58 protein-coding genes and 1 pseudogene (1 of these 59 running past the window's edge) are annotated in these 57,671 nt (G+C 41.3%); 24 read left to right on the top strand and 35 right to left on the bottom strand.

Going from position 1 to position 57,671, the window contains the following annotated elements; genetic code table 11:
• Positions 1–472, bottom strand: partial view of a YggS family pyridoxal phosphate-dependent enzyme gene (locus FTT94_RS07325; RefSeq protein ID WP_180026560.1) — the 5' portion only. 215 nt of this gene lie to the left of the window's left edge; the window shows 472 of its 687 coding nt (coding positions 1–472); it begins with the start codon at positions 470–472; the stop codon falls past the left edge of the window.
• A 125-nt stretch (positions 473–597) separates the two neighbouring features.
• On the opposite strand from FTT94_RS07325, the gene FTT94_RS07320 reads away from it, so the two are divergent.
• Both FTT94_RS07320 and FTT94_RS07315 read left to right on the top strand, forming a co-directional pair.
• Complete coding sequence (locus tag FTT94_RS07320; RefSeq protein WP_078190026.1) at positions 598–1,635, top strand: type IV pilus twitching motility protein PilT; 1,038 nt, start codon at positions 598–600, stop codon at positions 1,633–1,635.
• 27 nt (positions 1,636–1,662) lie between these two features.
• Complete coding sequence (locus FTT94_RS07315) at positions 1,663–2,784, top strand: PilT/PilU family type 4a pilus ATPase (RefSeq protein WP_168379063.1); 1,122 nt, start codon at positions 1,663–1,665, stop codon at positions 2,782–2,784.
• Positions 2,785–2,862: 78 nt separating this feature from the next.
• On the opposite strand, the gene fur is transcribed toward FTT94_RS07315, so the two are convergent.
• Positions 2,863–3,300: a ferric iron uptake transcriptional regulator gene (gene fur / locus FTT94_RS07310; RefSeq protein ID WP_078193101.1), complete on the bottom strand. Its 438-nt coding sequence runs from the start codon at positions 3,298–3,300 to the stop codon at positions 2,863–2,865.
• A gap of 112 nt (positions 3,301–3,412) precedes the next feature.
• Here fur and FTT94_RS07305 point away from each other — a divergent pair, with 112 nt between their 5' ends.
• Positions 3,413–3,811, top strand: coding sequence for an outer membrane protein assembly factor BamE (locus FTT94_RS07305; RefSeq protein WP_078193102.1), 399 nt, complete (start codon positions 3,413–3,415; stop codon positions 3,809–3,811).
• A 43-nt stretch (positions 3,812–3,854) separates the two neighbouring features.
• Here the strand turns inward: FTT94_RS07305 and FTT94_RS07300 are convergent, their stop codons facing one another.
• The 9 genes from FTT94_RS07300 to FTT94_RS07260 all read right to left on the bottom strand — a co-directional run bounded on the left by FTT94_RS07300 (position 3,855) and on the right by FTT94_RS07260 (position 13,431).
• The gene (locus tag FTT94_RS07300; RefSeq protein WP_180004252.1) at positions 3,855–4,181 is read right to left on the bottom strand and encodes an RnfH family protein; all 327 of its coding nucleotides are present in this window, start codon (positions 4,179–4,181) and stop codon (positions 3,855–3,857) included.
• Positions 4,181–5,263 carry a hypothetical protein gene (locus FTT94_RS07295; protein WP_180004250.1) on the bottom strand — a complete coding sequence of 361 codons (1,083 nt, stop codon included), beginning with the start codon at positions 5,261–5,263 and terminating at the stop codon, positions 4,181–4,183. The genes FTT94_RS07300 and FTT94_RS07295 overlap by 1 nt, the downstream gene beginning before the upstream one ends.
• Positions 5,264–5,405: 142 nt before the next feature.
• The gene (locus FTT94_RS07290) at positions 5,406–5,861 is read right to left on the bottom strand and encodes a bacteriohemerythrin (protein WP_078190032.1); all 456 of its coding nucleotides are present in this window, start codon (positions 5,859–5,861) and stop codon (positions 5,406–5,408) included.
• Between the two features lie 263 nt (positions 5,862–6,124).
• On the bottom strand, positions 6,125–6,973 hold the full coding sequence (locus FTT94_RS07285) for a class II glutamine amidotransferase (protein ID WP_111885279.1): 849 nt from the start codon (positions 6,971–6,973) through the stop codon (positions 6,125–6,127).
• Between the two features lie 209 nt (positions 6,974–7,182).
• On the bottom strand, positions 7,183–8,091 hold the full coding sequence (gene argB, locus FTT94_RS07280; protein WP_078190033.1) for an acetylglutamate kinase: 909 nt from the start codon (positions 8,089–8,091) through the stop codon (positions 7,183–7,185).
• A gap of 10 nt (positions 8,092–8,101) precedes the next feature.
• Complete coding sequence (locus tag FTT94_RS07275) at positions 8,102–9,526, bottom strand: phosphomannomutase/phosphoglucomutase (protein WP_180050362.1); 1,425 nt, start codon at positions 9,524–9,526, stop codon at positions 8,102–8,104.
• Positions 9,527–10,104: 578 nt separating this feature from the next.
• On the bottom strand, positions 10,105–10,557 hold the full coding sequence (gene dut, locus FTT94_RS07270; RefSeq protein WP_111885270.1) for a dUTP diphosphatase: 453 nt from the start codon (positions 10,555–10,557) through the stop codon (positions 10,105–10,107).
• Positions 10,558–10,621: 64 nt separating this feature from the next.
• Complete coding sequence (locus tag FTT94_RS07265) at positions 10,622–12,661, bottom strand: UvrD-helicase domain-containing protein (RefSeq protein WP_078193107.1); 2,040 nt, start codon at positions 12,659–12,661, stop codon at positions 10,622–10,624.
• 137 nt (positions 12,662–12,798) lie between these two features.
• The gene (locus FTT94_RS07260; protein ID WP_078190036.1) at positions 12,799–13,431 is read right to left on the bottom strand and encodes an OmpA family protein; all 633 of its coding nucleotides are present in this window, start codon (positions 13,429–13,431) and stop codon (positions 12,799–12,801) included.
• A gap of 247 nt (positions 13,432–13,678) precedes the next feature.
• Between FTT94_RS07260 and FTT94_RS07255 the strand changes: the two genes are divergently transcribed.
• The 6 genes from FTT94_RS07255 (at position 13,679) to FTT94_RS07230 (ending at position 18,256) form a co-directional block, all read left to right on the top strand.
• On the top strand, positions 13,679–14,602 hold the full coding sequence (locus FTT94_RS07255) for an acyltransferase (RefSeq protein ID WP_180063877.1): 924 nt from the start codon (positions 13,679–13,681) through the stop codon (positions 14,600–14,602).
• A gap of 15 nt (positions 14,603–14,617) precedes the next feature.
• Complete coding sequence (locus FTT94_RS07250; RefSeq protein WP_373686020.1) at positions 14,618–15,682, top strand: preprotein translocase subunit SecA; 1,065 nt, start codon at positions 14,618–14,620, stop codon at positions 15,680–15,682.
• 125 nt (positions 15,683–15,807) lie between these two features.
• Positions 15,808–16,527: a septum site-determining protein MinC gene (gene minC / locus FTT94_RS07245; RefSeq protein WP_078193110.1), complete on the top strand. Its 720-nt coding sequence runs from the start codon at positions 15,808–15,810 to the stop codon at positions 16,525–16,527.
• Between the two features lie 65 nt (positions 16,528–16,592).
• Positions 16,593–17,405: a septum site-determining protein MinD gene (gene minD, locus FTT94_RS07240; protein WP_067670152.1), complete on the top strand. Its 813-nt coding sequence runs from the start codon at positions 16,593–16,595 to the stop codon at positions 17,403–17,405.
• A 2-nt stretch (positions 17,406–17,407) separates the two neighbouring features.
• Positions 17,408–17,680 (top strand): cell division topological specificity factor MinE, encoded by a 273-nt coding sequence (gene minE, locus FTT94_RS07235; protein ID WP_078190039.1) that lies wholly within the window; start codon positions 17,408–17,410, stop codon positions 17,678–17,680.
• 288 nt (positions 17,681–17,968) lie between these two features.
• Positions 17,969–18,256 (top strand): PA4642 family protein, encoded by a 288-nt coding sequence (locus FTT94_RS07230; protein ID WP_067766167.1) that lies wholly within the window; start codon positions 17,969–17,971, stop codon positions 18,254–18,256.
• Positions 18,257–18,338: 82 nt separating this feature from the next.
• On the opposite strand, the gene FTT94_RS07225 is transcribed toward FTT94_RS07230, so the two are convergent.
• Entirely contained in the window at positions 18,339–19,241 is a 903-nt protein-coding gene (locus FTT94_RS07225; RefSeq protein WP_180050353.1) for an AEC family transporter, read from the bottom strand.
• Positions 19,242–19,345: 104 nt separating this feature from the next.
• Here FTT94_RS07225 and FTT94_RS07220 point away from each other — a divergent pair, with 104 nt between their 5' ends.
• A complete protein-coding gene (locus tag FTT94_RS07220; RefSeq protein WP_168379094.1) occupies positions 19,346–20,242 on the top strand; it encodes a LysR family transcriptional regulator in 897 nt (298 codons plus the stop codon).
• 41 nt (positions 20,243–20,283) lie between these two features.
• Here the strand turns inward: FTT94_RS07220 and FTT94_RS07215 are convergent, their stop codons facing one another.
• A complete protein-coding gene (locus FTT94_RS07215) occupies positions 20,284–23,397 on the bottom strand; it encodes a DNA translocase FtsK (RefSeq protein ID WP_180170503.1) in 3,114 nt (1,037 codons plus the stop codon).
• Positions 23,398–23,650: 253 nt separating this feature from the next.
• Here FTT94_RS07215 and trxB point away from each other — a divergent pair, with 253 nt between their 5' ends.
• The 3 genes from trxB (at position 23,651) to FTT94_RS07200 (ending at position 26,283) form a co-directional block, all read left to right on the top strand.
• Positions 23,651–24,604: a thioredoxin-disulfide reductase gene (gene trxB, locus FTT94_RS07210; RefSeq protein WP_180026552.1), complete on the top strand. Its 954-nt coding sequence runs from the start codon at positions 23,651–23,653 to the stop codon at positions 24,602–24,604.
• Positions 24,605–24,714: 110 nt separating this feature from the next.
• Positions 24,715–25,446: a leucyl/phenylalanyl-tRNA--protein transferase gene (gene aat / locus FTT94_RS07205; protein WP_180170502.1), complete on the top strand. Its 732-nt coding sequence runs from the start codon at positions 24,715–24,717 to the stop codon at positions 25,444–25,446.
• Positions 25,447–25,467: 21 nt separating this feature from the next.
• Complete coding sequence (locus tag FTT94_RS07200) at positions 25,468–26,283, top strand: arginyltransferase (RefSeq protein ID WP_168379088.1); 816 nt, start codon at positions 25,468–25,470, stop codon at positions 26,281–26,283.
• Positions 26,284–26,367: 84 nt separating this feature from the next.
• Here FTT94_RS07200 and rimI read toward each other — a convergent pair whose 3' ends face one another.
• From rimI to FTT94_RS07165, 7 genes are all read right to left on the bottom strand, one after another.
• Positions 26,368–26,826, bottom strand: coding sequence for a ribosomal protein S18-alanine N-acetyltransferase (gene rimI / locus FTT94_RS07195; protein ID WP_180170501.1), 459 nt, complete (start codon positions 26,824–26,826; stop codon positions 26,368–26,370).
• A gap of 117 nt (positions 26,827–26,943) precedes the next feature.
• Positions 26,944–27,825, bottom strand: a complete 882-nt coding sequence (locus FTT94_RS07190; RefSeq protein WP_180008205.1) for a metal-dependent hydrolase — start codon at positions 27,823–27,825, stop codon at positions 26,944–26,946.
• A gap of 218 nt (positions 27,826–28,043) precedes the next feature.
• Entirely contained in the window at positions 28,044–29,234 is a 1,191-nt protein-coding gene (gene tuf / locus FTT94_RS07185; protein WP_180002848.1) for an elongation factor Tu, read from the bottom strand.
• Between the two features lie 93 nt (positions 29,235–29,327).
• Positions 29,328–31,463, bottom strand: a complete 2,136-nt coding sequence (gene fusA, locus FTT94_RS07180) for an elongation factor G (RefSeq protein WP_180004228.1) — start codon at positions 31,461–31,463, stop codon at positions 29,328–29,330.
• 131 nt (positions 31,464–31,594) lie between these two features.
• Positions 31,595–32,065, bottom strand: coding sequence for a 30S ribosomal protein S7 (rpsG, locus tag FTT94_RS07175; RefSeq protein ID WP_005011815.1), 471 nt, complete (start codon positions 32,063–32,065; stop codon positions 31,595–31,597).
• Between the two features lie 178 nt (positions 32,066–32,243).
• Entirely contained in the window at positions 32,244–32,618 is a 375-nt protein-coding gene (rpsL, locus tag FTT94_RS07170; RefSeq protein WP_000246374.1) for a 30S ribosomal protein S12, read from the bottom strand.
• Between the two features lie 155 nt (positions 32,619–32,773).
• Positions 32,774–34,234, bottom strand: coding sequence for an EcsC family protein (locus FTT94_RS07165; protein WP_180170500.1), 1,461 nt, complete (start codon positions 34,232–34,234; stop codon positions 32,774–32,776).
• 273 nt (positions 34,235–34,507) lie between these two features.
• Between FTT94_RS07165 and FTT94_RS07160 the strand changes: the two genes are divergently transcribed.
• Both FTT94_RS07160 and hemJ read left to right on the top strand, forming a co-directional pair.
• A complete protein-coding gene (locus tag FTT94_RS07160) occupies positions 34,508–35,737 on the top strand; it encodes a beta-ketoacyl synthase N-terminal-like domain-containing protein (RefSeq protein ID WP_078190050.1) in 1,230 nt (409 codons plus the stop codon).
• Between the two features lie 68 nt (positions 35,738–35,805).
• Positions 35,806–36,258 carry a protoporphyrinogen oxidase HemJ gene (gene hemJ / locus FTT94_RS07155; protein ID WP_180170499.1) on the top strand — a complete coding sequence of 151 codons (453 nt, stop codon included), beginning with the start codon at positions 35,806–35,808 and terminating at the stop codon, positions 36,256–36,258.
• Positions 36,259–36,327: 69 nt separating this feature from the next.
• On the opposite strand, the gene FTT94_RS07150 is transcribed toward hemJ, so the two are convergent.
• The 7 genes from FTT94_RS07150 to FTT94_RS07120 form a co-directional block, all read right to left on the bottom strand.
• On the bottom strand, positions 36,328–37,590 hold the full coding sequence (locus FTT94_RS07150) for a hypothetical protein (RefSeq protein ID WP_180170498.1): 1,263 nt from the start codon (positions 37,588–37,590) through the stop codon (positions 36,328–36,330).
• A 107-nt stretch (positions 37,591–37,697) separates the two neighbouring features.
• Complete coding sequence (gene lysM, locus FTT94_RS07145) at positions 37,698–38,171, bottom strand: peptidoglycan-binding protein LysM (RefSeq protein ID WP_078190053.1); 474 nt, start codon at positions 38,169–38,171, stop codon at positions 37,698–37,700.
• A 190-nt stretch (positions 38,172–38,361) separates the two neighbouring features.
• The gene (gene acpP, locus FTT94_RS07140; RefSeq protein WP_078190054.1) at positions 38,362–38,598 is read right to left on the bottom strand and encodes an acyl carrier protein; all 237 of its coding nucleotides are present in this window, start codon (positions 38,596–38,598) and stop codon (positions 38,362–38,364) included.
• A gap of 85 nt (positions 38,599–38,683) precedes the next feature.
• Complete coding sequence (fabG, locus tag FTT94_RS07135) at positions 38,684–39,418, bottom strand: 3-oxoacyl-ACP reductase FabG (protein WP_078190055.1); 735 nt, start codon at positions 39,416–39,418, stop codon at positions 38,684–38,686.
• Positions 39,415–40,395 (bottom strand): ACP S-malonyltransferase, encoded by a 981-nt coding sequence (gene fabD / locus FTT94_RS07130; protein ID WP_168379587.1) that lies wholly within the window; start codon positions 40,393–40,395, stop codon positions 39,415–39,417. Before fabD ends, fabG begins: the two co-directional genes overlap by 4 nt.
• Positions 40,396–40,599: 204 nt before the next feature.
• Positions 40,600–40,782 (bottom strand): 50S ribosomal protein L32, encoded by a 183-nt coding sequence (rpmF, locus tag FTT94_RS07125; RefSeq protein ID WP_004279227.1) that lies wholly within the window; start codon positions 40,780–40,782, stop codon positions 40,600–40,602.
• Between the two features lie 77 nt (positions 40,783–40,859).
• Entirely contained in the window at positions 40,860–41,417 is a 558-nt protein-coding gene (locus FTT94_RS07120) for a DUF177 domain-containing protein (RefSeq protein WP_078194223.1), read from the bottom strand.
• 97 nt (positions 41,418–41,514) lie between these two features.
• Here FTT94_RS07120 and FTT94_RS07115 point away from each other — a divergent pair, with 97 nt between their 5' ends.
• The 3 genes from FTT94_RS07115 to FTT94_RS07105 all read left to right on the top strand — a co-directional run bounded on the left by FTT94_RS07115 (position 41,515) and on the right by FTT94_RS07105 (position 43,293).
• On the top strand, positions 41,515–42,177 hold the full coding sequence (locus FTT94_RS07115; RefSeq protein ID WP_180170497.1) for an elongation factor P hydroxylase: 663 nt from the start codon (positions 41,515–41,517) through the stop codon (positions 42,175–42,177).
• A gap of 89 nt (positions 42,178–42,266) precedes the next feature.
• Positions 42,267–42,884 (top strand): L-threonylcarbamoyladenylate synthase, encoded by a 618-nt coding sequence (locus FTT94_RS07110; RefSeq protein ID WP_078190059.1) that lies wholly within the window; start codon positions 42,267–42,269, stop codon positions 42,882–42,884.
• Positions 42,885–42,987: 103 nt separating this feature from the next.
• Positions 42,988–43,293 carry a hypothetical protein gene (locus FTT94_RS07105; RefSeq protein WP_180005435.1) on the top strand — a complete coding sequence of 102 codons (306 nt, stop codon included), beginning with the start codon at positions 42,988–42,990 and terminating at the stop codon, positions 43,291–43,293.
• Between the two features lie 35 nt (positions 43,294–43,328).
• Here the strand turns inward: FTT94_RS07105 and FTT94_RS07100 are convergent, their stop codons facing one another.
• Positions 43,329–44,048: a GNAT family N-acetyltransferase gene (locus FTT94_RS07100; RefSeq protein WP_180170496.1), complete on the bottom strand. Its 720-nt coding sequence runs from the start codon at positions 44,046–44,048 to the stop codon at positions 43,329–43,331.
• A gap of 339 nt (positions 44,049–44,387) precedes the next feature.
• Between FTT94_RS07100 and FTT94_RS07095 the strand changes: the two genes are divergently transcribed.
• The 3 genes from FTT94_RS07095 to rluB are packed head-to-tail and all read left to right on the top strand — an operon-like array spanning position 44,388 to position 46,935.
• A complete protein-coding gene (locus FTT94_RS07095) occupies positions 44,388–45,182 on the top strand; it encodes a ScpA family protein (protein WP_180170495.1) in 795 nt (264 codons plus the stop codon).
• A complete protein-coding gene (gene scpB, locus FTT94_RS07090) occupies positions 45,179–45,775 on the top strand; it encodes an SMC-Scp complex subunit ScpB (protein WP_078190063.1) in 597 nt (198 codons plus the stop codon). The genes FTT94_RS07095 and scpB overlap by 4 nt, the downstream gene beginning before the upstream one ends.
• Positions 45,776–45,816: 41 nt before the next feature.
• A complete protein-coding gene (rluB, locus tag FTT94_RS07085; protein ID WP_180170494.1) occupies positions 45,817–46,935 on the top strand; it encodes a 23S rRNA pseudouridine(2605) synthase RluB in 1,119 nt (372 codons plus the stop codon).
• A gap of 47 nt (positions 46,936–46,982) precedes the next feature.
• Here the strand turns inward: rluB and bioD are convergent, their stop codons facing one another.
• The 5 genes from bioD to FTT94_RS07060 all read right to left on the bottom strand — a co-directional run bounded on the left by bioD (position 46,983) and on the right by FTT94_RS07060 (position 51,724).
• Positions 46,983–47,645 (bottom strand): dethiobiotin synthase, encoded by a 663-nt coding sequence (gene bioD, locus FTT94_RS07080; RefSeq protein ID WP_180170493.1) that lies wholly within the window; start codon positions 47,643–47,645, stop codon positions 46,983–46,985.
• Positions 47,646–48,419 (bottom strand): malonyl-ACP O-methyltransferase BioC, encoded by a 774-nt coding sequence (bioC, locus tag FTT94_RS07075; RefSeq protein ID WP_180005440.1) that lies wholly within the window; start codon positions 48,417–48,419, stop codon positions 47,646–47,648.
• Between the two features lies 1 nt (position 48,420).
• The gene (locus FTT94_RS07070; RefSeq protein ID WP_180170492.1) at positions 48,421–49,587 is read right to left on the bottom strand and encodes an 8-amino-7-oxononanoate synthase; all 1,167 of its coding nucleotides are present in this window, start codon (positions 49,585–49,587) and stop codon (positions 48,421–48,423) included.
• Positions 49,584–50,876 (bottom strand): adenosylmethionine--8-amino-7-oxononanoate transaminase, encoded by a 1,293-nt coding sequence (bioA, locus tag FTT94_RS07065; protein ID WP_180170491.1) that lies wholly within the window; start codon positions 50,874–50,876, stop codon positions 49,584–49,586. Before bioA ends, FTT94_RS07070 begins: the two co-directional genes overlap by 4 nt.
• An 86-nt stretch (positions 50,877–50,962) precedes the next feature.
• Positions 50,963–51,724, bottom strand: coding sequence for a YqiA/YcfP family alpha/beta fold hydrolase (locus FTT94_RS07060; RefSeq protein ID WP_180170490.1), 762 nt, complete (start codon positions 51,722–51,724; stop codon positions 50,963–50,965).
• Positions 51,725–51,917: 193 nt separating this feature from the next.
• Here FTT94_RS07060 and FTT94_RS07055 point away from each other — a divergent pair, with 193 nt between their 5' ends.
• Positions 51,918–52,451 carry a peroxiredoxin gene (locus tag FTT94_RS07055; RefSeq protein WP_373683086.1) on the top strand — a complete coding sequence of 178 codons (534 nt, stop codon included), beginning with the start codon at positions 51,918–51,920 and terminating at the stop codon, positions 52,449–52,451.
• 57 nt (positions 52,452–52,508) lie between these two features.
• Here the strand turns inward: FTT94_RS07055 and bfr are convergent, their stop codons facing one another.
• Both bfr and rlmF read right to left on the bottom strand, forming a co-directional pair.
• Positions 52,509–52,973: a bacterioferritin gene (gene bfr, locus FTT94_RS07050; RefSeq protein ID WP_067762676.1), complete on the bottom strand. Its 465-nt coding sequence runs from the start codon at positions 52,971–52,973 to the stop codon at positions 52,509–52,511.
• Between the two features lie 361 nt (positions 52,974–53,334).
• A complete protein-coding gene (gene rlmF, locus FTT94_RS07045; protein WP_180005444.1) occupies positions 53,335–54,309 on the bottom strand; it encodes a 23S rRNA (adenine(1618)-N(6))-methyltransferase RlmF in 975 nt (324 codons plus the stop codon).
• 425 nt (positions 54,310–54,734) lie between these two features.
• On the opposite strand from rlmF, the pseudogene FTT94_RS07040 reads away from it, so the two are divergent.
• Both FTT94_RS07040 and FTT94_RS07035 read left to right on the top strand, forming a co-directional pair.
• Positions 54,735–56,069 (top strand): annotated as a pseudogene (locus FTT94_RS07040) (ISNCY family transposase).
• Between the two features lie 356 nt (positions 56,070–56,425).
• The gene (locus FTT94_RS07035) at positions 56,426–57,490 is read left to right on the top strand and encodes an aldehyde reductase (protein ID WP_180041086.1); all 1,065 of its coding nucleotides are present in this window, start codon (positions 56,426–56,428) and stop codon (positions 57,488–57,490) included.
• The last annotated feature ends 181 nt before the right edge of the window (positions 57,491–57,671 follow it).

Genomic DNA, 57,671 nt, shown 5'->3' with positions numbered 1-57,671 from the left:
GTAAGCGTAAATTCGGTAGCGTAGAAATCTGTGCGACCAAATCTGCTACTTCATTCGGCTGACAGCCATCCTTCGTATCTTGCGCATCAATATTGACTTGTAGGCAAATATTCAAAGGTGCTTGCGTCGCTTCTCGCTGGCTTGATAAACGCTCCGCAATAATCAAACGGTCTACCCCATGCACCCAAGCAAAGTTTGAAGCCAAATGTTTGGTTTTATTGCGCTGTACATGACCAATGAAATGCCAATCAATCTCTAAATCTGCCAAAGCCTCAATTTTTTCAAGCGCTTCTTGCAGATAATTTTCACCAAATGAGCGTTGCCCCGTTGCATACATTTCTCTTAGCATTTCAGCAGGATGCGTCTTAGATACAGCCAACAATTCAACCGATTGCTGTGGTCGACCCGCAAGTTGGCAAGCCTGCTCAATTTGCTGCAAGACTTGATTTCGTGCTTCTTGAAGTTTATTCATTGACTGGGTTCTCATTTCATTCATCTTTTTTTGCATTGCCCTGCAACTAAGTGTTGGTTAAGCTGTGGGAAAGCCTTATTATTCTATCAAAATAATTAAGATTTAATTTTTATCTCGGGGATTTTATGGACATTACAGAACTATTGGCCTTTGCTGCCAAAAATAACGCTTCGGATTTACATTTATCTTCTGGTATGCCACCAATGATTCGTGTGGATGGTGAAGTTCGTCGTATCAACCTTCCTGCTCTTGAACATAAAGAAGTGCACAAATTGGTTTACGACATCATGAACGATAAACAGCGTCGTGATTACGAAGAAAAATTAGAAACTGACTTTTCATTTGAAGTACCTGGTGTGGCTCGTTTCCGTGTGAACGCATTTAACCAAAACCGTGGTGCTGGTGCCGTATTCCGTACCATTCCTTCAAAAGTACTAACCATTGAAGATCTTGGCATGGGCCAAATCTTCAAAGATATTTGTGAATATCCACGTGGCATCGTATTGGTGACCGGTCCAACAGGTTCGGGTAAATCAACCACGCTTGCTGCGATGGTTGATTACATCAACGACAACCGTTATGACCATATTTTAACGGTCGAAGACCCGATCGAATTTGTACACGAATCAAAAAAATGCTTGGTCAACCAACGTGAAGTACACCGTGATACGCACGGCTTTAACGAAGCACTTCGTTCTGCACTGCGTGAAGACCCGGATATTATCTTAGTCGGTGAGATGCGTGACCTTGAAACCATTCGTTTGGCGCTGACAGCTGCTGAAACCGGTCACTTGGTCTTCGGTACACTCCATACAACCTCTGCCGCAAAAACCATTGACCGTGTGATTGACGTATTCCCTGCTGAAGAAAAAGACATGGTTCGTGCCATGTTATCTGAATCACTTCAAGCCGTAATTTCACAAACCCTACTCAAGAAAAATGGTGGCGGTCGTGTGGCTGCGCATGAAATCATGATCGGTATTCCTGCGATCCGTAACTTGATTCGTGAAAACAAAGTCGCGCAAATGTATTCTGCGATTCAAACGGGTGCCAACTACGGTATGACCACACTCGATCAAAGCTTAAAAAACCTTGTCGCAAAAGGCATTATTAGTACGCAAACTGCACGGACTGCAGCGAAACAACCCGAATCTTTCTTGTAATTTTTTTATTTTTCTGGGGCGATCGTTATGGATTTTAACGGCTTACTTGATTATATGGTGGAGAAAAAAGCATCGGATTTGTTTATTACAGCCGATGTTGAACCCTCGATTAAGATCAATGGGCAAATTTTGCCAATTGGCTCGACTAAGTTACCGGGCCCGACTGTCGGTCAAATCTTACATTCGATTATGTCTGACAAACAGCGTAAGGAATTTGCCGATACGCGCGAATGTAACTTTGCCATTAGTAATACCAGTAAATCTGCTCGTTTTCGTGTCAGCGCCTTTCAACAACGTGACCAGCCAGGTATGGTGCTGCGTCGTATCGAAACCGTTATTCCAACGATGGATGAGTTGAAATTACCGCCGATTTTAAAAGAATTAGCGATGACCAAGCGTGGCATTATCATTTTCGTAGGTGCAACGGGTACAGGTAAATCAACCTCTTTGGCATCTTTGATTGGCTATCGTAATGAAAATAGCAAAGGTCATATCATTACAATTGAAGACCCGATTGAATTTGTACACCAACACCGAGGCTGTATCATTACCCAACGTGAAGTGGGTATTGATACCGACTCTTTCGAAGTTGCCTTAAAAAATACGCTACGTCAGGCACCTGACGTGATTCTGATTGGTGAGATTCGTTCACGAGAAACTATGGACTATGCGATTGCCTTTGCTGAAACCGGTCACTTGGTTTTTGCAACACTGCATGCCAACAACGCCAACCAGGCCATCGATCGTATCATTCACTTCTTTGAAGCAGATCGTCATAGTCAGCTATTCATGGACTTGTCTTTGAACTTAAAAGCAATGGTTGCGCAGCAGTTGATTCCAACCATTGATGGTAATTCACGTCGTGCTGCCATTGAGATTTTGATCAACTCACCTTTAATTTCAGACTTAATCCGTAAGGGTGAAGTGCATGAAATTAAAGACCTGATGAAGCGTTCTCGTGAACTAGGTATGCAAACCTTTGACCAAGCCTTATATGACCTTTATAAAGCCAAGCAAATTAGCTACAAAGATGCGCTCAAACATGCCGACTCACCGAACGACCTGCGTCTACAAATTAAATTGTCTGAAGAAGGCGGTGAGCATTTACTGCGTGCAAATTCAAATATTACCTTTGATGGTCAACATTAATTTTGCTTAAACGCTTTCGGAAATAAAAAACAGACTTCACATGAAGTCTGTTTTTTATTCATTCTCATCCGCATCGGATTATTTTTTACGATATGCTTCTTGGCATTCAGGCGCATCACAATAGCCATAAAGATTTAATGAGTGACCTGTAAGTTGGAAACCAAATTTTTCTGCCACTTGATGTTGCTCATGCTCAATCACATCATTAGTAAATTCCACCACTTTATTGCAGTTTTGACACACAATATGGTCATGGTGATCTTCTTGCATAATCTCAAAAACAGAATGATTGTTTTCAAAATGATGGCGTTGAATAATACCTGCAGCTTCAAACTGTGTTAACACGCGATACACAGTTGCTAAACCCACATCTTCACCCTGTTCAAGTAAAGTCTTATAAATATCTTCTGCGCTTAAGTGATGTTGTCTTGAATTTTCAAGCAATTCCAATATTTTAATTCGTGGAAGTGTAACTTTAAGTCCAGCTTTACGTAAATCTTGATTTGAAATAGGCATGAAAAAAGGTCTCTCAACAAAATTAAAGTTGGAATATGCAACAAAGTTTAGATGCAGTATGATCTATCCTTGGATCAAATGCATCATAATTAATTTGGGATAGTTTAGCAAAATGCAAAAAATCATGCTGACGTTATTTGTCACTTCATTGCTCGTAGGCTGTTCAACCTTGGGCGTTTATAAAGTTGATATTCCACAAGGTACACCTTTAACTCAAGCACAAGCGGCTAAAATTCAAGTGGGAATGAGCCACCAACAAGTTCGCTTTTTGCTAGGTAGTCCAACTGTTGCCGATCCAATGAATCCGTTACGTTGGGACTACATTTATAAGTATACCCCAGGAACATATGCTAAAAAAGCCAAGATTCCTGCTGCACATGGTCAACACTTAAAAATCTTCTTTGACCAAAACGGTATCGTTCAAAAAATTGAAGGCTTAGAAACCATTCCAGAGTCTCAACCTGGCTTACCAGGTTCTAAAGAAGCGATTTTAACTGCGCCACCACTATAGTCGCTTTCAGATAAAAATAAACCCCTAAATTTAGGGGTTTTTTTTATAAGTACAATTGTTTGAAACGATTGCCTCGACAATAACGACCAACGGGATTTTTCTTGGCGCGATTACGACGAATATCTTTCGGATTAATGGTTAATGCACGATAGATTTCGACACGATCACCTGCTTCAAGTAACTGAGATGAATCGCTTACACGCGCCCCGAAGATTCCTAGTGTTAATACTTCTGGTAAATCTACTTGTTTTCGAATGCCACTTTGCACAATAGCATCTTCAACCGTCATACCGGGATTAAAGATTAGAGGAATTAATATCTGCTGTTCCACGCTCGCATAAGCCACCCACACTTGTAACTGAGCTGTCATTAGAATAACTGCCCAATCACAGCCACCAATGCCAATATTATTGACAAGGGCACTACGATACGTACAGCAATACGCCAAATATTATAAAAGGTTTCATGACTGAAGTTCATTGACTTACGTAGATGACTAATCTTCATAATCCAACCTGCGAAAATCGCATAAATCAGACAAATAATTAAGCCCCAAATCAACAAGGCAATATTAAATACTGGAACAACAGTGCTCAGTGCCCATACAAAAACCGCAACCAATAAAATCGCCCATTGCACCACTATGGCCAATTGGCGTTGTTGTAATTGTTCACGTGCCATTTGAATCAGCAATGCTGAAGCTGCGACTAAACCCACAACCAGTGCTAAAGCAGATACTTGTGCTTTTGCTGCGAAAAAGGCAAAAGCAACCACTGCCAAAAGTTGAGCGATCCAAATCGGAAATACCGTTTTGCTTGCAATCTCTTGTTGCTTCACGGCTGGTAAACTTGACTGCCAATACAAGCCCATCCCCAAACCACTTGCTACGAGCGCCAAGACAGTTGCATTGCCCCACTCACTAAATTCGAGCGCAGTCATTTTCCACTCTGGTAAGGCAGTTCCCATAACATTCGCTAAAACTACTGCAGCAATCACACCAATAGCGGTCAAAATCACTAAAAATTGGCGTGGTACAAACGACAATGCAAATGCAATGACCGCAAGGACAGCCAAAATAATGCTATAGGCAAAGCCATTAGCTGTAAAAATTGCCACATATTGCGACGCGGCTGAAAGCATGGCACCTGCTAAAAATGGAATAAATACTACGGCAAGCCAACCGACTATACGCCATTTGGGTGAAGCATCCGCATCACGTGTTAGCGAAGACAGTGCTTGAACTGCTGTAATTTTTGAACGTTTTGCTAAAGCAATTTCCAAATAACATAGCGGTAAAGCTAAAATAAGCATTGTACCTAGCCACAACAGCCAGAAATCTAGCTGACGTTCAATTTGAATACCTGTTACCGGTGCTAAAGTTGCAATAATGATAAAAGATAAACAGAACGCCATCAGTGGCGATAACCATTTCGACATCGCATTGTCCTGCATGACAAATTCCTTTGAAAATTCTAGCGCTATTTTGCCTTGCTGTGCCTTGAAAATCAAAAACAAAAAGCAAATCACCTTAAAGGTGATTTGCTGCGCAAATGATATTATTAGAATTTAATTGTTTTTATTTCATTTTTTGAGGTTATGAAAAGAAACGTGCAAACCAATTTTTGCCTTTTTTCTTTTCTTTTTCTTTGATGATACCCATCATATTTTCTTTAACCGCACCGACATAATCAGCATCATCGTGCTGAATATGGTTAATCAGCCATTTTGAAAGCACTTCATGTAATTCATTTTCAATCGCATGCCCCATTTCAAAACGGTCACGGTAAGATTCAATTTTTTTAATAAATAAATCATGTACGCGTTTATGTGGCACACGATATTTATAACCCGCTTCTTCTTGTAAAGATTCTTCGAAGGTAAAATGTGATTGCGTGTAATCAATAATGTTTTCCAGAATTTGTTTTACACGATCACGATCTGTATTTGCGTCAATGCCATCAATTTCATTGATGTAGTCAAGAATCCGTTTGTGTTGATCGTCAATCACATCGATACCAGTATTGTATTCTGGAACCCATTTCATTTTCATTACGACCACCTATAAATATGAAGGACTTATCACGTAAATTTCATCATATAATTAAAGAACTTAAATAAAAATGAAGTAAAAAGGTTGGTTTTAATTGAAATACTGCCATTTATATTGTAATCAATTGTTTTTATTATGTTAATTTATTTAATCCCGAGTATAAAGCTAAGATATTTTTTAATCAATTCAATATCTTAGAAAACACCCTTAATTCAATAAAGTGTAAGATATTCATTTTTATAATGAATATCTTTCATTCAAAATTAATACTGATCTGCACGTGTGACACGTTTTAAAGATGGGTCCAGCCGCTCACGTTCTAAACGTTCAACAACCGTCTTTGCAGCACGAATTGGACGACCATGTTGAAATAAAATCATTTCACCCGGCTCAAATGCTGTCCAAACTTCGTTTTGCGTTAGGGGTTCAGTGGTAATCACGGCAACACGGTCTTCAGGCGTAGTGACTTCACTAAAATCGACTTCAACATCAATATCAATCAACTGTGCAGGCTGAAATGGAAACTCTCGAACCAGCCAATGCAGCTTGGTAATCGCATAACTAAATAGCGCCTGCCCATTCGACAAACAAAAATTAAAGGTGCCATGTTCTGCAATTTTAGGAGAAATTTCTAATAACAGATCAAACACCTGATCGAGTGTAGGTTCGGTATAACCAAAACGTTTCACCATTTGCTCGAGCAAATAGCAAAAGGCCAATTCACTGTCGGTATTGCCGACGGGGCTGAAGCGCCCTGTGAGCTCAGGCTGAAAGCCATGTAGGTCGCCATTATGTGCAAAAATCCACTGTCTGCCCCACAATTCACGACTAAATGGATGTGAGTTTTCAAGATTAATTTTGCCTTGTGTCGCTTTACGAATGTGTGCAATCACATTGCGAGATTTAATCGGGTAGTTTCGGATCAGCTCAGCAATCGGAGACTCTACAGCAGATTGATTGTCGACAAATAAACGACATGCTTTATCTTCAAAAAAAGCGATACCAAAGCCATCACAATGATCTGAGGTAATTCCTGCTCGCTGCGAAAATCCCCGAAACGAAAAAGTAATATCGGTAGGAGTCGCACAATTCATTCCGAGCAGCTGGCACATATCGATCATTTCAGCAGTAAATCTATGATTTCTCTATTGTGCATGACAGTTTTAGTTGTTGTAAATCTAAAATCGGCGCCATTGTAAGAGTTTTTATAATCCAACAGGGCAAATACATTATTTGATCTTTTCAAATCTCACTTAGCCAACTGATAAATAATAAAAAAGCCTCAAAAGAGGCTTTTTTATATCAAAAAATGCTAAGTATCTTAAGCTTTTTTCACATTGGTTCGATTGGTGATTAAAGTCCCCACACCATGATCTGTAAAGATTTCAAGTAATGTTGCATGAGGTACACGACCATCAACGATATGCGCGCTGATTACGCCGCCTTTGACTGCATCTAATGCACAGCCAACTTTCGGAATCATGCCGCCATAGATCACGCCAGTTTCAATCAAACGATCGACTTCTTGGGTGGTTAACCCAGTCAGCAGATTTTTATTTTCGTCTAAAACACCCGTGATATTGGTCAAAAGAATTAGCTTTTCCGCACCCAATGCTTCAGCCACTTTACCTGCAACCAAGTCAGCATTGATGTTATAGGTGTTGCCGTCTTCGTCTACACCTAATGGTGCAATCACAGGAATAAAATCGCTTTGGGTAAACATTTCAAGTACGTCAGTTTTCACACCAACCACTTCGCCAACTAGACCTAAATCAATCTGTTTTACTGAACCATCTTCGGCTGTTTTTTCCATCAATAATTTTTGCGCACGGATCAAATTACCATCTTTACCCGTTAAACCAATTGCACGGCCACCGTGTTTATTGATTAAGTTCACAATCGATTTGTTCACGCTGCCGCCCAAGACCATCTCGACAACTTCCATCGTTGCAGGATCAGTCACGCGCATACCGTCAATACGATCAGACTCACGGCCTAATTGTTTGAGGAATGAATCCACTTGTGGACCACCGCCATGAACCACAATCGGATTTAAACCAACCGTTTTCAGCAGCACGATATCACGTGCAAATGAGCTCTCAAGCTCAGGATCGGTCATGGCATTACCACCATACTTCACTACCAGCGTCTTACCCGCAAAACGTTGAATATACGGCAAAGCTTCCGTCAGGATTTGTGCTTTGTCGATGCCAGTATGTTGATGTGGCATTTGCCTCTCCTTATTGAGCATCTGGAATGTCATGAGCAATGTCTGGATAGTGCTCAACTAACATGGAAACAAACAGATCTCGTATTTCTTTTAAGCGTGCTGATGAGTTGGCATCAAAGCGTAAAGTGAAATACTCACCTGTATTCGATGCTCGAATGATGCCAAATCCATCATCAAAATCAAGGCGTATTCCATCAATTTTACTGATTTGTGCCAGAATTCGCGTAGAATTGGCTTCAACCTGCTTTAAAACTTCCGCTGGATCATGCTGATGCGTACTGACATATAAATCTTCGGTACTAAAGCGCTCTGGATATTTCGCCAAAGCTTCTGACAATGTCAGCCCCTGAGTTTGAATATATTCTAAGACCCTTAAGGCAGCATATAGACCGTCGTCATAGCCACCACCACGACCGTCATTAAAAACATAATGCCCTGCGTATTCACCACCAAAAACCGCTTTGCCTTTAGATTGGGAAATATATTTTCGCAAGAAACTACTGCCCGTTCGAATCATGACAGGCTGCGCATCTAAATCGCACACGGTATCCCGAATCATTGTTGAACATTTCACATCAAATACCACCTCTGCATGTGGTTTTTGAGTCAAACAAATTTCAGCAAATAAACACAATAATCGATCTGCAGAAACGACTTTGCCAGTTTCATCAATCAGCACTAAACGATCACCATCACCATCTAAAGCAATGCCAATATCGGCTTTTTGTAGCTGTATGGCTTGGCGGAGATGGGTTAAATGTTTGAGCTGTGATGGATCTGGAGCATGATCAGGGAAATGTCCATCAGCTTGGCAACGTAATGCCAAAACTTCACAGCCTAATTTATTTAATAATAAGGCTGCACAATGCCCAGCTGAACCATGCATGCCATCGATCACCACTTTAAGTGGTTGCTGTAAATGAATGTCATCTAAAATAAATTTCTGATAGGCCAAACAATATTCAGGCTTGATTTCGTGTGGCTCAATTTCAGTCATCAAATGCACACGTTCCGATGAAAAACAATTTCGTGCTTCGACTGCAACGTGTTGAATCATCTCTGGACAAGGTGGCTCACCTTTGATAATCCACTTGATACCATTATCTGATTTTGGATTATGGCTCGCCGTCACCATAATGCCATTGCCTTGAAATTGTCCCGCAATAAAATACAACATCGGGCTTGAGCAGCAGCCAATAATTTCCGCTTCAAGGCCAGCCTCATGGCAGACTTTTTGAATTATTTTTGCATAGGTTGGACTGGTTAAACGCGCATCATAGCCAATGGCAAGTCTCTTTTGCCCTACATCTAAATATTGTTTGACTAAGCCACAAGCAATTGACTGAACTAAATCAGCATTTAAGAGCGATATTTTCCCGCGAATGTCATATGCACGAAAAATATGTTGCGGAAAGTGACTAAACAGTGAACCCATACTATGTTCTTCTAATTACATCTTTATTAATTAAAAAATCTTAAATTCTATTTAGAATTTAAGCTTTTAATTAAAGGATAAAATCCTGAAAAAAAGTGTAGCTTTTTTATAACAATTTTAGTTAATAATCAATTAATAATATTTAAACACTGATCAAAAACTTAAAATCAATCCAAAAACACCTATTATCTCTAAATTATTTTTTTAAATAAATCAAAACTTTACAATTTATAAAATATCAAACCACGCGTTCATCTATATTTATTTTACTTTTCAAACATTTTTAAACCCCTCTTCCACTCTGTACAAATATAGTAAATTGATTAAATTTAAATCAACAAACAAGGCTCAATTTATTCTTCTCTATTAAAATATAAACCGAGTAATTTCATCAGAATTAAATTTTTCGAGATAAGCCTATAAACGATATTGATAAAAGCCTAAACACTCTAAATATAGGTTTGATTTTTAATAAATTAAAATGATATAAATAAAAACCATCACGAGGATGGTTTTTATTAGCTACTTGATTGTAGGCATTTACTTGTCAACACACTGGATCAAAAGTCTTGCGCTGATTAGTTTTTACCTGTATGACCAAAACCGCCTGCTCCTCGTTCAGTGGCTTCAAACTCATCCACAATATCAAACTGAGCTTGTACAACTGGCACTAAAACATATTGTGCTAAACGCTCACCCGGCTCTAGGCTAAATGCCGTTTGGCTACGGTTCCAAACAGATACCATCAATTCACCTTGGTAGTCTGAGTCAATCAAACCGACCAAGTTACCCAACACGATTCCGTGTTTATGACCTAAGCCTGAACGTGGCAGAATTAAACCTGCAAAGTTAGTATCTTCGATATAAATCGATAGGCCTGTTTTTACCAGAACAGTTTGACCCGGTTCAATTACGGTGGTTTCTTCTACACATGCACGGAGATCAAGACCTGCCGAACCTGCTGTGGCATAAGTTGGCATTGGCCATTCCGTACCTAAACGTGTGTCGAGAACTTTAACTTGAACTTTCATGGTTCATTCCTGTTTCAATAAAACGAATTTCAAAAAATAAATAAAATATTCTACGCTTTAAGCTTTAACGCTTAATCAGCGCGCGTAAATTTTCTAAATAATGCTGTGCTTGCTGTTTAGGATCGATATCCCCTGCCAGCTTTTTCTTGCGGCCTAACCACTCCAATTCATCTTGTGGCAGTTCGTCCAAGAAACGGCTTGGTGTCATTTGTCGCATTTGACCACCGGCTTTACGTTGCTCTGCTAGAGTCATAGTTAAGCCTTGACGTGCACGAGTAATCCCCACGTACATCAAACGTCGTTCTTCCTCGACCGTGTCAGCAGCAATGGAGTTTTTATGCGGTAGAATTTCTTCTTCCAGACCAATCAAATAAACGAATGGAAATTCCAGACCTTTCGACGCATGAAGTGTTAACAAATTGACTTTATCGGTGTCTTCTTCTTCTTGTTGCTGTTCTAACATATCGAGCAGCACCATTTTACGAATCACACTTTCAATGTTCTTTTCATCTACATCTTCAGCGCGGTTTATCAAACTTTGAATACTGCTATATAGCACTTCAATATTATCCAGTTTGGTTTTTTCCTGCGCAGGAGTAGCTGCAGATTCTTTAACATAGTCGATATAACCTGCTTCAATCATCATGCGACGAATGATCGGAACAGGTTCATCATCTTCTAATAATTCACGAGTAAAGGTCGAAATAAAGTCCGCAAATTCGGCCAATTGGGTTGTGGCTTTTTTCGGAATCGCCATGCTTAAGCGCTGGTCACCTGCTGCACTGAGTAAGGATAAATTACTTTCCTGCGCAAATAAGCCAAGCTTTTCCAAAGTCACAGGACCAATCGCACGTTTTGGCGTATTGATAATTCGTAAAAATGCACTGTCATCTTCAGGGTTGATGATCAAACGTAAGTAGCTCATCAAGTCCTTAATTTCAGCACGAGCGAAGAAAGACTGACCACCCGATAATTTATACGGGATCTGCATTTGGCGTAGCTGTGTCTCTAGAGCACGCGCTTGGAAATTACCACGGTATAAAATGGCGTAGTCTTTCCAATTTTTACCGTTCATCAGCTTGTGCGTAATCAAGTCTTTTACCACGCGTTCTGATTCATCATCGTCATTACGACAAGTAATCACGCGGATTACTTCACCATGGCCTTTATCTGACCAAAGCTTTTTATCGAAAATATGTGGGTTATTGCCAATAACTGTATTGGCAGCTTTTAAAATACGACTGGTCGAGCGATAGTTTTGCTCAAGCTTAATCACTTTCAGATTACGGAAATCTTCCTTCAATAAAGCCATGTTCTCAGGCTTAGCACCACGCCATGCATAAATCGATTGGTCATCATCACCTACCGCAGTGAATTGTCCCATGACACCCACGAGTAATTTCACCAAAATATATTGCGCGGTGTTGGTATCTTGATATTCGTCGACCAATAAATAGCGGATTCGATTTTGCCAACGATCACGCACTTCTGCATTTTCTTGTAATAAGCGCGTTGGCATGACAATTAAATCATCAAAATCAACGGCATTGTACGCACGTAAATTACGCTCATACAGTTGATACAAATGCGCAAATTGAACATCTTCTGCTGTTTCACAAGTGGTGTGCGCTTGCTCAGGTGGAATCAGATCGTTTTTCCAATCTGAAATCATTTTCATGGCTTTGGCAATCAGCTCTTTACTTTCTGCACCCGACAAATTGTCACGATGCATTAAATCCATCAAAATGCGTTTGCAGTCATCTGCATCTAAAATAGAAAAGTTATTTTTTAACGGTGTATTTTTTAATTCCAAACGAAGCATGTTTAGCCCGAAGTTATGGAATGTAGAAACCGACAGCCCTTTTGCCTCTTCACGACTCATCAGCTTCGTCACACGCTCTTTCATTTCACGCGCAGCTTTGTTGGTAAAGGTCATTGCGGTGATACGGTGCGCAGGAATACCACAATGCTTCACCAGATAGGCAATTTTACGGGTAATCACCGATGTTTTGCCTGAACCTGCCCCTGCAAGTACTAACAAGGGTCCTTGAGTGTATTTCATTGCTTCAAGTTGCTTGTCGTTCAACTGACTTGCCAGTGACATAGTCTTTCCTCTTATTAATTCGAGGATGATTATAGTCATCTGAAACGATCTTGCCTAATGCAAAATGTATTTTATCGGTCATTAAAAATGCCATAAAAAAAGCCACCCGAGGGTGGCCTTTCGTTTCGAACTAAAACTTATTTAGTTTCGTAAACTGAGATTTCTACGCGACGGTTTTGTTCACGACCTGCAGCAGTTGAGTTATCCGCTACTGGAGAAGTTGAACCGTAACCACGTGCAGTAATACGAGTTGAAGAAATACCTTGAGACGCTAGGTAGTTTTTCACTGAGTTTGCACGGTTTTGAGAAAGTGGGTTGTTGATCGCATCAGAACCTGTGTTATCTGTGTGACCGTGTACAACGATTGCAAGTTTGTTTGCAGTACCGTCTTCACGCAATACTTTAGCAACGTCATTCAACGCAGATTGGAACTGAGATTGAATAGTTGAAGAGTTAGTTGCGAAAGTTACTGATGGCATAACAAGGTTGATCGAACCATCTGGATTACGACCTACGTCAACACCAGTACCAGCCAATTCTTGTTTAAGACGTTGTTCTTTCTTATCAAGAAGAAGACCAGCACCCGCGCCAACTACAGCACCAATTGCTGCTGCTTGACCCATTTTGTCTTTATCAGCATTAGAATAAGCAATACCAGCGCCTAAAAGAGCACCTAGACCAGTACCGATTGCTGCTTTGTCATATTCCATGTTTTGACAACCAGTAAGTGCCATTGCCCCAACTACTGCCGAAATTACTAGTGCACGCATTGCATGCCTCCTTCTTTGTGTTTTGTTGTATGGTTGAAATGATGAAGTAAAACAAATGGCTGAACCATTGATTTTTTGTTAATAATAAAACGTTTAGTTACAATTTGTAATATGAATACGAGATTTATTTGTTAATTCCATCACAATTTCTTCACAGTTCTGCAGATGTCCTTTTTTATTTAATCAACTCGAACTATATTTATTAGAATCAATCATTATTTGGACAATTTCCGCTAGGACTTTTTATATGTCATCTCAAACAAATAAGCAACCGACACTAAAAAAAATTAGCAAAGGACTTACCGTCGGTTCAGTTATGACAGGCAGTACTTTTTTCCATGGTCCTCCTGTACTAGCCCTTGGTCTAACCAAACTCTTTAAAAAATCAAAAAAGGTTGATGAAACCAACATAAAAATTACCAACAGTTGGCTCACGGTCAATAACTGGTTAATTGATCACGTTTTACCCAACACAAAATGGGATATCACCATCGATGAAGGCCTCGACTTAAATTTGCATGGTCGCTATCTCATGACCTGTAACCATCAGAGTTGGGTCGATACAACAGTTAACCAATATTTTGGTTTAACCCGTATGCCACTGACGCGTTTCTTTACCAAATGGGAACTCATTTTCATTCCATTTGTTGGACAAGCTTTTAAAATTTTAGGCTTCCCAATGATGAAACGTCATAGCAAAGAACAAATCGCGAAAAATCCTGAACTTAAATATCGAGATATGGAAGAAGCGCGTAAATCTTGTGAACAGTTATTGAGCCAGCCTTTTACCCTGCTGAACTATTTGGAAGGCACTCGCTTTACCCCTGAAAAGCATGCGCAGCAGCAGTCACCGTATCAAAACCTTCTTAAGCCAAAAGCGGGTGGTTTAGCACTGGCACTCAATATTTTAGGGGATCAAGTTGATGCTCTCGTAGATATGACCATCGTCTATCCAAATGGTGCACCAGGTTATGGCGAATTTTGGCTAGGTGAAGTTCCACGTATCGCCGTGGATTTACGTAAAATTGAAATTCCAACGTGGGTGCATGGCGGCAACTATGAAGATGATGCAGAATTCCGTGAAAAATTTCAGCATTGGGTGGATGAGCTGTGGACGGAGAAAGACCAACTCATTACTCGTATGAAAGCCAAATACTCAGTTACTGAATAATTAAGAAGAAGTTTTATGTCGCAGAACAGCATGCCGCAAAACAAGAAATCTAAATATCATCATGTCAATCCAGACAGTTGGTCATTCAAACTGTTTTTGATTTATGACATATTCATGGTGTTTATTATTGTTTTTAACTTGTTCTGCCTGTGCATGAACTTTTTTCTCATGAGCAATCTTGGCAGTTGGTTCTTTAACAGTATCCACCTGCCCGATGTGCTGAGTTTTTACCGTGAACATTTGCATCCGTGGGTGATTACCACCGAAGCGTGGTTCATTATCTTTTTGATTGTAGAACTGTTGGTGCGTTGGGCGATTGCCATCATCAACAAGCACCATCAGCGCTGGTTCTTCTTCCCGTTTATACATTGGTACGAAATTTTAGCCATTGTGCCGCATTTACGTTTCCTGCGTTTATTTCGCGCGGGCGTGATTGCCTATCGACTTTATGAAATGGGTTATCAGATTGTGCCATCGGCATGGCAAAAGAAAGCTTTGTTTTATTATCGTGTGGTGATGGAAGAACTGTCTGATCGAGTAGTACTGACGGTGCTCGATGGGGTTAGACATGAGTTAAACACCAGTACCACACATAAAGATTTGATTAGCAATGTCGTTCAGCATCACCGAGAGTTATTTACCCAAGTCTTGGCCGAAATTTTGCAAGAAAATTTAAGCAAAGAGCTACGTGCTGAACGTGAATTGATCGCCAAAAATGTCGGAAAAATCGTCAGTCAGGCCATCGAAGACACTCCAGAACTCACGCAGCTATTGCGCTTAGTGCCAATCGTTGGCAGCCGCATTGAACAGCAGATTCAAAGTATCGGGCAACGTTTGGGTGAAAATATTACCCAAGGTTTAATTTCCCCGTTGGCTTATCCCAATACATCGACGGCTCAGAAACCCAATCTATATTTAGACATTTCACAGCGTGTTAGCCGTATTGAAATCGAAAATAATGCCCAGCTGGATGAGTTGGTTCGCTCTGCGGTTTTTGAAAGTATAGAGGCTATTCGTAAGCAAGTGAAAGTAAAACAGTGGCAGCAGATTATGCAGGAACAGGACCAAGCTACAGAATAAACACTTAGTCAAAAATAATTGCGAACTCCGCTAGAGTATTCATGCAAATTGTTCTAGGATTTGCTCTATTTACAACATAACTACTTCGGCACAAAAGTAATAGTTAGAAGTCTCAAGGATTCAATATGGCTGATATACGGATAAAAGGCAAAATGGTCAATGCGATTCGCATTCACCTCGATACCAATGATCATGATGCGATCCGCCAGCAACTTACTCCAATGTTCCAAAAGGCTTTTCCACCCGGAACATTAGCCGTGATTGAAAGTACGGTTGATCAAGAACTAATTGCACTGATTCAACTACTTATTAGTATTGAAATTCAACCGATTGGTGTCACTGAAGGTCCGCTATCGGACCAAGCACGTGCTATCCAATTTCCCGTAGTTCCTGCGGATCGCAAACTACAACAAGTTAAACCGACACGCGAACAAGTGGTTGAAGAGCCCGCGCCTGCAGAAGAAAAAACCGAAGATAAAATTGCTGCAGTCGAAGTACCGACCATTCGTCATGCCACGTCATATCACAATGAAATCTTGCGTACAGGTCAATGTTTAGTCCAAGACCATGGCGATATCATTATTAATGCTGGGATTAATAGCGGTTCAGAAGTAATTGCTTCAGGAAATATACATATTTATGGTAGTGCTCGTGGTAGAGTCATTGCCGGAGCTGGTGGGAACACGGCTGCACGTATTTTCTGCCATTCATTAGAAGCTGAATTGGTTTCAATAGCAGGGACTTACTGTGTCGCTGATGACATTCCACCTCATGTGGTCAAACAGCCAGTACATATTTATTTGAATGACCAGCAAGAGCTAGTATTTGAAGCTTTGCAATTTTAATGTATAAATAATCACCAAACCCCTAATTAAAAAAGGGGATTTAAACCATAACAGGAGTGGATTCGGTGGCGAAAATTGTTGTCGTAACATCAGGTAAAGGTGGCGTAGGTAAAACAACTACAAGCGCATCTTTTGCAACAGGTTTAGCCCTTCGCGGCCACAAAACTGTTGTGATCGACTTTGATGTGGGTTTACGTAACCTTGACTTGATCATGGGCTGTGAACGCCGCGTTGTATATGACTTTGTAAACGTATTGAATAACGAAGCTCGATTACAACAAGCGCTTATTCGCGATAAAGATATTGAAAATCTCTACATTTTGCCAGCATCTCAAACACGTGATAAAGACGCGTTAACAGATGAAGGTGTAGCACGTGTGATGGACGAACTTTCTCAAGAGTTCGATTACATTATTTGTGACTCACCTGCGGGTATCGAACGTGGTGCAATTTTAGCAATGTATCATGCTGATGAAGCGATCATTGTGACGAACCCAGAAATTTCTTCGGTACGTGACTCTGACCGTATTATTGGTATGCTCGACAGCAAAACCAAAAAAGTAGAACAAAACGAAGGTCGTATCCGTAAGCATCTCTGTATTACACGTTTCAATCCAGAACGTGCGGATAAACAAGAGATGTTGACGATTGATGACATTTCAAAAGATATTTTACGCGTACCGACTTTAGGTGTTATTCCTGAATGTAAAAGCGTTCTACAAGCATCGAACGAAGGTAAACCAGTGATTTTGTTTACAGAAGAAGCGGCTGGCCAAGCGTATGATGACCTTGTTGCACGTTTCCTTGGTGAAGAGCGCCCTTACCGTCATATTACGGTAAAACCTAAGGGTTGGTTAGCACGTCTATTTGGAGCGTAATCATGGCAGGATTCTGGAGCAAACTTTTTAGCAGCGACGAGAAACCGTCAAGCGCACAAACGGCAAAAGACCGTTTAAAAGTCATCGTGGCATCTGAAAATGGTTTAGGTAAACGCCTTAGCCAAGACAAGATTGACATGATGAAAAAAGAAATCATGCAAGTGGTAAATCGCTATGTTCGTGGTGTAGATGAGCAACATATTCAAATGTCTGTTCGTTCTGAAGCGAATATTGAAATGCTTGAAATGAATATCAATTTGCCTGAAGAACGTTAATCTGAATTCTGATTAGCCAAGTAAATTGAATCAAGGCAAAATGTGAGGCTGGATCAGTAAAGCGTTGCTTTACCCAGCCGCAAGATGAGAAGCTTTGCTTCGAGTGGGCTGGATTAGTTTTATTCCTTTGTTAGATCAAAAGCTTTGCTTCGAGTAAACGGGATAAAAAAAATAACTTTTGATCCAACCATAAAATGAGTCGCTTAACTTAGAGATGGCGAATAAAACCATTTTACTTGCGTACTCATTTTTGCCTTTTTGTATTTTTAAACCAGCAAGGAGATTGCGATGGCATTATCTCAGCCAGCAACGTTCAACGAAGAATGGTCAGATGAGCGTGTATTTGCCTACCTTACTCAGCTTCCTCCTGAAGGAGTGAATGGCGACTTTCACGTGCTTTACCATGCTTTCAAACATATGCGTCCAAATGACTATGAGCGTCTTTTGACTCAATTCGTTGCCGATGGCCGTGATGTGAACGCAACTAATCCTGAAGGTCAGCGTATTCATGACGTGATTGCTCAATATCCACGTCAAAGCGCAGGTTTCCTCGAAGTATTGGCAAAATTTGCTTAATTTCGAGTACCGAAAAAAAAGCCCGCATGATGTGGGCTTTTTTTATCTTATTTAAAATCAGCGTGATAGTATTTCAGCATGATTAATGCACGATCAACATGAGCAATGGAAACATCAAGCCAAAACCAATGGTTTGTACACTAATAATGGCCGCCATCAGTTGTGAATCGCCCTGATAATAGCGCGTTAAAATATAGGACGATGATGCAGTCGGCAAAGCAAAAAAGACCACTAAAATTATCCGTTCAAAATCAGTTAAACAAAGACAACTACTTATCACATAAGCCAAACTCGGCATTAAAACTAATCGCCCAATCGTATTTAAACTCAGACGACGTACATCTGCACGCATCTGCTGAAACTGTAATGCCGCTCCCACAGACAATAAACCCAAAGGTAAACTCATTGCCGCCAATATTTTTAGCAGCTCGGGTAAACCATTAAATAAGGTGAGACCTGATAAATTAAATAGAACACCGACTACACAACCTAGAATGAGCGGATTTTTCGCGATAGAAATACAGGTTTGTCCAAGCTGTTTAACGCTGATATTGGAAAAAGACAGGACAGAAATGATATTCACCAAAGGAACAGCCACAGCAATCAACATCGCAAACATTTGCATGCCTTCTGAGCCAAACAGCGCCCCCATTAATGACAAGCCAATATAGGTATTAAAACGGATATGACTTTGGATATACACGCCAAAACGCTGCACGGGAATATGCATAAACTGCTTGATCCCCCACAACACGATGCTGATCAAACAGGTGCCCGCAACCAGTACTGTCAACATTCGTGAAACAGTGTTCATATCCAATTGCACGGCTGATACATTCAAAAAAAGCAGCACAGGAAATAAAACGTAGTAATTGAGTTTTTCTGAATTTGCCCAGAATTCATCCTGAACAAACTGTGTGTATTTAAGCACATAGCCCATTGCGATTAATGCAACGAGGGGAAACAATGCGACGACGATATTCATGCTATACGCCTTGAAATAAACAAGCTATTTCATCTTTAACCATTTATGTAGCACAATATAATCCTCATCTAGACTCATAACAAAATGAGCAATTACTCATGGCAATGACATTTTCTCAGCTTGAAATTTTTATTAAAGTCGCAGAACAACAAAGCTTTACTCTCGCTGCTCGGCAACTGGGAATTACTCAGTCGGCTGTCTCTCATGCCTTAAAGTGTTTAGAGCAACATTGGAATGTCAGCTTATTTAGCCGTGAGCAAGGCGAAATAAGCCTGACCCACATCGGTCAGCAGTTATTGCTACATGCCAAAGAAGTCATCAATACCGCACAAATCATGCAGCAAGAAGTGCATGCCGCACATGGTATTCAACAAGGAACGCTGAGAATTGGTTCGTTTGGTTCTTCTAGTTCGATTCATCTGCTTCCAGAGCTGCTCAAAGCGTATCGGGAGCGCTATCCGCATATTGAAATCTATGTCGAAGAAGGTACCGATGCAGAAGTGTCACGTTGGATTTCTGAACGTCAGATTGATGTTGGTTTTGCTGTACTCCCTAAGCCGCAGCTGTTCACTTTCCCCCTAATTCAAGACATTTTCATTGCCTTGATTCCAGATAGTTATTCAGTTTCCAAACACAGTCATTTAAATATCCAAGACCTGCAAAACTACCCCTTTATTATGACCCGTGCAGGCAGCCAGTCCCATGTGGAAAAACTGCTTAAACAACACCACATACAACCTAAAATCACCTATCAAATGTCGCAACTGCTAACCATTTTAAACATGGTGAATTTACAGGAAGGGATTGCTATTGTTGCGGATATGGCGATGCCTACTGAGCTGTTGGCGCTACATCCACATGTGGTTAAACGTCCACTCTTTCCAAATACCCAACGGCAGATTGGACTCGCCGTAAAAAATCAAAAACTCATGAGCCCTGCCTGCAAAGCTTTTATCGAATTGGCCCAGTCCATGTTCTACCAAGATGAGTTCTCAATCTAAAAATAAAAAAACCTGCCGAAGCAGGTTTTTTATTTTAGGACTTAGACCAAAATATCTCGTTTACCATTTGGCCCCATCCCACTGACGATGCCATTTTCTTCCATCTGATCAATAATCCGTGCAGCACGGTTATAGCCGAGACTGAATTTACGCTGTAAAGATGACGTCGATGCTTTACGTGTTTCTAAAACGAAACTAACACATTGATCATACAACGCATCACGGTCTGATCCGCCATCACCATCTTCAAAACCGCGAGATGTCGGCTCTTCATCATAAGGCGTGAGGATTTCATCGACATAATTCGGTTCACCGCGCTCACGCCATGCATCACAAATACGGTTCACTTCATCGTCTGAAATAAACGCGCCATGTACTCGTTCAGGTTCAATTTTACCCGGTCCGAGGAACAACATATCACCATGACCCAGTAAGTCTTCCGCACCACCAGCATCTAAGATAGTACGTGAATCCAGTTTACTGTTCACACGTAGCGCAGCACGGGTTGGAATATTGGCTTTGATCAAACCCGTCACCACATCTACGGTTGGACGCTGTGTCGCCAACAGCAAATGAATCCCTGCTGCACGTGATTTTTGTGCAAGACGGGTAATCATTTCTTCGGCTTTTTTACCCACTTGCATGATCATGTCAGCAAATTCGTCGGCAACAATTACGATCAACGGCATTGGCTGTAAACGTGGCGCACGACTTTGGGTTGCAGAGTCATCTGGCTTCCAAGTTGGATCAATCAGATCTTCACCATTGGCCATTGCTTCTTCAATTTTGCGGTTAAAGTCAGTCAGCTTACGCACTTTCATCAAGGACATCAGCTTATAACGACGCTCCATTTCATTGACACACCAGTTCAATGCACTCACCGCATCTTTCATGTCGGTTACAACAGGCGTTAATAAATGTGGAATATCGTTATAGTTGGCAAGTTCCAACTGTTTCGGGTCAATCATGATGAGTCGCAGTTGCTCAGGTGTGTATTTCAACAACATCGATAGCAACATGGCATTGACTGCGACTGACTTACCAGAACCTGTAGTACCTGCCACCAACATATGCGGCGCTTTCGCCAAATCGGCCAAGACAGGATTACCCGAAATATCTTTACCCATCGCCATACTAAGTAAGGCATTTGGATCACGGTATGCCGGCGTTTCTAACAGCTCAATAAGACGAACCATTTCACGTGAACTATTTGGGACTTCAATCCCGATATACGGTTTACCCGGAATAACTTCCACCACACGTACAGAAGCCATAGACATCGAACGCGCCAAGTCACGTGAAATATTGGTGACTTTAGACGCTTTCACACCAGGTGCCAAGTCAAGTTCAAAACGTGTTACGACTGGTCCCGGCTGTGCCTCTACAACTTTGGCTTTGACATTAAACTCTTGCAGTTTAATTTCTAAAAGTTCAGACAAGCGAGACAATTGCTCTGCAGTGAAATTGACTTTCTTGTTCGGATCAACCGGATCTAAGATTTCCAAGCCCGGCAAAGTCGGTAAATCCAAGCGTTTTTGTGCCACTTGCATCGCACGTGACATTGGACGACCAGAGGCATCGGTTAAAGGCGCATCAAAGTCAAAATCATCTTCGAGATCTAAATCGATGTCTTCAGGCTTACCTGCTGTTTCTTGCCACACTTCACGGAAAGCATCTTTATTCGAGCTGATTAAGGCTTTTTCATCGTCAGATACAAAAGTCTGTGGCTGCGTATTGATTTCAGCACGAACCAAAGGCGTTGATTGCGCATAACTACTGGTTGTACGAACCGGTTGTGACTGTTCAATTGCTTGCTCTGCTTCTTCAACCAGCAAATCATCGAGATCATTAAATTCAGCTTCAGCACTGATATTTTTCGGTGTGGTGAGCGTTGTCGTTTGTGCAGCTGCCCCACCTAAACCTGCAACTGTGGCAGCAGCACCTGTAGCAAAATCATTTGAATGCGTTGCAGGACTTTCACTTTGTGCTGTATTAAATGGGCTATGCACATCAGTCGCTGTTTTACCATTTGGAACAGCGGCTAACAGCTCATCGAAGATCTCATCATCATCCCAATCCACTGATTTTTTAGCAGGTTGCACCGCTTCTGTCGGAGAAGTCGAATGCACATCCGCTGCTTTGTTGAAATATTCAGTTTGATTGGCAGGCTGCTCTTCTTCTGCAGCTTTCAGTAAAGCATCAATATCTTGTTTGTGCCGTTGGTCATCATTTGAATGCAAGGCACGCCAAACCTCTCCCGTCGCAACAACACGTTGTTGATCTTGCTCAAGCTGACGAACTTTCGCCAAAGTATGTTCAAAATCTTCATCGGATGGTGTAGCAGTCTCCGGCGAATTTACCGTAGATAAAAGCTGTGCATTGCCTTCTTTGTCTGCCCATTCTTTATCGGCAATATCATCAAATAAACGTTCAGCAACACGATCACGTACCACAGGATCGACATCGACCGCATGATGTTCGTCGGCTGGTGTTACAGGTGCAACCACTTTTGATGCATGCGCAGCAGCACTATCTTTTTTAGTCGTTGGTACTGTACGGTCAAATGCGGTATCGCCTTCAGGCACATTGCGATAGAACAAATCTTGCAGATAAGCTGGTGTGGATTTCATGGTTGCCCATGTCTTATTCCACTTGATGCCAAAGGCCAAAGTGAACAACATGATCCAAAATGCAATAAGAAATATTGCTGCACCATAGACCGTTAAAATTTGTTCAAGACTTTGACCCAGTTCATAGCCAATGATCCCGCCAGATGCATTTTCTAAAGTATCTTCAGGGACATTCCAAAACAGGAAAAGTAAACTTGAAGTTGCCAGTAAAATAAAGAACTGAGCGGCATAGCGAAATGGACGGTTTAAAAAACTACGTGGCCACCAAACTTGAATTGCTTCGAGAAATAAATAGACAGGTATCAGCAGACTTGCCCAACCTAAAAATCCATAGAGTAAGTCAGCTATCCATGCACCTGCGACGCCGCTGGCATTTGAAACTTGCTGAGTATCACTGGATAAATGCATCCATCCCGGATCAAATGGCGTATATGTGACTGTTGCAAGGAACAGATATATCCCAAATGAAACAAGGAATAATGTCATTATTAAGCGCTGTGCATATGCACCCGACACCGCTGTCATATACGTTCCTGTAACCAATTCTTCATGAATGTTTTTGTCATTACCCACAACAAAAATGGGCTGAATCTAAACCTGTTATTATGCACCTGTTCAATAAAAAAGATGCAAGATAATTTAAGTATAGTTGTTAACTTTATTCTATATAGCTCAAAACGATTTCGATGATCAATAATATCGACTTTAATCTCACACAATCGTTTCAAACTTTGACGTATAATTCCACAAATTATCATATAAAAAAAGGATTCTACGGATGAGCGCTCGTCACTCACGTCTAATTATTTTAGGTTCTGGTCCTGCAGGTTATAGCGCTGCGGTATACGCTGCCCGTGCAAACCTGAAACCGACACTCATCGCAGGTATTCAATTAGGCGGTCAATTGACTACAACGACAGAAGTAGACAACTGGCCAGGTGGTGCAGAAGGTTTAACAGGCCCTGCCCTAATGGAACAAATGCAAGCGCATGCTGAACGTTTTGGCACAGAAATTGTGTATGACCATATCAACGAAGTAGATCTCAATGTTCGTCCGTTCGTGCTTAAAGGCGATATGGAAGAGTTTACTTGTGATGCATTGATTATTTGTACAGGTGCAACTGCACAATATTTAGGTCTTGAATCAGAAGCTGCTTTCATGGGTCAAGGCGTGAGTGCATGTGCAACATGTGACGGGTTCTTCTACAAAAACCAAAAAGTTATGGTTGTCGGCGGCGGTAATACTGCTGTGGAAGAAGCGCTGTATCTTTCAAACATTGCTTCTCATGTCACTCTTGTACACCGTCGTGACACTTTACGTTCAGAGAAAATTCTGCAAGATCATCTTTTTGCAAAAGAAAAAGAAGGTAAAATCAGTATTATTTGGAATCACCAAGTGGATGAAGTCATTGGCGATAACACCGGTGTGACTTCTGTACGTATTAAATCTACGCTAGATGATTCAACTCAAAATGTTGATGTCACTGGAATGTTTGTGGCGATTGGTCACAAACCAAACAGCGGTATTTTTGATGGTCAATTGAACCTACGTGATGGCTACATCCAAGTTCAAAGCGGAACTGCGGGTAATGCAACACAAACGTCTATTCCGGGTGTATTTGCTGCGGGTGATATTGCCGACAGCATTTACCGTCAAGCCATTACTTCTGCAGGTTCAGGCTGTATGGCTGCACTCGATGCTGAAAAATACCTTGATGCACTCGGTGAATAATCTTTTGCTTAAGTCATTTGCTTAGCTAAACAGTTTTAAAAATTAGCCGACCTGATGGTCGGCTTTTTTATGTATGATAAAAATCCGTGTAACTCAATAAGAAGCTTGGCATGCCGATACTCCCTCCTTCTGAATTTACTTTCCCCGATCCAGCTGAATGCGATCCTGATGGTGAAGGCTTAATTTGCATCGGTGCTGACCTCTCTCCTTCTACATTGTTTGAAGCCTATAGCCATGGTCTTTTCCCGTGGTTTAGTGAAGGTGATCCGATTTGCTGGTGGTGTCCTGAACCCCGCTGCATTATTCGACCGCAGGACTATCATCCAAGCAAATCGTTATTACGCAGCATGAAAAAAATGGACTATAAGATCACCATTAATCATGCGTTTGAAACTGTGATTCGCTCATGTTCATTGCCACGTAGTTATGCCAATGAAACATGGATTTCAGAAGATATTATTCAGGGATATTCTGCGCTGTTTGAAGCAGGCTATGCTTATAGCATTGAAGTTTGGGAAAATGAGACCGTTGTCGGAGGACTCTATGGCGTCAATATTGGCCATGGCTGCTTTGGCGAGTCTATGTTTAGTACACGAACAGATGTCTCTAAAATGGCGTTTTACACCTTAATGCTCATCGGGCAAGAGAATCAGTTGCCATGGATTGATTGCCAATTGGTCAACGATCACCTCTTAAGCTTAGGTGCGAGTACACTTTCTCGCCAACAATACCTTAATTCGTTACAAGATGTTGTTAAACAACCCTCTATCGATTGGAAAAAGTATCAGGACAGTGTATTTTCAAGTAAAACAATAGCGCAATGGGCAAGTCTCAGCGCATGACAATAAAAGAGGGATATTACGATGAATTCCTATCAACCGAAGTCCCTGTTGAACGAATTACAGTACTACATCACGCCTCCGCATGATTGTAGCTACTTAGAAAATAAATCTGCTCGGATGGTCTTTCTTGATCCTGTCCATCGTATTGATGTGGTCACGTTATCTGAACTTTCCCGCATGGGTTTTCGTCGTAGTGGGGATTTTGTCTACCGCCCTGAATGTCATCTTTGTCGTCAATGTCTATCCTCACGCGTGCCTGTTCTTGAATTTCAAATGAACAGCGTGCAAAAAAAAGCGTGGAAACGGAATCAAGATTTAACGGTGAAAATTAGCCGTCCTCAAGATGCCGATGCAAAGCATTATGCCCTGTACGAACGCTATATCAATGAACGGCATGCTGATGGTGATATGTACCCACCTAGCCAAGATCAATTTGAAAAATTTTTAATTAATAGCTGCACTGACAGTTTCTTTTTAGAGCTATGGTTGGATGAGCAACTAATCAGTGTATCTACCTGTGATCCACTCGATGATGGTATTTCAGCGGTATATACCTTTTTTGATCCTGATGAAAGCCGTCGCTCACTAGGGACTTTTGCCATTCTGAAACAAATCGAGCATGCACAAAAGCTTGGATTGCAATATGTCTACTTGGGCTATTGGGTGCCAGATTCGCAAAAAATGAATTATAAATCTCAGTACATTCCACTGGAACTTCTGCTTGATGGACAATGGCGTCGACTCAATCGACCACTGACCCAAGAAGAAATTAGCCAACTGGGGGATTCCCTGATGACCACCTTACCTTCAGGTTGGAATAATCCTATTATTAAATAAAAGGGATCAACAAAAGATATTCAATAAAAAAGCATTCGTTTATTCACGAATGCTTTCTTTAAATCTGATGACGCTTCACCGCTTTTATTTAAATAAAGCTGCAAAATCATCAATACAAGCCTTCACCATAATAATGGCGTGCTCACGAGTTCCATCGGCATTTGGATAATAATTCTTTCGCAAATCGATTTGATGAAAATCCGCTTTTTCATATAAACGGATCGCAGGTTTATTACCTTCTCGCACTTCTAAGAAGATTTGAATGGGGTTATTTTTGAGTAAAGCAATAGATTCATCGAGCAATTGAAAACCTAAGCCTTTGCCTTGCTGGCCCGGATCGATCGCCATCAGCAATAAATTTGCTTCATCTAAAACGGGTTGTAAAATGCAAAAACCTACAACTTTTCCTTGTCGCTCAATCACCGTACTTTGATAGGCAGCAATCGATTCTTGAAATTGTTTTATAGTCCAAGGATGGCTTTGTACACGGCGCTCGATATCGTAAACCTGCTGTACATCAGCGTCTTGCATCAAACGAATCATCTTCGTTTATCTTTCTATGGCTAGGGTATGCGCATTATAAAAAGTTTGTCTCTAAAGTTGAATAAAAAAAAGAGCGATTTACATCGCCCTTCTCAAAAAGTCACCACAGCGCTGTGATTAGAGCCCCAAATAAGCTTTCCACGTTTTTAACAAACCTGAAGTATCTAAATCATTCGGGTGAAAACCAGGTTTAAAATACATCAGCATTTCTTTACCCATACCAGTGATGATGCCTTTTGAAGGGCTATAACCATAGGTATAAATATCTTTTAATGCTTCAAAATTAAGCTTGTTATCTTCTTTTAATAAACGAGCAACAAAGTAGCTTTGTACGAAGAATAAAGTCACCATTGCGCCAATCAATGAACCTGTACGGAGTGCGTAGGCCTTAATTCCCTGACCAAAGACACCTTCAAAAACATCATAAGCCACGGCTTTATGTTCATTTTCTTCAATCGCATGCCACAACCACATATTTTTCATGGTTTCATCTGTCATTAAAACTTGAATATGTGGGTTAACCAATAACTGTGAAGCAATCGTTGCAGTGAAATGCTCAAGTGCCGTAGTTGCGGTTAGATCCACCATTTCTTGAGTAATACCAACAGGTTTACCAATACGTGCAAAGACTTTGCGCACGCCTTGGATAACTCGACCCGTTGCCTTATCAAGCGTTTCTACATCATGACCGTATTTTTGTGCAGAAGCATTGAAGCCTTCATGCTCTTGCGTATGCATGGCTTCCTGACCAATGAAAGCACTAATTTCTTTTTGTAAGGCTTCATTGTTTGCGATCGCTGGGTGTTTACGTACGGCACGCACACTATCAATAAAGAACATTTCACCCGCTGGAAATAAAGCAGATAATGCGGTCATAAAATGTGTCAAACCAGCTGAGCCGTTCATCCAATACTCTGGTACTGCATCAAATTCAAAATTCATGCGACGTACAGGGAAACTTGCACCTGCTCGATTAGTAATCTTTACTTTAGCGTTCATGCCTAACTCCTTTTTGAGTTATTAAATACTCAAACTTTTTATTGGTTTTCTTGAGTTCATATTACGGTTTTATTGAAGCGTAATTATTTCAGTTAAGGACAGTGAATTATCACTAAAGGACAGCTTTAAAAAATATTGTCAGACAATTTCCCCTATCACATTGAATAAGCATAAAAAAAAGCGCCTCAAAGAGGCGCTTTTTTACACACATTTAGTGATTATGCAGTTACTTTAGAAACTACACCAGCACCAACTGTACGGCCACCTTCACGGATCGCAAAGCGTAAGCCAGCGTCCATTGCGATTGGGTGGATTAATTCTACTGACATTTCTACGTTGTCACCAGGCATAACCATTTCAACGCCTTCTTTAAGCGCGATCGCACCAGTTACGTCAGTTGTACGGAAGTAGAACTGTGGACGGTAACCGTTAAGGAATGGAGTATGACGGCCACCTTCGTCTTTAGAAAGTACGTATACTTCTGCGTCGAATTTAGTATGCGGTTTGATTGTACCTGGTTTAGCAAGTACTTGACCACGTTGAACGTCTTCACGTTTAGTACCACGTAGAAGAACACCACAGTTCTCGCCCGCACGACCTTCGTCAAGAAGTTTACGGAACATTTCTACGCCAGTTACAGTTGTTTTAACTGTATCTTTAATACCAACGATTTCAACTTCTTCGCCTACTTTCACGATACCAGTTTCAACACGGCCAGTTACTACTGTACCACGACCTGAAATTGAGAATACGTCTTCGATTGGCATAAGGAATGCTTGGTCGATAGCACGTTCTGGTTCTGGGATGTAAGAGTCAAGAGCTTCAACAAGAGCAACTACAGCATCTTCGCCGTATTGACCAGCTTCACCATTAAGCGCCGCAAGAGCAGAACCACGGATTACTGGAGTGTCGTCGCCTGGGAAGTCATAAGTAGAAAGAAGTTCACGAACTTCCATTTCTACTAATTCAAGAAGTTCTTCGTCGTCAACAAGGTCGCATTTGTTTAAGAATACAACGATGTAAGGTACACCTACCTGACGAGAAAGCAGGATGTGTTCACGAGTTTGTGGCATTGGACCGTCAGTCGCAGCACATACAAGGATCGCACCATCCATTTGCGCAGCACCAGTAATCATGTTTTTAACATAATCGGCGTGACCTGGGCAGTCTACGTGAGCGTAGTGACGGATTGGAGAATCGTATTCTACGTGTGAAGTATTAATTGTAATACCACGTGCTTTTTCTTCTGGTGCAGAGTCGATTGCAGCGTAATCTTTCGCTTCACCACCGAATTTTTTTGCACATACAGTTGCAATTGCAGCTGTTAAAGTAGTTTTACCGTGGTCGACGTGACCAATTGTACCCACGTTAACGTGTGGCTTATTACGTTCGAACTTAGCCTTAGCCATGAGATCTTCCTTTTTAAACTACTCATGCAGGGATACTGCATGAGCATTTGGTTTTTAACTATGAATTAGTTTGGGCTTATAGTAATCGAAAGATTACTCGTCGTCACCTTTTTTACCGCCAGATTGGAACTTAGCGATGATGCCTTCAGCCACGTTACGTGGTGTTTCAGCGTATTTAGCGAATTCCATAGAATAAGTCGCACGACCTTGAGACATAGAACGCATATGAGTTGCGTAACCAAACATCTCAGAAAGTGGAACTTCTGCACGGATAGCTTTAGTACCACCAGGTAAATCGTCCATACCTTGAACAAGACCACGACGACGGTTTAAGTCACCCATGATATCGCCCATGTAGTCTTCTGGAGTTTCTACTTCAACTTTCATGATTGGTTCAAGCAAGATAGGATCTGCTTTCATGAAACCGTCACGGAATGCGTAAGAACCCGCCATTTTGAACGATAATTCGTCAGAGTCGACGTCATGGTAAGAACCATCGAACAATGTCGCTTTGATGCCAACCACTGGATAACCAGCTAGGACACCATTCTTCATACGTTCTTGGATACCTTTGTCAACCGCACCGAAGAATTCTTTAGGTACTACACCACCTACAACTTCTTCAGCGAACTCGTAATCTTTGCCAGCATCTTCAGCAAGTGGTTCTAAACGTACGTATACGTGACCAAACTTACCTTTACCACCAGTTTGACGTACAAACTTACCTTCTTGTTCAACTGATTTTTTGATCGTTTCACGGTAAGCTACCATTGGTTTACCAATGTTCGCTTCAACGTTGAATTCACGCTTCATACGGTCAACAATAATGTCAAGGTGAAGCTCACCCATACCAGCAATAATTGTTTGACCAGATTCTTCGTCAGTACGTACGCGGAATGAAGGGTCTTCTTTCGCCAAACGACCTAAAGCAACAGACATTTTTTCTTGGTCAGCTTTAGTTTTAGGTTCAACCGCAAGCGCAATTACTGGCTCTGGGAATTCCATACGCTCTAGTGTAATTACATTGTTTTCATCACATAATGTATCACCAGTCGTAGTATCTTTAAGACCTACACATGCTGCGATATCACCCGCACGAATTTCTTCAATATCGTGACGGTCATTTGCGTGCATCTGTACGATACGGCCAACACGTTCGCGCTTCATTTTAACTGGGTTATAGCAAGGGCTACCTGCTTTAAGCACACCAGAGTAAACACGTACGAATGTTAAGTTACCTACAAATTTGTCGTTCATGATTTTGAACGCAAGCGCAGAGAACGGAGCATCATCAGACGCTTCACGAGAACCTTCAGTTTCGTCTTTGTCGTCAAGGATACCTTTAATCGCCTCGACATCAGTCGGCGCAGGTAAGAATTCAATTACAGCATCCAACATACGTTGAACACCTTTGTTTTTGAACGCTGAACCACAAAGCATTGGTTGAATTTCATTCAACAATGTACGTGCACGTAAACCTGAAACGATTTCTTCTTTAGTTAACTCACCTTCTTCAAGGTACTTGTCCATGAGTTCTTCTGATGCTTCCGCAGCAGCTTCAACCATGTTAGTACGCCATTCGTTAGCTAGTTCAACTAATTCAGCAGGGATTTCGCCATATTCAAACTTCATACCTTGAGACGCTTCGTCCCAGATAATCGCTTTCATTTCGATTAGGTCAACAACACCCTGGAAGTTTTCTTCTGCACCGATTGGAACAACGATTGGCACTGGATTACCACCAAGACGTGTTTTAACTTGTTCAACAGCACGGAAGAAGTTCGCACCAGTACGGTCCATTTTGTTCACGAATGCAATACGTGGAACTTTATATTTATTTGCTTGACGCCATACAGTTTCAGACTGAGGTTGTACACCACCTACAGCACAGTAAACCATGCATGCACCGTCAAGAACACGCATAGAACGTTCAACTTCAATAGTGAAGTCTACGTGTCCTGGGGTATCAATTACGTTAATACGGTGCTGTTCGAATTGGTTACCCATCCCTTTCCAGAAGCATGTTACTGCCGCTGAGGTAATAGTAATACCACGTTCTTGCTCTTGTTCCATCCAGTCTGTAGTTGCAGAACCTTCGTGAGTTTCACCAAGTTTGTGACTCTCACCTGTGTAGAACAAAATACGTTCTGAAGTGGTAGTTTTACCAGCATCAATGTGCGCAGAGATACCAATGTTACGATAACGAGAAATTGGGGTTTGACGAGCCATGATTTCTAGCATTCCTAAATTTTGTTGTTTAAAACAGGACGCTTTAAGCTGCATAGCAACTTAAAGCGATTCGATGACAAAACAGTGACAACTGATTTGTCACCCTCCTGAATAGGGGCTGTTTTATCCGCTTAGAAACGGTAATGAGAGAAGGCTTTGTTGGCTTCAGCCATACGATGCACATCTTCACGTTTTTTGATCGCTGCGCCTTTACCTTCAGCTGCATCAAGCAACTCACCAGCAAGACGTAAAGCCATAGTTTTTTCAGAACGCTTAGCAGCAGCATCTACTAACCAACGCATAGCCAAGGCAGTACGACGGGATGGGCGTACTTCCATAGGCACTTGGTATGTAGCACCACCAACACGGCGTGCTTTTACTTCGACCATAGGACGAACTTTTTCAAGAGTAGTCTCGAAAAATTCAACTGGGTCTACTTTAGATTTTTCTTGAACGCGGTCTAAAGCACCGTAAACGATACTTTCAGCAATAGATTTTTTACCATCTTGCATTACGTGGTTCATGAATTTAGCGATTGTTTGGCTGCTGAACTTAGGATCCGGAAGGATTTCACGGGCAGCAACTACGCGACGTCTTGGCATTTTAATACACCTAATAAATATGACACTTCAGGTTACTCCAGCAGGTGCACAAAGTGTCATGTGCTTTCGCTGGCCTTACTATACGTCGCTTGGAATTTTCACAAAAAATGCAGAAATCAGACAAGCGAGACGATAAAGGATTGCAGTTCTAACGAACTAAGAAGTTAATCTTTTCAGATTATTTCTTAGGACGTTTAGCACCGTATTTAGAACGAGACTGGTTACGATCTTTAACACCAGCACAGTCTAAAGAGCCACGAACGGTATGGTAACGTACACCTGGTAAATCTTTAACACGACCACCACGGATAAGAACAACACTGTGCTCTTGTAGGTTATGGCCTTCACCACCGATGTAGCTAGAAACTTCAAAACCTGAAGTTAAGCGAACACGGCAAACTTTACGCATTGCTGAGTTAGGTTTTTTAGGTGTAGTTGTGTAAACACGTGTACAAACACCACGACGTTGTGGACAAGCCTTCAACGCAGGAACTTTAGATTTTTCAACTAAAGTTGTACGACCCTTACGGATCAACTGATTTGTTGTTGCCATTTGGCAATTCTCCCGTTAATAAAAAGCCCCAAAAAATACTACTTTTTGAGGGCATGCAATTGTAAGCGAAGACTTAAAATTGGTCAACAATATACGATCATCGAAAACATTTATTCATCGTGAGTTGCGCAAATTTTCACCCACAAATAAATAGGTTATTTTTCAGAAGAATCTGCTGATTTTTTTGTAACTTTATCTACGGCTGCTGTTTTGGCTTTACGCGGCTTAGCTTTGGGTGCAGCTTTCGCCACAGGGACATCATCATCCTGTACAGCTTCCAACACATCAAACTCATCTTTTTCAGCTAAAGCAGGTTTTTGCGCAGCCACGGGTGCATGAGGCTCAACAACTTTTTCTGCGAGTGCCTCCAAACCTTCTGAGACTTTTTGTTCCTGCGCTACCGCCACTTCGGCTGCATCAGCGGTTTTAGCTTGTGCTTTTTTAGTGACTTTTACTGCGCGGATACTCTCGTGACCTGCAACATCTATGGTCTGATCCAATACTGGTTCAGCCAAATCGATATCTTTCGCCTTAATGCCTTCTAGTAATTTAGGTGTTGCTTGAGCAAGCAACTCAAGAGAGCGCTCATAGGCATGTAATGGTGACAAGGTGATATCTTGATGCTGCAAAATATATTGGCGCGCATTAGAAAAGACCTGCTGTGCCTTCTGATTCACTTCATCCACCAAACGGCGACTATACACCACACTTACACCAGCACTCGCCACAGGAGATAACCGTGATAGCTGGTTTAACAGTGAAACTTTTGGCATTTGATTGAGCCATGCCCACTTGAACTGACCATTTTCATCCAGTACATATTTTTTCAATGCTGCTGCATCGGTGTCCGAACCCACCAATTGCTGCAACTGATGCAAATCACTATTTTGCAGCGTGCTACTCAGGGCTTTAATCGCCATAAGCAAGGTTTGTTTTTCTGCAATTAAACTCAGGTCGACCTGTTTAAAAATAAACTGAACGATATCTTGATCACTTTCTTTACTTAAGTCGAAACCATAAGAACGTCCAACTTGATAAATCACTCGCAAAGTCATAATCAGTGACGCAGGGATATCAATACTTGAACCGATGACACCTGTCGCACCAGTTAAAGCCCCTTGAATTGAAGCAATCCATTTATTTTGCTCGCCCAAGGCCTGACTAATGCGACGTGAACGATCGACATCTTGTGTCAACTCTTCTAAATCACGCACCCCAGCTTCATCAAGCACCGCATCTACAGATGAAATATCCGAACTAAAATGATTCAGTCGATCAAAAAGATAGTCAGAAATCTTGTCGCTAAATTGAGGGGCAACAAAATTGGCTACATTATTTACGGTATTAAAGTGTCGACCGAATAATTGTCTAGAAACATTCGGAACGTGTTCACGCAGAATTTGCTGCGGATTATCATATTTTTTCACATCAAATACGCTCGTCTGACGTGACTGACCTTCCAAGGTTTGACCATTTTTTTGTGGTTGAATGACCTTAGTTACAGATTCGGGTGCAACATGATTGATAATAGACACCCCAGTAGAACTGAGCTTTTTAGCCACTCCAAAGGCGTTTGAAAGCAGACCAGCCGTTGGTTTATTATTCGTTTTCGCCATTCCCTACCCCATTCAGACTATTCTTGAAATTCTTGATAAATACTAGGTGTAGTCAAACTTTATCACAACTTGAATATGTATCTTATAGTTAAGTTTTTTGCTGCATCGTTGCAAATTAGCTCAGTCAAAAATAGGCATAGGATTTGCCATAAGAATTCAAAAAGCTTTCTGCTATCATTATTCCAATCAAATTATATGAGTTCGTCTATTTAGAAAGTTTCCTTCGTATACTTTCAATAGCTTGCTCACACACTACCTATAAAGGATCTGTAGATGAAACGTGTTGTAATCACTGGTATGGGCATCAACTCATGCATTGGTAATACATTAGAAGATGTCACTCATTCTTTGCAAAACGGGATTTCTGGAACACGTTTCAACCCAAGTTATGCTGAACTTAATTTTAAAAGTCATGTCAGTGCGGCTGCAGAACAAAACTTTGACGGTATTGACCGCCGCTTAAAACGCTTTATGGGCGTATGCGCAATGTATGCATACAACTCAGCTTTGGCTGCAGTAGAAAATGCAGGCTTAACAGCAGAACAAATTGGTGGTAATCCACGTTACGGTATTGCTGGTGGTTCAGGTGGTGGTTCAACTGCATCTGTTGTTGAAATGAAAGAACTTCTAGACACTAAAGGTGCACGTAAAGTTGGTCCATTCTTTGTACCACGTAACATGACCAACACCATTACCGCAAACGTGGGTGTTGCATTTAAAATGCAAGGTATTGCACACACCATTACTAGCGCATGTGCAACATCTGCAGATGCCATTGGTTATGCATACAATTTGATTCAATTAGGCAAACAAGACTTAATGCTTGCCGGTGGTGGTGAAGAAGACCATTGGTCACAAAGTCTTTTATTTGATGCAATGGGCGCACTTTGTTCAAAATATAATGACACTCCAGAGACTGCTTCACGCCCTTACTCTGCTGACCGTGACGGTTTCGTCATCGCAGGTGGTGGTGGCTTCGTTGTACTAGAATCTCTTGAACATGCTCAAGCACGTGGCGCAAACATTTTGGCTGAAGTTGTCGGCTATGCAGCAAACTCTGATGGTGCTGACATGGTTGCACCATCTGGTGAAGGTGCGACTCGCTGTGTCCTGATGGCGCTTGAAGAAGCAAAACAACACGGCGTAGACAAAATTGACTATGTAAATACACACGGTACGTCTACTCCAGCAGGTGATGTCACTGAACTTAAAGCGATGGAGCGTGCTTTCGGTGAAGGACAAGTTCCTCCACTCAGCTCAACCAAGTCGATGACTGGTCACAGCCTGGGTGCTGCAGGTGTACAAGAAGCGATTTATTCTATTTTGATGATGCAAAATGACTTTATTGCACCAAATATCAACGTGACTGAACTTGACGAAGGTGCAAAACCTTTTGATATCGTACTTGAAAAACGTGATGCAAAATTGAATACTGTGATGAGTAACAGTTTTGGTTTTGGCGGTGTAAACGCTTGCCTCGTTTTCAAAAAATGGGAAGCATAATATAAAGTTTGCTGCTTTGGCGCTTCGGTGCCAAAGCACATACCCACCGCCCTTTTAAGGGTTAATATATGGATGCTCCATCAGATGCTTTCCTCTGGGTAAAAGCATTGCATATCATCGCAGTTGTTTGCTGGTTCGCAGCGCTATTTTATCTCCCTCGCCTTTTTGTCTACCATGCTATGAGTGAAGATGCTACGAGTTATCAGCGCTTTCAAATCATGGAACGTAAGCTATACCGCGGCATTATGTGGCCCGCTATGATTGCTACACTGATCACGGCGCACTTCCTCGTCGATTGGGGTGATGCAACTCGACACTACCATGAAGCGCTTTGGTTCTACCTAAAAGTAGGATTGGTTGGACTATTGGTGATTTATCATTTTGTATGTGGTTATTACCGTAAAAAGCTTATCGAAAATGCACATTATAAATCGCATAAGTTCTGGCGTTATTTTAATGAAATGCCAACTTTGATTTTATTTGCAGTGATCATTTTAGTGGTCGTGAAGCCAAGCTTCTAAACGACTGTAAAAAAGCCCCTACTCATTGGGGCTTTTTTATTTCTATACCAAAATGTTTATATACAAAAACTACAACTGCACACAGCTATCTAAAATATTCCAATTGTGTGCTCTAAATTGCTCACGCGGATACGGCACCTCAGCACACAGCATACCCTCCTTCTTAAAGAAACGTCGGCCGTGGCTATTTTGATTCAACTGCGTTAAATCAGTCGCACCCTGATTCAACAAATTAAAAATCATAATTCGATCATTCAAAATGTACCCTGCAAGCACATAGCGCTCCCAAGGCACCCCCTCTATATTGGACAAAGTATTGCCCAAATAGTTTTTGATATGCCAAGATGAATACTGTCCCTGTTTTTGACCAGCCTGCATCCTAAACGAATCATAAGAAAGCTCAGATAGCTGTGCCGCCTCTTCATATTGCTTAAACAATTGATTTGCAGTTTGATTTGGCAAATACAACCAATACATCAACGAGGTATTCCAGTCCGATAATTGCTGCACCTGCTTCAACACCGCATATACGCCATAGGCTTCCAATTGCGCTGCTGAGCGCAAACTTAACTGACTGGCACTTAAAGGCTCTAAATAAACAACTTGTCCAGTCTTTAATTGCTCATTACGTATAATTCGAACATAACGTGCCAGCCAGCTTTGAATCAGCATCCTTTCAACCAATGAGATCGGGCGCTCAAGCATCTGCTGCAATCTTTGATATTCAGCCATATATGCATCCAGCTTATCCTCTTTATTTAACGCAATATTGATCTGATAAAGGATCGCCAACTGATTTAAATACTTAAAGTCTGGATATGCGGAATTGCTCGGCATACTTAAACTGCGGTATTGGTCTGCATGCTGCAACCATGTATTAAAGCGCTGCAACGGCACCTTTTCTTGCTGTATCAGCGCACCGAGCACCTGATGATGCTCAACAACAAATGCGCTAGCTGCCTTAGGATCATCGACCAGCAATTGCTGAAACTCCGCAACTAAATTCGTCTGTTCTTCTGACCACTTTTCACGTGTTAGCTTCGCATTCAATGGCTGGCCCAATACATTCTGATGCTCTTGCCCCAACAAACTAAATGCCCAATCTTGATGATAACGATAGCGCCCAACATTCAATGCCGAAAACCGATCTGCAGCATTCAGCCCAAGCAAGTTAAAATACGGCTCTTGTGTGTAATTTGAATGATAAGAAATTTCAGACTGCTGCCACTTGAGCACCCGAGGATCAATACGCTCATCCCACCGCAGCCAAAGACAAAAACACACAACAATTGCAAGCAACAGCAAGAAAATAAAGATGATTTTTTGTTTCATTGATTTCTTATTTTGAATTATTTCAGCCGTATTATATTCAACTCCACCATTCACGCATACAAAAAAAAAGCCATCACAAGATGGCTTTTTGTTTTAAACGCAAATATTTATGCAGGAATACGAAGCACCTGACCTGGGAAAATGTCATCGGCATTTTTTAACAAAGGACGGTTCGCTTCAAAAATTTTATTGTATTGATTTGCATCACCATAAAATTCTTTAGAGATTTTAGACAGGTTATCTCCCGACTTAACAGTATAGAACTTACTTTCAGGCTCAGGACTCGTCACTGTTAACTGATCATCTACTTGTGCCACATGATCAATATTCCCTACTGCTAAGATAATCTTTTCACGATCTGCTTGGCTTTGTACCTGACCTTTCACTGTTGCTAGATCTGAAGTCCCGTTATAACTCACAGACAAGCCAGTTACAGGTAAGCCCAGTGCTTTGATATGACCCAATAACTTATTGGCAATTTCTTGTGCAGATGGTTCAGAAGGTGTTGCTGGCGCTGCTTGAGGCTCTGCTGGCGCTGTATTTTTTTTACCAATACCTTTTACAAAATCAAAAAGACCCATGTTTTTCTCCGTTGTTTTTACTGTTTTAAATCATTTAACTATTGTTCAAACTCTATTCTTATAGCTAAAAAATAACCGCTTTTGAGTTGTTGTTGGTGACAGAAACGTAAGCTAATGTAAAAACAAAATATTCGGCATAAAAAAGCCACCGAATGGTGGCTTTTTAAATCAGCATCGCTGAAATCTAAAATTAACCTAGTTTCTTAGAAACGTAGTCAATTGCAGATTGTACAGTAGTGATTTCGTTTGAGTCTTCATCAGGAATAGTGATGTCGAAATCGTTTTCGAAAGACATAACTAATTCAACTAGGTCTAGAGAGTCTGCACCTAAGTCATCCATGAAAGAAGCTTCATTTTTGATCTCGTCTGCTTTAAGACCAAGTTGTTCAGCTACTGCTTGTTTTACGCGTTGTTCGATATCGCTCACAGGAATTCTCCTCATTGCTTGTGGCGTTTTTAATGCCGTTAGTTTAATTGAATCTAAATCGTTTTGAAAGTTTATACTTGAGCGCTTAGCTCATGTATAAACCACCATTTACATGTAATACAGTTCCGGTAATGTAACTTGCCTTTTCAGAAGCAAGAAAACTTACGGCATTTGCGATATCTTGCGGCTCACCTAAACGGTTTAAAGCCACTTGATCACTCATCTTTTTACGAATTTCTTCGCTTAACTGTTCTGTCATTTCTGTTGCAATAAAGCCCGGAGCCACTGCATTTACAGTGATTTGGCGGCTTCCCATCTCTTTTGCAAGGCTGCGACCAAAGGCCTCAATCCCTGCTTTTGCAGCAGAATAGTTTGCTTGTCCTGGGTTAGCAAAATGTGCAACCACAGAACTAATATTAATAATTCGTCCAAAACGTGCTTTGGTCATGCCCTTTAAAACACGTTTAGAAAGTCGATAAACGGCTTTCAAATGAATGTTGAGAATGTCATCCCAATCATCTTCTGACATACGAAGTAACAAATTATCTTTGGTAATACCCGCATTGTTCACTAAAACCAATACAGAACCAAAGTTTTGCTCAATGTCTGATACCAATGCATCAATTGCAGTTGCATCACGTACATCTAGAACTTTACCCGCACCATTTTCAGCAAAAGCAGCAGATAATTTTTCCGCACCCGCTTCTGAAGTTGCAGTACCTACAACAAAATAACCGTCTTGAATCAATTGCTGAGCAATTGCTGCTCCAATCCCTCGGCTCGCACCTGTTACTAAAGCAACTTTGCGTTCTTGTGTCATGCAATTTTCCCTTCTGCCACTAAAATGGCATTCAGTGCATCTTCCATACGACCTTTCGTGTCGAGTGGGAATGCTTTTTCAATATTTGGCAAACGTTTTGCGAGATTCGCAAGGACATTACCCGGACCACATTCAGCAATGTACTGAATACCTTGGTCTTGCAAATACTGCATGGTCTTTGTCCACTGTACAGATTGGTATAACTGTGCAGTTAACGCCTGACGTAATTGCGCTACATCAGTCGCGATTTCAGCGCCTACATTTTGTATTACAGGTATAGTAGGCAGCTCAATGGCAGTTTGTTCCAATGCTGTCGCAAACTGTTCAGCAGCAGGTTTCATCAATGCACAATGCGATGGTACAGAAACCGGAAGTGCGATTGCTTTACCGCCATTTTCTTTAGCAGCAGCCATAACCGCTTCAACCATGGCTTTATCGCCCGCAATGACAACTTGACCTTGTGCATTGTAGTTTGCAGCATCTACTGAACCTGGGCCTTCTGCTTGTGCACAAAGTTCAATCACTTTAGCATCATCTAGACCCAAAATTGCCGCCATTGCACCTTGACCTTCAGGTACAGCACTTTGCATTAACTGACCACGTAGGTTCACCAGTTTAACGGCATCACCTAGGCTCATCGCACCTGCAGCAACCAAGGCGCTGTATTCACCTAATGAATGACCTGCAAGGTATTTCGGTGCAACACCACCTAACTCTAACCACACACGCCATAAAGCAATACTGGCAGTCAGTAGTACAGGTTGAGTAAATTCTGTTTGGTTTAACCCTTCACCACTTTGCGCAATTTGCCAAAGATCAAAGCCAACTGCTTCTGATGCTTCTGCAAATGTTGCTTGCACACTACTAAACTGTTCTGCAAGTTCAGCGAGCATGCCGACTTTCTGTGACCCTTGACCCGGGAACACGAATGCAGTTTTAGTAGCTTGAGCTGCTTGCTCGAGTTGTTTAGCAGACATAAAAAATCCTTTATCAAGACTGGTGAATTTATGCTATTTGGACATTTATTCAACACAATCCCATGTAAGCTTGTTTCAGGGACGGAAATTTAACACTTAATTTTTGTCTTGGTAATTGCCAAATGCAACAAAAAATCGGTACAAAAAAAGGGAGCTTAACGCTCCCATTTTTTCTACTAAGCTTGACGCTTAATACATCACCAATTATTCAGCAGATGCTTTAGCGAATAATTGACGACCACGGTAGATACCATCTTTAGATACGTGGTGACGACGGTGAGTCTCGCCAGTAGCTTGGTCTACAGTTAATGCATTCTCGGTTAAAGCGTCATGTGAACGGCGCATGTCACGGCGAGAGCGACTTTTACGGTTTTGCTGAACGGCCATGATGGCTCCTTACAAAGATCGAAAAAATGGATCAGAACAAATTCGATTGTCTTATACTCAAGAGTATAACACAAAAATTAGTTAAGTTTACCCTTCAAACCTGCCAAAACATCAAACGGGTTGTCCCGTTTTTCTTCAACAAGCTCTTCAGCGGCAGGTTGATGCTTATGTTCACAAGCGTCATGCTTAGGTGACAAAGGCATCAACAATAACAATTCATCCTCTATCAGTGAGAGTAAATCAGCAGTCGCAGGCGCATCATATGAACCTTTGGTTGTTGCTTCACTTTCACCTAAAACGATGAAATCAGCATCCTCATCCAAGCGCTCTATCAGTGACTCGTCATCTACAAGAGCTAGATGAAAACTTGAAACAAGCGGGATCTCAACAGTATCCAGACAACGCTGGCATTCCATTGGAACATTTGTTTCAACATGACCATCTAGCCATACAATGCGATGATAAGCATCCATTGATAGCTTACAGTCTATGTTAATCAATTGATCATCAATTGATCCAACAGCTTCACGAGCAATACGAACAAAGCGAGATAATGGCAGTGTTCCTGACCATTTAAAGCCCTGTTCAGCCCATTTAAACGGCTCAATCTGTGCCGGAAAGGTATTTGCTGACATAATTAAGGCGGCAATTCTACAAATTCATCAGTACTCTGTCAAAGATTAAGATACAATTTTGTACTTATTTAGACAGACCATTTGGGTAACTTAAGTTATGCATCTGTTGCAGCCGCAAACAGAAGTGAATATTTCATCACTTATGAGCACAATTTCAACGCTTGATTCTGACATTTCAACCGACCAAGTGCAACTCTCGGCTTGGGAGAAACTTTCCACAGAAACAGAACACGTCGATTGGCTCATCTTACACTTTAATCATTGGTTTTCCCACCTGAATGTGAGCTTAGTGAAAGGTGACTTTGAGCCCGAGTACTTTCCTGCTGATTCAAACGGCCCTGCCCGTATTCAATTTGCTCATGGTTATTTCAATAGCGCTTTGCATGAAATTAGCCATTGGACTATTGCTGGTGATCAACGCCGTTTACTTCCCGATTTAGGCTATTGGTATGCACCAGATGGTCGTAACAAAGAACAACAAGCCCTCTTTGAACAAGTTGAGATTAAGCCGCAAGCGATCGAATGGTTATTTGCCAAAGCCTTTGGACGTAAGTTTCGTGTATCACTTGATAACCTCACCGGTGAAGGAGGAGATGGCAGCAGCTTTAAAGATAATGTCTATGCACAATTACAGGCTTATTTTAAAGGCGAAGCCAAACTTCCACGCGATGCTTGGCGCTTTATCCAATGCATTTGTCACTGTACACGTGCTGGCAAAATGTTACAGGCGAATGAATTTCAACGTGAAATGCTTGATTAAATTATACAATTTGACTGCATTTCACATTGCACAAAGCAAATAGACCGCGACATAATGTCTAGAGCTTTTAATAATAAGAGGAAAACGACATGTTGCATTTAAGAATACATCCGGAAAATCCTCAACCCCGTTTAATTACGCAAGCCGTTGAACGGATTCGTGCCGGCGATGTGGTGGTTTATCCCACAGATGCCGCCTATGCCATCGGTTGCCAGATTGGGAACAAAAATGCCATGGAACGCATTGCCCAAATTCGTCAGCTCGATGCTAAACATCAATATGCGATTATTTGTGCAGATTTATCTGACATTGCCACGTATGCCAAAGTCGACAATGCCATGTATCGTTTATTGAAAAATAACACCCCTGCGGTCACCACCTTTATTTTGCCTGCGACCAGTGAAGTTCCTCGCCGTTTAATGCATCCTAAAAAGAAAACCATTGGACTGCGCATTCCGAGCAACCCGATTTGCCAATTATTACTCAAAGAACTCGGTGAGCCGTTATTAACATCGACCTTAATTTTACCGGGTCAAAAAGAACCGATTGATGATCCTTACGAAATTGAACTGCAAATCGGCAAACGAATAGATGTATTAATTGATGGCGGTTTAGGTACTTTAAATACCACTAGCGTTGTAAACCTTGCAGGTGAATACCCTGAAGTGATTCGCCGCGGTGTCGGTGATGTCAGTGCATTTGAATAGCGTGTACTGTTAAATACATACTGTAACCAATCAGAGGCTCAGCATGTAATATACGTCTGCTTAAAACTCGGTTAATGCACCTTTCGATAAAGGAATCGACCTGATGACTTTATTTCAGATTTTACTCAAGCTCCAAAATGCGACAGACCTCAGTGTCTCCGAGCAAAGCAGTCTCAATCATTTTGCTATATATGCCACTGAGCCGTGGACTTTAGAATCCACGGCTCAACTGAGGGCAAAAGATGAAAATTTAATTTCACCAATAGCGACAACACAGCCGCAAATTTTTCGTTATTTTCTGCATGCATCAACGGTCAAATCACTGTTTAAACGTAGAGCTAATCAAAACCTCTGCTCGCAAGCGCAGTGCCAACTCATCATAGAATTTGCACTTGAACAAAAGATATGACTAACAGGCTCAAAGCCTTGAATAGTGGTTTTTGCTCAAGCGCAATAAAGCTGCATAAATTCTTTTAAGTGAATTTTTTGTTGTCCCAGCTCATCAAAATTATTTGTATCGAGCCAAGCTGCATAAGCTTGAGACAACATTGGCCAATCCTGATCTAACATCGCAAACCAAGCGGTATCACGGTTACGACCTTTCACAATCACATGTTGACGAAACAACCCTTCAAATTGAAAGCCAAAACGCAAAGCAGCGTTTTTCGAAGGCGTGTTCAAGTCATCACACTTCCACTCCACCCGTCTATATCCCGCTGAAAAGCATGCTTTTAACAATAGATAAATGGTTTCTGTTGCGGCGGTTGATCGCTTCATTAAACTTGAAAAAAAGACATTGCCAATTTCGATGACAGCATGTGCTGGGCGTACATTGAGCAATCCAATCCACCCTACAATGGCATCACCGACCTCAATGACATAATGCATCGAACCGGTAAAATGAAAGGATTGCTGAAAATAATCACGCAATTGCTGCATGCTTTGAATTTGAGAATAAGGCAAATACGTCCAACAGCGTTCATCAGGTTCTTGTTGTACTGTCTGCCATAGCCGCTGTAAAAGACTATCATCAAGCTGATCGGGTAGCATCGGAATAAGTCGAACAGATTGCCCCACTTCGGTTTTACATCTGAACTGGCATAGTTCAAACTGCGCCAACGTCATCCCTACGGCCTGACCCCATTGATTATATTGTTGTGGCATAGCTAATATTCTTTTAGTCATTTCATTCAATTCATTTCATGATAGACGCCCATCACCCAGATATCACAGCTTAAATGCGCTCACGGATTGACGAGTGTATTTTTTATAATTAACACAAGATGTGATCGATATCACAGCTTTAAAATTTTACATGTGTATAAATAAAGCCTATTCCCTATAAATTTTATGTTTTTTACCCAATTCAACCGTTCAGTAATTTCTTTAAACGCATTTTTCCATTACACTATTCCTTATAACTTTTGTGCTTTTACTTTCGATGTGAGATCGAAGTGAAAGCTGTCTGCATGCCTTTGAAAATTCGCGTGGCCTATAATTGCAATGAACCAAACTGTCCATAATTCTATGGAAAATGCTCCACACATTCGCGTTTTGGATGAGTGGCAAGAAGCTATTCCAGAAGATTTGTACATTCCACCCGCTGCATTTGAAATTCTATTAGAGCATTTCGAAGGACCACTCGACTTTCTGATTTACCTGATTCAAAAAAATGGCTTCGACTTATTACAAGTCGATATTGCTCCAATTGCATCCCAATATTTGTCCTATATGGATGCAATGAAATCGCTAGATATTGAATTAACCGCAGATTATATGGTGATGGCAGCTCTATTGGCCGATTTAAAATCGCGTCTATTATTGCCAAAACCTAAATCGACCGCGGCACATGAACAAGATCCTAAACAAGAATTGATTGACCGTTTAGAAACGTATTTGCGCATCAAACAAGCTGCGGAAAGATTAGGTCAAATGTCGGTGTTGGATCGAGATACTTTCGATACCAATGTCAGTTTAGGAACGATTGTCGAAACCAATGATGGTTATGACATTCAATTACTTCGTGATGCCATACTCTGTGTTTTTAATCGACCAGAACCGGTTACCCACCAAATTCTACAAGAACCTGTCTTACTCGAAGAACGTATTGCTTATATTGAAACTAAGCTTGAGTCAGGTGAAGTATTAGACTTTGCGGACTTACTCAAACCAAGCCAAGGCCGCATGGGTGTTGTCGTGACATTTATGGCCGTGTTGGAACTGACACGCCAACAAAAAGTTCAAATTGTCGCATCAGGTGTAGAAGCACCGCTTGCAATTCAGGGAGCACGTGCATGAACACTGAACTTAAACAAATGACTGCGGTGTCTTCAGAAGATAATCTGCATGAAATTTTGATGCAGCTTGAAGCCATTATTTTTGCCAGTGAAGCGGCGGTGAGTATTGCCCGTTTAAAAGAGGCTTTCCAAGACCGTTTCAGTAAAACCGAATTACGCCAATATTTGCAGCAGCTTTCAATGCTGCAACACGGCAGATCAATTGAACTTGTTGAAACCGCTCAAGGTTTCCGTTTTCAAGTACGTGCAAAATATCGTAATATTATTGCACAGACCTGGCCTGAACGACCAACTCGTTTATCGCCATCCTTGCTCGAAACTCTTTCTGTCATTGCTTACCATCAACCGGTAACCCGCGCAGATATTGAGCAAATCCGTGGGGTGACCAACAATAGTCAAATTTTACGTACGTTATTTGACTGGAACTGGATTAAAGAATCTGGTTTTCGTGAACTCCCAGGACGACCCGCGTTGTTAGTTACAACGCCTCAATTTTTAAATGCTTTTGGTCTAACCTCTTTGGGCCAATTGCCTCCCCTGCAGGATGCCAAGGAAGCTTTTATGGCCCTCGATGCGAATGCACCGAAGTCATAAATAGGTGAACTGTTGATGATAATTTCTAAGGTTATGCTGTCATGAGTGAAAAATTGCAAAAGGTGCTCGCACGCGTTGGTTTGGGTTCTCGCCGTTATATGGAAGAAGTCATTGCCGCTGGTCGTGTGAGCGTAAATGGGCAAGTTGCCGAAGTGGGTGAACGTATTGAACCGGGTGATGAGCTTCGCATCGATGGTCGTAAAGTTCAGTTCCAAATTGAAGACGAAATTCGTCGCCGTGTGTTGATTTACTATAAACCAGAAGGCGAAATTTGTTCACGCAATGACCCTGAAAACCGTCCAACGGTATTTGAACAATTACCTCAAATTACCGGTGATCGCTGGGTAATGGTAGGTCGTCTAGATATCAACTCTACAGGTCTATTGCTGTTCACAAATGATGGTGAACTGGCGAACCGTTTAATGCACCCTTCTAGCGAAATCGAACGTGAATATGCCGTTCGTGTTATGGGTGAAGTCACTCCTCAGTTAAAAAACAACATGTTACAAGGCGTTGTTTTAGATGATGGCCCTGCAAAATTTGAGTCATTCTCTGAAATTGGTGGTGACGGTATTAACCGTTGGTATCAAGTGGTCGTAAAAGAAGGTCGTAACCGCGAAGTTCGTCGTATTTTCGAATCTCAAGGCTTAAAAGTGAGCCGTCTTTTACGTACACGTTATGGTTCAGTAATTCTGCCACGCGAACTACGTACTGGTCGCTGGATCGAGCTAGATAAACAAGATATCGACAACTTAACCAAGTCCGTTGAGCTTAAACCACGTCAAGGTACTGGCCTGTTTGGCATGGCGAAACGTCGTACTGAACGTATGCAAGATAAACCAATGGCAGCACGTCGTGGTGGTTACTTACGCCAACAACGTCGTGACAGTGACGAAAACCAGCCACAACAAAGCAATGGTTATCAAGACAATCGTGGCGAACGTCGTACTGGTGGTACTGAAGGTGGATTCCAAGGCAATGGATTTAATCGTTCAGAGCGTCGCAACGACGGTTTCAACAATAACCGTAATGATCGCAACAGTGAAAACTTCGGTAACCGTGAACGTCGTAACGACAATTTTGGCAATCGTGAGCGTCGTAATGACTCTGTGCCAAGTCGCGCATTTAGCGGAAACAACAAAGGCTTTAAGAAATTTTAATTTCTTAAGTATAAAAAAACCGCTCATTTGAGCGGTTTTTTGTTTCTTTATACTGACGGAATCAACACTGACGGAATCACTGGAACATCAATCCATAACGCCTCTGGAAAGTGTTTGGCTAAATATGCTTTTAAATATTCAGCAGTATCTTTAGAAATCAATACATCTTGCGATTCATCATTTAAATTATAAGCCAGTGCATAAAGCGCCAAGCCACGACTTTTTAGTGCTTCCAAACTTAAAATCGTATGGTTAATGCTGCCCAAACGCCCCGAAGTCACCAAAATAACGGGATATTGCTTCTCTACAACATAGTCGATGGTTAAAAGGTCCGTAGTCAATGGCACCATCAACCCTCCCGCACCTTCGAGTAAAACGTTGTCATATTTTTCAGTTAAACGTTTTGTCGCGTATTCAATTTTAGCAAAATCAATGTCACGTCCATCGAGTTTGGTGGCGAGATGTGGCGACGCAGGATAACTAAATATTTCAGGCATCGTAAGTTTGGTTTCATCTTCGACCAACAACCTCGTACCCATAATTTGACGATGTTGTTCTATATCCTCAGAAATATCGACATTGCCTGTTTGGATCAACTTTTGCGTGATCGTTCGCGCCCCTTGTTCATTCCATATTTTAGCCAAATAGCCTGTGGTATATGTTTTACCGATGCCTGTGTCTATTCCACTGATAAAGTAAATTTGAGCCACTTATTTTTTCCTTACAATACATTGGATGGGATGATAGGTCAGCGGATACTGAAAATCCTCTGAATCAGGAGCATGTACAAACTGTGCATAATCCAGATAAAACTGTTGCAAAGTGCTTTTTGTCCAGCGATGTTGTGCCGTTGCAGTCACTCCCGTTGCCTTAATATGCTGAAGCACATCGCGGGGATGCTCAAAATACAATTGCTGTACCTCTTGCTTCATCATGACAAATTCAAAACCACAATCCATCAAAAACCGTTGCAGCAGATGAATTTCAAAATAATCCAAACCGCAGCCCGTCAGTTGCTTCATTTCACGCAAATTTTCCGTACCAAAACTGCTGAATACAAAATATCCTTGTGGCTTTAAAGCTTCATATATTTTGCTAAACAACTGCGGTAAATCGGACATCCACTGCAAAGCAGAACTTGAAATAACCAAGTCTAAGTTTTGCGGAAGCGCCTGCTTTTCAATATCACCCATCAGCAGATGGGTATGGGTCTTTTGCAAAAAGGTAGCATCTTGCAAAGTGACGATATTTTCAGACAAGTCATTCAAATATAAAGTATCAATTGAACAATGCTTTAACACTTCCTGCGTGAACATTCCTGTACCGCAACCAATTTCCAAAGCCTGATGCCAATGTTTTTTCCCGACATACTGATCCATCAGTCCTGCCAGCTCTGTGCAGATTCTTTTTTGAACCACAGCCTGCTGATCATAGGTCAACACAGCTTTAGAAAAGCGCTGCTTAATTTGAGATTTATCCAGCATCTTACTCTGCCATTAGTTGCTTGATTAATGTATGCAGCTCTTCTTGACCAATGTTGGAAGTCAAAGAGATGCGTAAGCGCGAACTATGCTGCGGCACAGTGGGTGGACGTACAGGCATGATATAAAAACCTGCTGCTTGCAAAGCTTGAGCCTTTGCTACAGTTTTATTCGACTCGCCAATAATGACGGGCACAATATGTGATGTAGATGGACAATCAAAACCTTTGTCTTGCACAGCTCGCTGCAAACTTTGACTGATTTGCTGTAAATATTGACGCTCTGCTTTTAAATTTAAAACATTCTTGAAGATAAAATCTGTCCACGCCATACAGATCGGGGGCTGTGCGGTACTAAAAATCAACGGTCGCATCGAGTTAATCAAATAGTCACGAATAATCGAATGACAGATGAGATACCCCCCTATTGAAGCCAGTGCTTTACCAAATGTCCCGACTAAAAGATCAATATCATCCATCACTTGATATTGTTCAGCACAACCTAAACCTCGCTCACCGCGCACACCAATGGCATGCGCTTCATCGACATACAGCATGACTTTGCTAAATTGCCTTTTGATCCGTACCAGTTCAGCTAAATCTGTTTCATCACCATCCATGCTGAAAATCGATTCAGTCACTACAATGATCCGCTCAAAAGCCTCATTTTCATGATATCTGCATAAAAGCTGAGATAAATGTGCCAAATCATTATGGCGATAGCGCACATATTTCGCAGTTGATAAGCGGATGCCATCAATCATACTGGCATGAATCAACTTATCCGCCAATATCAAGGTTTTACTGTCTGCCAGTGCAGGTAAAATCCCGATATTCATGTGATAGCCGCTGTTAAATAACAGTGCTGATCGGCCATGAAAGGCATCACTTAATGTTGATTCAAGTTGCTCATATTCTGGAAAATTCCCCGTCAGCAACCGCGAAGAGGATGAACTCATCCAACGCTGTGCGTTCGGGGTTTCATCAAAAAATTGTTCACGTAGATGTTGGTTTGAAGCCAAACCTAAATAGTCATTTGACGCCAAATTCAACATTTTGTGATCATGAATACTAATGTAACGATCGTGCTGATGATTTGACGTGAACTGACGTAAGTTGCCATGCTGTTTCAGCTGATCAAGCTGCTCTGAAAAATGGTTGAGCAGATTCATGCTGGCTGCTCCATGTTTTTCACCACCTCAACCATGTGTTCTAACAATGTTTTTAATTCATGCTCAGAAATAATATATGGCGGCATGACATAAACCAGCTTACCGAATGGACGAATCCAAATGCCACGACGGACGAACTCCTGTTGTAGCGTTTTCATATCGACATTAAAGGTCAATTCCACCACACCAATAGCACCAAGTATTCGCACATCTTTGACATGTTCAAGCGATGAAAGTGCTGGTAAATGAAACTTCAATTGTGTTTCGATACGTCGAATATTCGCTTGCCAATCTTGAGAAAGCAGCAGTTCGGTACTTTTTACTGCGACCGCACATGCCAACGGATTTGCCATAAAGGTTGGGCCATGCATAAACACACCCGCTTCGCCTTGGCTGATCGTATTCGCAACTTTCTGCGTAGTCAGGGTTGCAGACAAGGTCATATAACCGCCTGTCAGTCCTTTACCAATACACATAATATCTGGCTCAACTGCGGCCCATTCCCAAGCAAAGAGTTTTCCTGTTCGCCCGAAACCTGTCGCGATCTCATCGAAGATCAACAAGATATTGTATTTTTCGCAGAGTAATTTAGCTTGACGTAAATATTCAGGATGATAGAAACGCATACCTCCGGCACCTTGCACGATCGGCTCTAAAATCAGGCCTGCAATCTGCGCATGCTGTTCAGAGAGAGTCTTTTCTAGCTCAGCAATATCCGCCTGATTCCACGCTTGGTCAAAGCCAACTTGCGGCGCAGGAACAAAAATTCGATTTGGTAAACTTGGGCCAAAAATTTGATGCATCCCTGTCACGGGATCACACACAGACATCGCATTCCAAGTGTCGCCATGATAGCCAGAACGTGGTGTGACAAAATTAGTTTTATTCGGTTGATGTAAAGATGCCCAATACTGCACTGCCATTTTCAAGGCTACTTCGACAGCAACCGAACCTGAATCGGCAAAGAAGATTTTATCTAAACTGGGCGGTGTGATTTTTAACAGTAATTTAGCCAGTTGAATCGCGGGATCATGCGTCAATCCACCGAACATGATATGTGACATCTGTTGCAGTTGATCGGTCACAGCCTGATTTAACTCGGGATGGTTATAACCATGAATCGCACACCACCATGAAGACATACCGTCAATCAATTGACGACCATCTTCAAGCTCAATCATCACCCCTTGCGCACGTTTCACTTTAAACGTTGGAAGGGGCTGAGTCATCGATGTATAGGGATGCCAAATATGCTGCTGATCAAATTGTAGATCGGTTAAATTGGCCATCCCTCACTCCATGTATCAGGCTTAAACATCAATGTGGCAAGATGTTAAACCCACGGCAATGAAAAATAAATTGCCATAAAGCCCAGCTAGTCAGAGATTTGTTCTATTTTCTTTAAATATTGGCAGATTTTGCAACTTATGACTTCAGATTGAAACAATGGAAAGCCATGTGAGCCGGAAACCAATTCTGTCTCCAAAAACTTTGCAGCTAAATTACGCAATAATCGCTCAACTTTGTAACTAACCAAATAATCTTGCTTAGCAAAAATATGGTATTGATGACCTGTGTAATTTTTCAAGATACTGACATTATTGAGCTTCTCCAAACAGTTCAATCCAGCTCGAAGCACATCTAAATTTTGCGCTTGAATCAAACTTTGCAAGGTGATGAAATCTTGCTTGCTGCTATCAGTGCCCTGACAAACCATATAACCAAACTTTTTTAGGGTCGAAATTGCATCCTGCTCGAAAGATTGTTTGAAGCTTTGAAAACTGACTTGATCCATCGCAGCAGGCCACTGTTCATCAGCCACAAAACTTGGATTTGAACCTAATGTGATCAGCACTTTCTGTTGTTGATATTTTTTTTGAATTTCATCTACCAAAATCGTCGCCAATTGACCACCAAGAGACCAGCCAATAATCACATCAAATTGCTGCGCCAATTCAACTTTCTGTTCGAGCACTTCTAGATTTAAGGCATCAAAAATATTCCATAATTCGACCTGATAACCTTGAGCGATCAATGCCTGCTGTAAAGGAGCAAGTAATTTACGACCGCCGCCCCAGCCAGTAATAAGTAAAATATGTTGATTCAATACAAACTCTAAAATTAAACGATTCCACATAGTATAAAAGTTCAAAGCAAGTTTGATAGTGGCATTTCAGCACATCAACCGATTTGCCAAAAGACATTCGCAATCGACTTCAATAAATATAAAATCAGCCAGCCTACAGCGCTTTAAAATTTGCTAAGATCAGATAAAGAACAATATAAACTGATGCTCTATGAAAGTTTCTTCATTGCTAAAAATCTGTTTCATGACATGTGCTTTAATAGCAACTACCCAAATCACAGTTGCTGAAACATCAATACTCAGCACCAGTCAAAACAAACAAAAACAATGGGTAGGCACACCCGCACCCAACTTTAAATTACAAGATCAAAACGGAAAATGGCACGAACTGAAGCAATATCAAGGGAAATGGCTCGTTCTGTACTTTTATCCCAAAGACAACTCACCCGGTTGTACAGAAGAAGCCAATCAATTTAAAACCCTATATCCACAATTTTTAAAAAGTAATGCGGTTGTTTTGGGTGCAAGCTTAGATGATGTTGCATCACATCAAACGTTCTCTAAAGCACTCGGACTTCCCTTTCCAATTCTTGCCGACCTCCAACATAAGCTGGCGACACAGTTAGGTATTGTACGAAACTTAGGGATTTTGAAAGTTGCCAAACGTGAAACCTTTCTGATTGATCCGAAAGGCATTATTGTTTATCACTACACCAGTGTGAATACACAGACACATGCGGCGCAAGTCTTGGCAGATATTAAAAAACTACAACAATAGTTTTCATGGCCCAATAAAAAACCCAGCAGAAGCTGGGTTTTTTGGATATTTTTTAAATTACATTTGAGACTGAATATAGTTTGGTAGACCAATAAGTTCGATCAAACGCATTTGCTTTTCAAGCCAGTAAGTATGATCTTCTTCAGTATCTGACATTTGCTGACGGAGCATATCACGGGTCACATAGTCACCCTTTTCTTCACACAATTTTACGCCTTGTGCAAGTTTCTCACGAACATGATATTCAAGCGCCAAATCCGCTTTTAAACAAGTCACAACGTCTGTACCGACTTCAATATCATCACGATTCATATTCGGCGTTCCTTCAAGGAACAATACGCGCCGAATCAATGCATCTGCATGTGAGCCTTCTTCTTGGCTTTCATGATCGATACGTTCAAAGATTTTACTTAAGCCCCAATCTTCATACATACGGGAATGAATTAAGTATTGATCACGAGCAGCCAGTTCGCCACCGATCAGCATATTTAAGTAGTCTACGACTTCTGGATTGCCACGCATTTTCTTCACTCCATACCCTTTTCAAATATTATGGACAAGTTTCAAAATGAATGCAAAATATAATTTTTGTAAGTTTATGATTTATATAAAATTTAAATGATAAACATACGCATTTGCAGTTCAATTCCGCGCATTTTTCACATATAAAAGAAGCCCTTGCAGAAAATTTAAGGCATTTAGAACACGAAATAATCAAAAATCGCTGGATGCTGTTTTTTGTAACAATTAACAATGCGTCTTGTTTAGCAAAAATATCTCCTGATTGATTCAACACACTGAGCTTATCGCTATGGGAAACTTTATATTGATGCCCTATGCATTGCTGTCAAAGACAAGGCGAAAATCTCCAACGAAGACAGACTTAAGCTGAAGTCCAACGTGCATTCTTCCACGCTTGCTGTTGCCTTAAATCTAGAAAAGTCCAAGCGACAAAACGGCTTTCTTTTTGTCCCTGCGTCATTTTAATGGTTTTCACATCCACTGCGCCGCTCTTCGCTAAGGCCTTTAAAAGCACGGGCAATGTTGTTTTCTTGGAAACCAGCGTACTAAACCAAAGGCATTGCTCAGCAAAATGAATACTCTCTTGCACCATTTGGCAGACAAATCGTTCTTCACCACCATCACACCAGAGTTCGTTCTTTTGACCACCAAAGTTCAATACCACCTTGGTCCGATTAACTGGCTTACCCAGTTTTCTTAATTTTTGCGTTGCTGTCGCGTTGGCTTCATCTTGCGAGGCATGAAATGGTGGATTACACATGGTCAAATCAAAACGATCTGAAGGTTTAATCACACCATTGAAAATATTGCTCGCTGTCTTCTGCAATCGAATCTGAATCCCTTTACGCAGATTCGGATTGGCCTCCACAATAAATTGAGCACTTTTAACCGATGCAGCATGTATGTCTGAGCCGACAAATTTCCAACCATAGCTCCGATGACCAATGATCGGATAAATACAGTTCGCGCCAACCCCAATATCTAAGACTTGAACGGCGTGTCCAGTTGGAATCTGCCCTTTATTGTTTGCACTCAACAGGTCAGCTATATAGTGGATATAGTCCGCTCTACCCGGAATAGGTGGGCAAAGATAATCTTGAGGAATATCCCAATATTGAATGCCATAAAAATGCTTGAGCAATGCTTTGTTGAGCATTTTCACAGCGTGCGGATCAGAAAAATCTACCGATAAATCATTATATTTATTTGGGCTGACAAAAGGCGCAAGTTCCGGACAACTCTTGATTAACTGCGGAAAATCGTAACGACTGCGATGCAGATTTCGTGCATGTAGTTCCGATTTTTGTTGCGGAAAAGATTTCTTTGCTTGCGCCATATGAATGCCAATAATCAACGGGAGAACAGAATCATCTGATAAGGCAGGATCTATACCTGCAAATTAATCGATATTGTACGTGAATTTAACTGACAATGACGCCCCAATCCTTTTATTTGCCTATCTGCAAAATCCATAACCACGTGGACATCTATTCTTATTTAATCTGTACATTTTTGGTTGCTATAGCATTCAATCTCATTAAACAAAACTGTGAAACATTACTCAAAATTTAAGCATGGAACGGAAAGAATCTCGTAAAAAGCCCAATCACACATGATTGGGCTTTTTACATCAAGATAAAATCTTGTAATTTAAAGATAAATAAAAAGATGTTAGAAACCATTTAAAGTGTCTGTATTCTCACCAATAAAAATGTTTAGTCTATGATGTACATCAACATCATGGACCGGATATAATTTGAGATGCTGATCACTATGTCTGACAAGGAAATACAACGTCTTGCAGTTCTACAAGACGTTCGCGATCGACGTATTACACAAGTCCGTGCTGCTGAAATCCTGAATCTTTCTACCCGCCAAATTACCCGATTATTACAGAAGCTAAAGCAAGACGGTGTTTCAGGCCTGACACATGCCAGTCGTGGTCAACCTGGCCATCGTCGCCATGATGAAGCCGTAAAGTCTGAATGCCTTTCCATTATTTCTGAACATCTGCTGGGCTTTGGCCCAACCTTGGCTCATGAGAAGCTGATGAGCATGTTTGGTCTGAATATTCCTGTGGAAACGGTTCGTCGCTGGATGACTGCCAATGAGCTCTGGATTCCGCGATCCAAGCGTCTGAAACGGCCATATCAGCCTCGATATAACCGGGATTGCTTCGGTGAGTTGATCCAGATTGATGGTTCATATCATGACTGGTTTGAAGGACGAGCCGCCAAATGCTGCTTGCTGGTTTATATCGATGATGCCACTGGAAAGCTGTTGCATCTGCGCTTTTGTGAGGCTGAAACAACCTTTGATTATATGCTTTCAACCCGAGCCTACATTGAGCAATACGGCAAGCCGTTGGCCTTTTATAGCGATAAACACTCGGTATTCCGAGTCAATCAGAAATCCTGCCAAGACAGCAAGATCACGCAATTTGGGCGGATCCTCAACGAGTTAAACATTGATATTATCTTTGCCAACTCACCGCAGGCCAAAGGTCGTGTGGAACGTGCCAACAGGACACTTCAGGATCGTCTGATCAAGGAGATGCGTCTGGAAGGCATCAGTTCGATTGCCGAAGCCAATGCCTGACTACCCTGCTTCATTGAGCAGTTCAATCAGAAGTTTGTCAAGTGTGCGAGAAATTCCAAGAACTTACATCGCCCTTTAACAGAGTTTGATGCTGAACTGGAGGATATTTTCACCTGGCAAGAACCGCGTAAGGTCACGAAGAACCTGACCATCACGTATGACAAGTGTATTTATATACTTGAGCCAACAGCACTGAATCATAAGCTTGTTGGGCAATACATTTCATTTCTGGAGTATCTGGATGGCACTGTAGCGATCATGCATGAAGGACGGAAGATCAACTATAGCACCTTCAATAAACTGGCTGGACTACAGCAAAATGCAGTTGTTGAGAATAAAAGATTAGGCTCGGTTCTGGCCCATATCCAGCAGCAACATGAGGAGTTGGAGAAACAGAATAAACGTTCCCGTCTCAAGAAAAGTATGCCGAGTCGTAAAGCTCAGAAAGCTGTTATTGAACAAAGATATTTAAATCCTGTTCTTGACTCTTGCAGTTAAAAACAGGACATTTTAAATGGTTTATCGCATAGACATTTTAATTGGTGAATAGCAGAAGAAGCTTAGACCTAAGATCTAGGCTTTAAATTAAAGCGCACAAGTTAGATATGACTCTTTGTCCATTTTTCTGTGAGATTTTGCGTCCATACTCATAAGAATATGCATCTATCCAACATTCATCCCATATTCACGCTTTTAAGATCATAAAAAAGTACTTTTGCAGCGTTCACATGCATTCTCTGCTGAATTTAGTGCACATTAAACCCAATCATCAACATATATTTTTTCAAATCAATCAAAGACAAAACTAAATATTTTCAATATGATAAAAAATGCGTCAATTAAAGTTGAAGAATATGAATAGCAAGACAACAAGACAGATACTCGTCACAGGCGCGACAGGCTATATTGCCAGTTGGGTCATCAAAAATTTACTCGAATTAGGTCATACAGTGCATGCCACAGTTCGAGATCTGAATAAAACATCAGGATTTGCACATCTCGAAAAAATTGCAGCTAAAACAACTGGCGCTTTAAAACTGTTTCAAGCCAATTTATTGGATGAGGGTGCATTTGATTCAGCCATGCAAGGTTGTGACATTGTGATCCATATGGCATCCCCTTTTGTTGTGACCAACTATAAAGACGCAATAAAAGACATTATTGAGCCGGCTATTTTAGGCACTGAAAATGTACTCAACAGTGTCAATAAAACAGAATCTGTACAACGTGTTGTCGTGACTTCAAGCATCGCATCAACCTATGGTGATGCCATTGATATTCTACAGACCGAGCATAATGAATTTGATGAATCGCATTGGAATACCTCCAGTTCAGAAACTCATCAGCCTTATCCATATTCAAAAGTGATGGCTGAGCGCAAAGCTTGGGAAATGCAAAAAGCACAAAACCGTTGGGATCTGGTCTGTATTAATCCAGCACTGGTCATGGGGCCATCTTTAACAGCGTCAACACAGTCAGGAAGCGTTGAAGTTCTACAACAGTTTGCCAATGGTATGACTTTGGCCGGTGTTCCACCAATGTGGAATGGTATCGTCGATGTTCGCGATGTTGCCGATGCGCACGTACAAGCAGCTCTCAATCCCGCAGCGAGCGGACGTTATATAATTAGTGGTGGCACATTAAGCCTATTAGATATGGGCAAATTATTGCGCGCACATTTTGGGAATAAATTTCCATTTCCGCGCAATACCTTACCGAAGTTTGCTTTTAAGGCATTTGGCCCTCTTGCCGGCTTCCCTCGTAAATTTGTTGAACTCAATATGGGCTACCCAATTTACTTTAATGCAGCTAAGAGCAAGAAAGAATTAGGGATCGAATACCGTGATATTCAAAACAGTGTGGTTGAGCATTTCCAACAACTTCTCGATGACGGTGTTGTGAAGCAATATATTCCGTGAATCACTCATCAATAAAAAGCCACCTTGAATAGGTGGCTTTTTATATTAAAAAACTAGGGTGTGTTGACATTTACAGCCGATAAATTGAGCTAAAGAGGCAACCATATAAATATACAAGCTAAAGCAACAGCGCTTTGATAGTTACGTTTTAGCTTATCGTATCTTGTGGCAATTCCTCTAA

Origin of the sequence: Acinetobacter sp. YH12027, from assembly GCF_013420085.1 — a bacterium.
GTDB lineage: Bacteria > Pseudomonadota > Gammaproteobacteria > Pseudomonadales > Moraxellaceae > Acinetobacter > Acinetobacter amyesii.
This window is presented reverse-complemented; position numbering and strand designations above follow the sequence as displayed.

Excerpts from the sequence above, each read along its gene's own strand:
- FTT94_RS07095 (WP_180170495.1), top strand. The coding sequence starts at position 44,388 with ATGAACCAAACTGTCCATAATTCTATGGAAAATGCTCCACACATTCGC.
- FTT94_RS07225 (WP_180050353.1), bottom strand. The coding sequence starts at position 19,241 with ATGAATATCGTCGTCGCATTGTTTCCCCTCGTTGCATTAATCGCAATG.
- FTT94_RS07035 (WP_180041086.1), top strand. The coding sequence starts at position 56,426 with ATGAATAGCAAGACAACAAGACAGATACTCGTCACAGGCGCGACAGGC.
- argB (WP_078190033.1), bottom strand. The coding sequence starts at position 8,091 with ATGCCACATCAACATACTGGCATCGACAAAGCACAAATCCTGACGGAA.
- dut (WP_111885270.1), bottom strand. The coding sequence starts at position 10,557 with ATGAAAGTTCAAGTTAAAGTTCTCGACACACGTTTAGGTACGGAATGG.
- FTT94_RS07255 (WP_180063877.1), top strand. The coding sequence starts at position 13,679 with ATGTCATCTCAAACAAATAAGCAACCGACACTAAAAAAAATTAGCAAA.
- minE (WP_078190039.1), top strand. The coding sequence starts at position 17,408 with ATGGCAGGATTCTGGAGCAAACTTTTTAGCAGCGACGAGAAACCGTCA.
- FTT94_RS07295 (WP_180004250.1), bottom strand. The coding sequence starts at position 5,263 with ATGCAGGACAATGCGATGTCGAAATGGTTATCGCCACTGATGGCGTTC.
- FTT94_RS07110 (WP_078190059.1), top strand. The coding sequence starts at position 42,267 with ATGTTGCATTTAAGAATACATCCGGAAAATCCTCAACCCCGTTTAATT.
- fabG (WP_078190055.1), bottom strand. The coding sequence starts at position 39,418 with ATGACACAAGAACGCAAAGTTGCTTTAGTAACAGGTGCGAGCCGAGGG.
- FTT94_RS07265 (WP_078193107.1), bottom strand. The coding sequence starts at position 12,661 with ATGTCACTGGCAAGTCAGTTGAACGACAAGCAACTTGAAGCAATGAAA.
- FTT94_RS07220 (WP_168379094.1), top strand. The coding sequence starts at position 19,346 with ATGACATTTTCTCAGCTTGAAATTTTTATTAAAGTCGCAGAACAACAA.
- FTT94_RS07150 (WP_180170498.1), bottom strand. The coding sequence starts at position 37,590 with ATGAAACAAAAAATCATCTTTATTTTCTTGCTGTTGCTTGCAATTGTT.
- minC (WP_078193110.1), top strand. The coding sequence starts at position 15,808 with ATGGCTGATATACGGATAAAAGGCAAAATGGTCAATGCGATTCGCATT.
- FTT94_RS07275 (WP_180050362.1), bottom strand. The coding sequence starts at position 9,526 with ATGGGTTCACTGTTTAGTCACTTTCCGCAACATATTTTTCGTGCATAT.
- bfr (WP_067762676.1), bottom strand. The coding sequence starts at position 52,973 with ATGCGTGGCAATCCAGAAGTCGTAGACTACTTAAATATGCTGATCGGT.
- FTT94_RS07190 (WP_180008205.1), bottom strand. The coding sequence starts at position 27,825 with ATGAACGCTAAAGTAAAGATTACTAATCGAGCAGGTGCAAGTTTCCCT.
- fusA (WP_180004228.1), bottom strand. The coding sequence starts at position 31,463 with ATGGCTCGTCAAACCCCAATTTCTCGTTATCGTAACATTGGTATCTCT.
- FTT94_RS07120 (WP_078194223.1), bottom strand. The coding sequence starts at position 41,417 with ATGTCAGCAAATACCTTTCCGGCACAGATTGAGCCGTTTAAATGGGCT.
- FTT94_RS07060 (WP_180170490.1), bottom strand. The coding sequence starts at position 51,724 with ATGTGGAATCGTTTAATTTTAGAGTTTGTATTGAATCAACATATTTTA.
- FTT94_RS07230 (WP_067766167.1), top strand. The coding sequence starts at position 17,969 with ATGGCATTATCTCAGCCAGCAACGTTCAACGAAGAATGGTCAGATGAG.
- FTT94_RS07105 (WP_180005435.1), top strand. The coding sequence starts at position 42,988 with ATGACTTTATTTCAGATTTTACTCAAGCTCCAAAATGCGACAGACCTC.
- rimI (WP_180170501.1), bottom strand. The coding sequence starts at position 26,826 with ATGATTCGTTTGATGCAAGACGCTGATGTACAGCAGGTTTACGATATC.
- tuf (WP_180002848.1), bottom strand. The coding sequence starts at position 29,234 with ATGGCTAAGGCTAAGTTCGAACGTAATAAGCCACACGTTAACGTGGGT.
- FTT94_RS07320 (WP_078190026.1), top strand. The coding sequence starts at position 598 with ATGGACATTACAGAACTATTGGCCTTTGCTGCCAAAAATAACGCTTCG.
- trxB (WP_180026552.1), top strand. The coding sequence starts at position 23,651 with ATGAGCGCTCGTCACTCACGTCTAATTATTTTAGGTTCTGGTCCTGCA.
- rpsG (WP_005011815.1), bottom strand. The coding sequence starts at position 32,065 with ATGCCAAGACGTCGCGTAGTTGCTGCCCGTGAAATCCTTCCGGATCCT.
- FTT94_RS07290 (WP_078190032.1), bottom strand. The coding sequence starts at position 5,861 with ATGAAAATGAAATGGGTTCCAGAATACAATACTGGTATCGATGTGATT.
- fabD (WP_168379587.1), bottom strand. The coding sequence starts at position 40,395 with ATGTCTGCTAAACAACTCGAGCAAGCAGCTCAAGCTACTAAAACTGCA.
- aat (WP_180170502.1), top strand. The coding sequence starts at position 24,715 with ATGCCGATACTCCCTCCTTCTGAATTTACTTTCCCCGATCCAGCTGAA.
- rluB (WP_180170494.1), top strand. The coding sequence starts at position 45,817 with ATGAGTGAAAAATTGCAAAAGGTGCTCGCACGCGTTGGTTTGGGTTCT.
- FTT94_RS07115 (WP_180170497.1), top strand. The coding sequence starts at position 41,515 with ATGCATCTGTTGCAGCCGCAAACAGAAGTGAATATTTCATCACTTATG.
- FTT94_RS07100 (WP_180170496.1), bottom strand. The coding sequence starts at position 44,048 with ATGCCACAACAATATAATCAATGGGGTCAGGCCGTAGGGATGACGTTG.
- FTT94_RS07070 (WP_180170492.1), bottom strand. The coding sequence starts at position 49,587 with ATGAATCTGCTCAACCATTTTTCAGAGCAGCTTGATCAGCTGAAACAG.
- bioA (WP_180170491.1), bottom strand. The coding sequence starts at position 50,876 with ATGGCCAATTTAACCGATCTACAATTTGATCAGCAGCATATTTGGCAT.
- FTT94_RS07260 (WP_078190036.1), bottom strand. The coding sequence starts at position 13,431 with ATGCGTGCACTAGTAATTTCGGCAGTAGTTGGGGCAATGGCACTTACT.
- rlmF (WP_180005444.1), bottom strand. The coding sequence starts at position 54,309 with ATGGCGCAAGCAAAGAAATCTTTTCCGCAACAAAAATCGGAACTACAT.
- FTT94_RS07305 (WP_078193102.1), top strand. The coding sequence starts at position 3,413 with ATGCAAAAAATCATGCTGACGTTATTTGTCACTTCATTGCTCGTAGGC.
- lysM (WP_078190053.1), bottom strand. The coding sequence starts at position 38,171 with ATGGGTCTTTTTGATTTTGTAAAAGGTATTGGTAAAAAAAATACAGCG.
- scpB (WP_078190063.1), top strand. The coding sequence starts at position 45,179 with ATGAACACTGAACTTAAACAAATGACTGCGGTGTCTTCAGAAGATAAT.
- FTT94_RS07300 (WP_180004252.1), bottom strand. The coding sequence starts at position 4,181 with ATGACAGCTCAGTTACAAGTGTGGGTGGCTTATGCGAGCGTGGAACAG.
- FTT94_RS07250 (WP_373686020.1), top strand. The coding sequence starts at position 14,618 with ATGTCGCAGAACAGCATGCCGCAAAACAAGAAATCTAAATATCATCAT.
- FTT94_RS07165 (WP_180170500.1), bottom strand. The coding sequence starts at position 34,234 with ATGGCGAAAACGAATAATAAACCAACGGCTGGTCTGCTTTCAAACGCC.
- FTT94_RS07285 (WP_111885279.1), bottom strand. The coding sequence starts at position 6,973 with ATGTGCCAGCTGCTCGGAATGAATTGTGCGACTCCTACCGATATTACT.
- FTT94_RS07160 (WP_078190050.1), top strand. The coding sequence starts at position 34,508 with ATGAAACGTGTTGTAATCACTGGTATGGGCATCAACTCATGCATTGGT.
- hemJ (WP_180170499.1), top strand. The coding sequence starts at position 35,806 with ATGGATGCTCCATCAGATGCTTTCCTCTGGGTAAAAGCATTGCATATC.
- FTT94_RS07200 (WP_168379088.1), top strand. The coding sequence starts at position 25,468 with ATGAATTCCTATCAACCGAAGTCCCTGTTGAACGAATTACAGTACTAC.
- FTT94_RS07215 (WP_180170503.1), bottom strand. The coding sequence starts at position 23,397 with ATGACAGCGGTGTCGGGTGCATATGCACAGCGCTTAATAATGACATTA.
- fur (WP_078193101.1), bottom strand. The coding sequence starts at position 3,300 with ATGCCTATTTCAAATCAAGATTTACGTAAAGCTGGACTTAAAGTTACA.
- bioC (WP_180005440.1), bottom strand. The coding sequence starts at position 48,419 with ATGCTGGATAAATCTCAAATTAAGCAGCGCTTTTCTAAAGCTGTGTTG.
- rpmF (WP_004279227.1), bottom strand. The coding sequence starts at position 40,782 with ATGGCCGTTCAGCAAAACCGTAAAAGTCGCTCTCGCCGTGACATGCGC.
- FTT94_RS07315 (WP_168379063.1), top strand. The coding sequence starts at position 1,663 with ATGGATTTTAACGGCTTACTTGATTATATGGTGGAGAAAAAAGCATCG.
- FTT94_RS07055 (WP_373683086.1), top strand. The coding sequence starts at position 51,918 with ATGACATGTGCTTTAATAGCAACTACCCAAATCACAGTTGCTGAAACA.
- rpsL (WP_000246374.1), bottom strand. The coding sequence starts at position 32,618 with ATGGCAACAACAAATCAGTTGATCCGTAAGGGTCGTACAACTTTAGTT.